The sequence below is a fragment of the Chromobacterium fluminis genome (genome assembly GCF_011602385.1).
GTDB lineage: Bacteria > Pseudomonadota > Gammaproteobacteria > Burkholderiales > Chromobacteriaceae > Chromobacterium > Chromobacterium fluminis.
On the sequence record NZ_JAAOMA010000012.1, the window covers coordinates 57,672 to 113,183 of the forward strand.

The 55,512-nt window shown below is 62.3% G+C and carries 53 protein-coding genes and 6 tRNA genes (2 of these 59 running past the window's edge); 25 read left to right on the forward strand and 34 right to left on the reverse strand.

The genetic code is table 11. The features are described 5' to 3' along the window. Positions 1–628: the 5' portion of a phosphoadenylyl-sulfate reductase gene (locus tag HA052_RS10335; protein WP_166451872.1), read on the reverse strand. It extends 77 nt beyond the left edge of the window; the window shows 628 of its 705 coding nt (coding positions 1–628); its start codon is at positions 626–628; the stop codon falls past the left edge of the window. A 112-nt stretch (positions 629–740) separates the two neighbouring features. Between HA052_RS10335 and cysB the strand changes: the two genes are divergently transcribed. Then, positions 741–1,685, forward strand: a complete 945-nt coding sequence (cysB, locus tag HA052_RS10340; protein WP_081547298.1) for an HTH-type transcriptional regulator CysB — start codon at positions 741–743, stop codon at positions 1,683–1,685. A 67-nt stretch (positions 1,686–1,752) separates the two neighbouring features. On the opposite strand, the gene fabG is transcribed toward cysB, so the two are convergent. Both fabG and HA052_RS10350 read right to left on the reverse strand, forming a co-directional pair. Then, positions 1,753–2,493 carry a 3-oxoacyl-ACP reductase FabG gene (gene fabG / locus HA052_RS10345; RefSeq protein ID WP_166451873.1) on the reverse strand — a complete coding sequence of 247 codons (741 nt, stop codon included), beginning with the start codon at positions 2,491–2,493 and terminating at the stop codon, positions 1,753–1,755. Between the two features lie 253 nt (positions 2,494–2,746). After that, positions 2,747–4,378, reverse strand: coding sequence for an ABC-F family ATPase (locus HA052_RS10350; protein WP_166451874.1), 1,632 nt, complete (start codon positions 4,376–4,378; stop codon positions 2,747–2,749). Between the two features lie 175 nt (positions 4,379–4,553). Between HA052_RS10350 and dapA the strand changes: the two genes are divergently transcribed. Beyond that, positions 4,554–5,429, forward strand: coding sequence for a 4-hydroxy-tetrahydrodipicolinate synthase (gene dapA / locus HA052_RS10355; protein ID WP_166451875.1), 876 nt, complete (start codon positions 4,554–4,556; stop codon positions 5,427–5,429). Positions 5,430–5,460: 31 nt separating this feature from the next. Beyond that, positions 5,461–6,588 (forward strand): NlpB/DapX family lipoprotein, encoded by a 1,128-nt coding sequence (gene bamC, locus HA052_RS10360; protein WP_166451876.1) that lies wholly within the window; start codon positions 5,461–5,463, stop codon positions 6,586–6,588. A gap of 697 nt (positions 6,589–7,285) precedes the next feature. Here bamC and HA052_RS10370 read toward each other — a convergent pair. Next, positions 7,286–8,419 carry a ribosomal protein uL16 3-hydroxylase gene (locus HA052_RS10370; RefSeq protein WP_166451877.1) on the reverse strand — a complete coding sequence of 378 codons (1,134 nt, stop codon included), beginning with the start codon at positions 8,417–8,419 and terminating at the stop codon, positions 7,286–7,288. A 139-nt stretch (positions 8,420–8,558) separates the two neighbouring features. On the opposite strand from HA052_RS10370, the gene HA052_RS10375 reads away from it, so the two are divergent. Then, complete coding sequence (locus HA052_RS10375; RefSeq protein WP_081547288.1) at positions 8,559–9,038, forward strand: FKBP-type peptidyl-prolyl cis-trans isomerase; 480 nt, start codon at positions 8,559–8,561, stop codon at positions 9,036–9,038. Between the two features lie 114 nt (positions 9,039–9,152). On the opposite strand, the gene HA052_RS10380 is transcribed toward HA052_RS10375, so the two are convergent. The 6 genes from HA052_RS10380 to HA052_RS10405 form a co-directional block, all read right to left on the reverse strand. After that, entirely contained in the window at positions 9,153–9,914 is a 762-nt protein-coding gene (locus tag HA052_RS10380; RefSeq protein ID WP_166451878.1) for a phosphatase PAP2 family protein, read from the reverse strand. Continuing rightward, a complete protein-coding gene (gene prmC, locus HA052_RS10385) occupies positions 9,914–10,732 on the reverse strand; it encodes a peptide chain release factor N(5)-glutamine methyltransferase (RefSeq protein ID WP_166451925.1) in 819 nt (272 codons plus the stop codon). Before prmC ends, HA052_RS10380 begins: the two co-directional genes overlap by 1 nt. Positions 10,733–10,740: 8 nt before the next feature. Continuing rightward, positions 10,741–12,180: a magnesium transporter gene (mgtE, locus tag HA052_RS10390; protein ID WP_166451879.1), complete on the reverse strand. Its 1,440-nt coding sequence runs from the start codon at positions 12,178–12,180 to the stop codon at positions 10,741–10,743. A gap of 202 nt (positions 12,181–12,382) precedes the next feature. Next, a complete protein-coding gene (gene mtgA, locus HA052_RS10395; RefSeq protein ID WP_206118861.1) occupies positions 12,383–13,069 on the reverse strand; it encodes a monofunctional biosynthetic peptidoglycan transglycosylase in 687 nt (228 codons plus the stop codon). A 113-nt stretch (positions 13,070–13,182) separates the two neighbouring features. Then, positions 13,183–14,004: a shikimate dehydrogenase gene (aroE, locus tag HA052_RS10400; RefSeq protein WP_081547283.1), complete on the reverse strand. Its 822-nt coding sequence runs from the start codon at positions 14,002–14,004 to the stop codon at positions 13,183–13,185. A 191-nt stretch (positions 14,005–14,195) separates the two neighbouring features. Next, positions 14,196–14,648 carry a rhodanese-like domain-containing protein gene (locus HA052_RS10405; RefSeq protein ID WP_166451880.1) on the reverse strand — a complete coding sequence of 151 codons (453 nt, stop codon included), beginning with the start codon at positions 14,646–14,648 and terminating at the stop codon, positions 14,196–14,198. A gap of 521 nt (positions 14,649–15,169) precedes the next feature. Between HA052_RS10405 and glnA the strand changes: the two genes are divergently transcribed. The 5 genes from glnA to HA052_RS10430 all read left to right on the forward strand — a co-directional run bounded on the left by glnA (position 15,170) and on the right by HA052_RS10430 (position 20,800). Then, on the forward strand, positions 15,170–16,588 hold the full coding sequence (glnA, locus tag HA052_RS10410; protein ID WP_166451881.1) for a glutamate--ammonia ligase: 1,419 nt from the start codon (positions 15,170–15,172) through the stop codon (positions 16,586–16,588). Positions 16,589–16,699: 111 nt separating this feature from the next. After that, a complete protein-coding gene (locus HA052_RS10415) occupies positions 16,700–17,182 on the forward strand; it encodes a DUF4124 domain-containing protein (RefSeq protein ID WP_166451882.1) in 483 nt (160 codons plus the stop codon). Between the two features lie 122 nt (positions 17,183–17,304). Next, positions 17,305–18,357, forward strand: coding sequence for a nitrogen regulation protein NR(II) (glnL, locus tag HA052_RS10420; RefSeq protein WP_166451883.1), 1,053 nt, complete (start codon positions 17,305–17,307; stop codon positions 18,355–18,357). Between the two features lie 215 nt (positions 18,358–18,572). Next, complete coding sequence (gene ntrC, locus HA052_RS10425; protein ID WP_166451884.1) at positions 18,573–20,030, forward strand: nitrogen regulation protein NR(I); 1,458 nt, start codon at positions 18,573–18,575, stop codon at positions 20,028–20,030. Positions 20,031–20,059: 29 nt separating this feature from the next. After that, positions 20,060–20,800, forward strand: a complete 741-nt coding sequence (locus tag HA052_RS10430; RefSeq protein ID WP_166451885.1) for a substrate-binding periplasmic protein — start codon at positions 20,060–20,062, stop codon at positions 20,798–20,800. Between the two features lies 1 nt (position 20,801). Here the strand turns inward: HA052_RS10430 and HA052_RS10435 are convergent, their stop codons facing one another. Next, positions 20,802–21,731: a LysR family transcriptional regulator gene (locus HA052_RS10435; protein WP_166451886.1), complete on the reverse strand. Its 930-nt coding sequence runs from the start codon at positions 21,729–21,731 to the stop codon at positions 20,802–20,804. A gap of 95 nt (positions 21,732–21,826) precedes the next feature. On the opposite strand from HA052_RS10435, the gene metE reads away from it, so the two are divergent. Further along, on the forward strand, positions 21,827–24,118 hold the full coding sequence (metE, locus tag HA052_RS10440) for a 5-methyltetrahydropteroyltriglutamate--homocysteine S-methyltransferase (RefSeq protein WP_166451887.1): 2,292 nt from the start codon (positions 21,827–21,829) through the stop codon (positions 24,116–24,118). 59 nt (positions 24,119–24,177) lie between these two features. On the opposite strand, the gene HA052_RS10445 is transcribed toward metE, so the two are convergent. The 3 genes from HA052_RS10445 to HA052_RS10455 all read right to left on the reverse strand — a co-directional run bounded on the left by HA052_RS10445 (position 24,178) and on the right by HA052_RS10455 (position 25,816). Further along, on the reverse strand, positions 24,178–24,636 hold the full coding sequence (locus tag HA052_RS10445) for a SixA phosphatase family protein (protein WP_081547265.1): 459 nt from the start codon (positions 24,634–24,636) through the stop codon (positions 24,178–24,180). 114 nt (positions 24,637–24,750) lie between these two features. Next, complete coding sequence (locus tag HA052_RS10450) at positions 24,751–25,467, reverse strand: LrgB family protein (protein WP_166451888.1); 717 nt, start codon at positions 25,465–25,467, stop codon at positions 24,751–24,753. Continuing rightward, positions 25,460–25,816: a CidA/LrgA family protein gene (locus tag HA052_RS10455; RefSeq protein WP_166451889.1), complete on the reverse strand. Its 357-nt coding sequence runs from the start codon at positions 25,814–25,816 to the stop codon at positions 25,460–25,462. The genes HA052_RS10450 and HA052_RS10455 overlap by 8 nt, the downstream gene beginning before the upstream one ends. A gap of 133 nt (positions 25,817–25,949) precedes the next feature. On the opposite strand from HA052_RS10455, the gene HA052_RS10460 reads away from it, so the two are divergent. The 3 genes from HA052_RS10460 (at position 25,950) to HA052_RS10470 (ending at position 27,726) form a co-directional block, all read left to right on the forward strand. After that, the gene (locus HA052_RS10460; RefSeq protein WP_240937332.1) at positions 25,950–26,477 is read left to right on the forward strand and encodes a chorismate--pyruvate lyase family protein; all 528 of its coding nucleotides are present in this window, start codon (positions 25,950–25,952) and stop codon (positions 26,475–26,477) included. After that, entirely contained in the window at positions 26,474–27,346 is an 873-nt protein-coding gene (gene ubiA / locus HA052_RS10465; protein ID WP_166451891.1) for a 4-hydroxybenzoate octaprenyltransferase, read from the forward strand. The genes HA052_RS10460 and ubiA overlap by 4 nt, the downstream gene beginning before the upstream one ends. A 149-nt stretch (positions 27,347–27,495) precedes the next feature. Next, positions 27,496–27,726, forward strand: a complete 231-nt coding sequence (locus tag HA052_RS10470; protein WP_206118862.1) for a hypothetical protein — start codon at positions 27,496–27,498, stop codon at positions 27,724–27,726. Positions 27,727–27,852: 126 nt separating this feature from the next. On the opposite strand, the gene HA052_RS10475 is transcribed toward HA052_RS10470, so the two are convergent. Continuing rightward, positions 27,853–28,149: an ArsR/SmtB family transcription factor gene (locus HA052_RS10475; RefSeq protein WP_019100570.1), complete on the reverse strand. Its 297-nt coding sequence runs from the start codon at positions 28,147–28,149 to the stop codon at positions 27,853–27,855. Positions 28,150–28,252: 103 nt separating this feature from the next. Between HA052_RS10475 and gpmI the strand changes: the two genes are divergently transcribed. The 8 genes from gpmI to ettA all read left to right on the forward strand — a co-directional run bounded on the left by gpmI (position 28,253) and on the right by ettA (position 39,027). Continuing rightward, positions 28,253–29,776: a 2,3-bisphosphoglycerate-independent phosphoglycerate mutase gene (gene gpmI / locus HA052_RS10480; protein WP_166451892.1), complete on the forward strand. Its 1,524-nt coding sequence runs from the start codon at positions 28,253–28,255 to the stop codon at positions 29,774–29,776. Positions 29,777–30,024: 248 nt separating this feature from the next. Continuing rightward, positions 30,025–31,353: a murein hydrolase activator EnvC family protein gene (locus HA052_RS10485; protein WP_081547251.1), complete on the forward strand. Its 1,329-nt coding sequence runs from the start codon at positions 30,025–30,027 to the stop codon at positions 31,351–31,353. Positions 31,354–31,380: 27 nt separating this feature from the next. After that, the gene (locus HA052_RS10490; protein ID WP_240937333.1) at positions 31,381–32,817 is read left to right on the forward strand and encodes a S41 family peptidase; all 1,437 of its coding nucleotides are present in this window, start codon (positions 31,381–31,383) and stop codon (positions 32,815–32,817) included. A gap of 144 nt (positions 32,818–32,961) precedes the next feature. Beyond that, a complete protein-coding gene (gene argA / locus HA052_RS10495; RefSeq protein WP_166451893.1) occupies positions 32,962–34,266 on the forward strand; it encodes an amino-acid N-acetyltransferase in 1,305 nt (434 codons plus the stop codon). An 87-nt stretch (positions 34,267–34,353) separates the two neighbouring features. Then, positions 34,354–34,626, forward strand: a complete 273-nt coding sequence (locus HA052_RS10500) for an oxidative damage protection protein (RefSeq protein WP_048412547.1) — start codon at positions 34,354–34,356, stop codon at positions 34,624–34,626. A gap of 71 nt (positions 34,627–34,697) precedes the next feature. Beyond that, positions 34,698–36,755 (forward strand): polyphosphate kinase 1, encoded by a 2,058-nt coding sequence (gene ppk1 / locus HA052_RS10505; RefSeq protein WP_166451894.1) that lies wholly within the window; start codon positions 34,698–34,700, stop codon positions 36,753–36,755. A 49-nt stretch (positions 36,756–36,804) separates the two neighbouring features. Continuing rightward, entirely contained in the window at positions 36,805–37,284 is a 480-nt protein-coding gene (locus HA052_RS10510; protein ID WP_019100492.1) for a DUF456 domain-containing protein, read from the forward strand. A 75-nt stretch (positions 37,285–37,359) separates the two neighbouring features. Beyond that, positions 37,360–39,027: an energy-dependent translational throttle protein EttA gene (ettA, locus tag HA052_RS10515; RefSeq protein ID WP_166451895.1), complete on the forward strand. Its 1,668-nt coding sequence runs from the start codon at positions 37,360–37,362 to the stop codon at positions 39,025–39,027. Between the two features lie 36 nt (positions 39,028–39,063). On the opposite strand, the gene HA052_RS10520 is transcribed toward ettA, so the two are convergent. The 4 genes from HA052_RS10520 to HA052_RS10535 all read right to left on the reverse strand — a co-directional run bounded on the left by HA052_RS10520 (position 39,064) and on the right by HA052_RS10535 (position 42,721). Further along, positions 39,064–39,996 carry a dihydroorotate oxidase gene (locus HA052_RS10520; protein WP_166451896.1) on the reverse strand — a complete coding sequence of 311 codons (933 nt, stop codon included), beginning with the start codon at positions 39,994–39,996 and terminating at the stop codon, positions 39,064–39,066. Between the two features lie 142 nt (positions 39,997–40,138). Continuing rightward, on the reverse strand, positions 40,139–40,606 hold the full coding sequence (gene bfr / locus HA052_RS10525) for a bacterioferritin (RefSeq protein WP_081551044.1): 468 nt from the start codon (positions 40,604–40,606) through the stop codon (positions 40,139–40,141). An 82-nt stretch (positions 40,607–40,688) separates the two neighbouring features. Next, complete coding sequence (gene feoB / locus HA052_RS10530; RefSeq protein WP_166451897.1) at positions 40,689–42,461, reverse strand: ferrous iron transport protein B; 1,773 nt, start codon at positions 42,459–42,461, stop codon at positions 40,689–40,691. Further along, positions 42,458–42,721, reverse strand: coding sequence for a FeoA family protein (locus HA052_RS10535; protein ID WP_166451898.1), 264 nt, complete (start codon positions 42,719–42,721; stop codon positions 42,458–42,460). The genes feoB and HA052_RS10535 overlap by 4 nt, the downstream gene beginning before the upstream one ends. Positions 42,722–42,896: 175 nt before the next feature. On the opposite strand from HA052_RS10535, the gene dcd reads away from it, so the two are divergent. Then, a complete protein-coding gene (dcd, locus tag HA052_RS10540) occupies positions 42,897–43,466 on the forward strand; it encodes a dCTP deaminase (protein WP_166451899.1) in 570 nt (189 codons plus the stop codon). Positions 43,467–43,736: 270 nt separating this feature from the next. Continuing rightward, positions 43,737–44,231 (forward strand): glutathione peroxidase, encoded by a 495-nt coding sequence (locus HA052_RS10545; protein WP_166451900.1) that lies wholly within the window; start codon positions 43,737–43,739, stop codon positions 44,229–44,231. Positions 44,232–44,247: 16 nt separating this feature from the next. On the opposite strand, the gene HA052_RS10550 is transcribed toward HA052_RS10545, so the two are convergent. From HA052_RS10550 to HA052_RS10575, 6 genes are all read right to left on the reverse strand, one after another. After that, entirely contained in the window at positions 44,248–44,661 is a 414-nt protein-coding gene (locus HA052_RS10550; RefSeq protein ID WP_166451901.1) for a YchJ family protein, read from the reverse strand. A gap of 2 nt (positions 44,662–44,663) precedes the next feature. Next, positions 44,664–45,137, reverse strand: a complete 474-nt coding sequence (locus HA052_RS10555; RefSeq protein WP_166451902.1) for a putative periplasmic lipoprotein — start codon at positions 45,135–45,137, stop codon at positions 44,664–44,666. 156 nt (positions 45,138–45,293) lie between these two features. Further along, positions 45,294–45,698, reverse strand: coding sequence for a ProQ/FINO family protein (locus HA052_RS10560; protein WP_081551016.1), 405 nt, complete (start codon positions 45,696–45,698; stop codon positions 45,294–45,296). A 486-nt stretch (positions 45,699–46,184) separates the two neighbouring features. Then, positions 46,185–47,135: a PfkB family carbohydrate kinase gene (locus HA052_RS10565; RefSeq protein ID WP_166451903.1), complete on the reverse strand. Its 951-nt coding sequence runs from the start codon at positions 47,133–47,135 to the stop codon at positions 46,185–46,187. Continuing rightward, positions 47,132–48,523, reverse strand: a complete 1,392-nt coding sequence (locus HA052_RS10570; RefSeq protein ID WP_166451904.1) for a purine-cytosine permease family protein — start codon at positions 48,521–48,523, stop codon at positions 47,132–47,134. The genes HA052_RS10565 and HA052_RS10570 overlap by 4 nt, the downstream gene beginning before the upstream one ends. Before the next feature lie 4 nt (positions 48,524–48,527). Continuing rightward, positions 48,528–49,538 (reverse strand): ADP-ribosylglycohydrolase family protein, encoded by a 1,011-nt coding sequence (locus HA052_RS10575; RefSeq protein ID WP_166451905.1) that lies wholly within the window; start codon positions 49,536–49,538, stop codon positions 48,528–48,530. A gap of 343 nt (positions 49,539–49,881) precedes the next feature. On the opposite strand from HA052_RS10575, the gene HA052_RS10580 reads away from it, so the two are divergent. Further along, positions 49,882–50,616 (forward strand): GntR family transcriptional regulator, encoded by a 735-nt coding sequence (locus tag HA052_RS10580; RefSeq protein ID WP_166451906.1) that lies wholly within the window; start codon positions 49,882–49,884, stop codon positions 50,614–50,616. A gap of 73 nt (positions 50,617–50,689) precedes the next feature. Here the strand turns inward: HA052_RS10580 and HA052_RS10585 are convergent. From HA052_RS10585 to HA052_RS10625, 9 genes are all read right to left on the reverse strand, one after another. Beyond that, positions 50,690–50,774: transfer RNA gene (locus HA052_RS10585), tRNA-Leu, on the reverse strand. Between the two features lie 204 nt (positions 50,775–50,978). Next, positions 50,979–51,052: transfer RNA gene (locus tag HA052_RS10590), tRNA-Cys, on the reverse strand. A 41-nt stretch (positions 51,053–51,093) separates the two neighbouring features. Then, positions 51,094–51,169, reverse strand: a tRNA-Gly gene (locus HA052_RS10595). Between the two features lie 32 nt (positions 51,170–51,201). Then, positions 51,202–51,277, reverse strand: a tRNA-Gly gene (locus HA052_RS10600). A gap of 26 nt (positions 51,278–51,303) precedes the next feature. After that, positions 51,304–51,379 (reverse strand) — tRNA-Gly (locus HA052_RS10605). 26 nt (positions 51,380–51,405) lie between these two features. Further along, positions 51,406–51,481, reverse strand: a tRNA-Gly gene (locus tag HA052_RS10610). A gap of 98 nt (positions 51,482–51,579) precedes the next feature. After that, positions 51,580–52,161, reverse strand: a complete 582-nt coding sequence (gene pgsA / locus HA052_RS10615; protein WP_107798479.1) for a CDP-diacylglycerol--glycerol-3-phosphate 3-phosphatidyltransferase — start codon at positions 52,159–52,161, stop codon at positions 51,580–51,582. 112 nt (positions 52,162–52,273) lie between these two features. After that, positions 52,274–54,079, reverse strand: a complete 1,806-nt coding sequence (gene uvrC, locus HA052_RS10620) for an excinuclease ABC subunit UvrC (protein WP_081551129.1) — start codon at positions 54,077–54,079, stop codon at positions 52,274–52,276. Then, entirely contained in the window at positions 54,080–54,514 is a 435-nt protein-coding gene (locus HA052_RS10625; RefSeq protein WP_166451907.1) for a DUF4124 domain-containing protein, read from the reverse strand. 161 nt (positions 54,515–54,675) lie between these two features. Between HA052_RS10625 and guaB the strand changes: the two genes are divergently transcribed. Further along, positions 54,676–55,512: the 5' portion of an IMP dehydrogenase gene (guaB, locus tag HA052_RS10630; RefSeq protein ID WP_166451908.1), read on the forward strand. The gene runs 627 nt beyond the window's last position; only the first 837 of its 1,464 coding nucleotides appear in the window; the start codon lies at positions 54,676–54,678; its stop codon lies off the right edge, out of view.

Here is a 55,512-nt window from a genome sequence, read left to right on the forward strand (position 1 = left end):
GCCCAGCTCGGACGTCCTCGCCCACCGAAATGGCCCGGGTACAGGGCGCGCAGCCGATGGAAGGGTAATGGCGGTCGTGCAGGGCGTTGTAGGGCACTTCGTGCGCGCGCAGGTAGTCCCAGACATCGCGCTCGCTCCAGTCCAGCAGCGGGCTGAACTTTTGCAGTCCGTTGTCGGCGTCGTGTTCGCTGACCTGCAGGTCCTGGCGCGTCGGCGACTGTTCGCGCCGCAGCCCTGTGATCCAGGCGGACCGCCCGGCCAGCGCACGCCGCAGCGGCTCCAGCTTGCGTACCTGGCAACAGGACTTGCGCGCGTCCACGCTGTGGTAAAAGCCGTTGATGCCGTGGAGACCGACGTACTGCTCCACCGCGGCGGCCTGAGGGAAATACACGGCGACCGGGTGGCTGGGATAGCGCTCTTCCACCCTTTGCATCAGATCGTAGGTTTCCGTCGGCAGACGGCCGGTGTCCAGGCTGAAGGACGCTATGCTCAGACCCAGACGGGCGATCAGATCGGTCAGCACCATGTCCTCGGCGCCGTAGCTATTGGCCAGCACGGCGTCCGGATGCGCGGCGGCAATCGTCCTGAGGCAGGCGACGGTGGCGTCCAGTTTTGCTTCCAGGCTCATCAGAGACTCCAGGCAGGAAATTTCATGACAATCCTACCCAAGCCGCTTATAAACTGAAAAGAATATTGTGTTAGTATTTAATTACTACAGGTTTTATAGAGGATGGCGTCGCATGAAGCTGCAACAACTGCGTTACTTGGTGGAGGTGGCCAAGCAAGGGCTGAACGTCTCGGAGGCTGCGGAAAAACTGCATACCTCGCAGCCGGGCATTTCCAAGCAGATACGGCTGTTGGAGGATGAGTTAGGCATCCAGGTCTTCATCCGCAACGGCAAGCGGGTGGTTTCAGTGTCCGAGCCGGGCAAAGAGGTGTTGCGCATCTCGGAGCGCATTCTACGCGAAGCGCAGAATCTGAAACGGGTGGGCGACGAATTCTCCAAAGAGGCGGAAGGCGCTCTGACCATCGCCACCACGCACACCCAAGCGCGCTACGCGCTGCCGCCGGCCATCGCCGAGTTCGTTCGACGTTACCCCAAGGTGAGGCTGTCGATCAAGCAGGGCAGCCCCACCCAGATCTGCGAAATGGTGGTGTCCGGCGAAGCCGACCTCGCCATCGCCACCGAAGGCATCGCTTTGTACAAAGAATTGGCGATGCTGCCCTGCTATGAATGGAACCGTTCCATCGTGGTGCAGGAAGGGCATGAGCTGACGGAGTTGGATCGCCCTCTGACGTTGGCGGACATCGCCCGCTACCCCATCGTCACCTACGACTTCGCCTTTGCCGGCCGCTCCAAGATCAACAAAGCTTTTGCCGACCAGGGCCTGGCGCCCAACGTGGTGCTGACTGCGATCGACACCGACGTCATCAAGACCTATGTCGGCCTGGGGCTGGGCATAGGCATCATCGCCAGCATGGCTTACGAGCCGGAGCGCGACCTCAATCTGCAATTGCTGGACGCCGGCCATCTGTTCGAACCGTCCACCACCAAGATAGGCATCCGCAAGGACGCCTATCTGCGCGGCTTCGCCTACACCTTCATCGAGCTGTTCGCGCCGCATTTGCACCGGCGCGAAGTCGAAGCCGCCCTGCTGGCGCGCGACCCGGACAGCGAGGATTGAAGCCTCTGCGGCCCGACAAAGCAAAACGCCCCGATATCGGGGCGTTTTCACATGCGGACGCGACGAATCAGAGCGTCAGACCGCCGGTCACTTCGATGGCCGCGCCGTTGATGTAGCTGGCCTCGTCGGACGCCAGGAAGGCATAGACGTTGGCGATCTCGGTCGGATCGGCCATGCGTCGCATCGGCACTTTGTCCTCCATCGCCTGGATCACCTTCTCCGGCATCGATTGCAGGATGGGGGTGGCGACGAAGCCCGGGCACACCGCGTTGGCGCGAATGCCTTTCTTGCCCAGCTCCTTGGCCCAGGTCTTGACGAAACCAATGACCCCGAACTTGGACGCCGCGTAGTTGGTCTGGCCGAAGTTGCCGTAGACCCCCACCACCGAGGACGCGTTCAGAATCACGCCGCCGCCCTGCTCCACCATGGTGTCGATCACCGCGCGGGCACAGTTGTAAACGCCTTTCAGATTGATGTCGATCACCTTGTCGAACTGGTCTTCGGTCATCTTCATCAGTTGAGCGTCCATGACGATGCCGGCGTTGTTGACCAGGACGTCGATGCGGCCGCGGCGGTTTTTCAGATCGGCAACCATTTCGGCGATCTGGCCTTTATTCGTCACGTCCACCTTATAGCCGATGGCTTCGCCGCCAGCCTGTTGCAACTCCTCTACCACTGCGTTCACAGCGTCCAGATTGAGGTCGCAAACGGCGACGACCGCGCCTTCTTTAACGAATTTCTCGGCTGTCGCCTTGCCGATGCCGCTGGCGGCGCCGGTGATGATGGAGACTTTACCTTTCAAGCGCATGGATTTTCCTTACTGACTTTGTAGATGACAGGCAATCCGCCCGGAGGCCGGACTCACAACTCCACCATCGACCACCTATGGCCAAATACCTGTTTTTATTGGTTATTTTTTAAAACAAAAAGAAAAGCGGAAGTTTGTGCGCCGCAGCCATTGCAGCGCACAAGACGCACTGCAATATAGCGCACTCACTCCCGCCGGTAAAGCAACTGCTCTACAGGTCAGTTACCGCGTGTAACCGACCATAAGCAATCGCTTACTCCAGGCCTTTGCTGGCCAAGTAGTCTTCGTAGTTGCCGGTGTAGTAGTCGTACCCGCCCTTGCCGTCCAGCTCCAGCACGTGCGTCGCCAGCGAGCTGACGAACTGACGATCATGAGAAACAAAGATCAAGGTGCCCTTGTACTTCTCCAGCGCCATGTTCAGGGATTCGATCGACTCCATATCCATATGGTTGGTCGGCTCATCCATAATCATCACATTGGGTTTCTGCAGGATCAGCTTGCCGTACAGCATGCGGCCCTTTTCGCCCCCGGACAGCACGCGCACCGGCTTGCCCACTTCGTCGCCGCCAAACAGAAGACGGCCCAGCGTGCCGCGGATCACCTGCTCGTCGTCGCCTTCTTGGCCCCACTCGCGCATCCATTCCGTCAGCGTCATGTCACTGTCGAAATCGGCTTCGTGGTCCTGGGCGAAATAGCCCACCTGAGCTTTCTCCGCCCATTTGATCGAACCGTGATCGGCGCTCAAGCCTTCGGCGAACGGCGCGTTAAAGGCGCCGGCCAGCAACTTGACCAGCGAGGTCTTGCCCGCGCCGTTAGGACCGATAACAGCCAGACGGGCCCCCGCCTCCAGGATCAGGCTCAAATCCTTGAACAGGACTTTGGCGTCGTAAGCCTTATTGAGGTGATCCACCTCCACCGCCTGACGGTGCAGCTTGAACTTGTCGTCCATTTCAAAACGAATGAACGGGTTTTGACGGCTGGACGGCTTCACTTCCACCATTTCGGACTTCAGCTTGTCCACCTGCTTCAGTCGGCTGGTCGCCTGGCGCGCCTTGGACTTGTTGGCGGAGAAGCGGGCCACGAACTCCTGCAGCTCCTGGATGCGTTCCTTAGCCTTGCTGTTGGACGACAACTGGCGTTCGCGCGCCTGGGCCGACGCGATCATGTAGTCGTCGTAATTGCCCGGATAGATGCGAATGGTGTTGTAGTCCAAATCCGCCATATGGGTGCACACCGAGTTCAGGAAGTGGCGGTCGTGCGAAATGATGATCATGGTGGAATTGCGCTCGTTGAGCACGTTTTCCAGCCAGCGGATAGTGTTGATGTCCAGGTTGTTGGTGGGTTCATCCAGCAACAGGATGTCCGGATTGGAGAACAAGGCCTGCGCCAGCAAAACGCGCAATTTCCAGCCCGGTGCCACTTCGCTCATCGGGCCGGCGTGCTGTTCCACCGGAATGCCCACGCCCATCAGCAACTCGCCGGCGCGCGCCTCGGCGGTGTAGCCGTCGTATTCGGCGAACTTGGCTTCCAGTTCGGCCGCGTGCATGTAATCGTCTTCGCTGGCTTCCGGGTTGGCGTAGATGGCGTCGCGTTCGCTCATCGCCGCCCACATCTCGGAGTGCCCCATCATCACCACATCGATGACGCGCTGATCTTCATAGGCGAACTGATCCTGGCGCAGCTTACCCAGGCGCAGGCCGTTCTCGATGGCCACCTCGCCGCTGGTCTGCTCCAGGTCGCCACCCAGAATTTTCATAAAAGTGGATTTGCCGGAACCGTTGGCGCCGATCAGGCCGTAACGGTTGCCTTCGCCAAATCTGACGGAAACCTTTTCGAACAAAGGTTTGACGCCAAACTGCATGGTAATATTGCTTGTGGTAATCACGCTTAGGGATCCTTCAGCCAAATAGCCGTAAGTATCGGAAAAACGTCGGATTCTAGCACAGTGCCGGCGTTTTCCCGAGCCGTCCGTCAAGGAAACGCCGCCTACCTTTTGCCAGCTTCTCGAATTCCGCTACAATCGTAAGCCTTGTTTTCTATTCCCTGAGATAGGCTGAACTATGCTTACCGGCAGCTTGGTCGCCCTGGTCACCCCGATGTCCGCAGACGGCTCGGTCGACTACGAGGCACTGCGACGACTCGTCGATTTCCATATTGAGAATGGCACCGACGGCATTGTCGCGGTTGGCACCACGGGCGAATCCGCCACATTGAACGTGACCGAGCATATCGCCGTGGTCAAGGCGGTTGTCGAATACGCCGCCGGCCGCGTCAAAGTCGTCGCCGGCGCCGGCGGCAACTCCACGGCCGAAGCGATAGAACTGAGCCACTTGTCCCAGGAGGTTGGCGCCGATTACGTGCTGTCGGTCGTGCCTTATTACAACAAGCCCACTCAGGAAGGTCTTTACCAGCATTTCAAAGCGATCGCCGACGCCAGCAAGCTGCCGGTCATACTTTATAATGTGCCCGGCCGCACTGTTGCCGACATGAGCAACGACACCGCGCTGCGCCTGGCCGCCCACCCCAACATCGTCGGCCTGAAAGACGCCACCGGCGACATCGGCCGCGCCTGCGATCTGGTCATGCGCGTTCCGAACGGCTTTACTCTCTATTCCGGCGACGACGCCACCGGCATGGCCTTCATGCTGTGCGGCGGCCACGGCGTGATCTCGGTCACCGCCAACATCGCCCCCAAATTGATGAGCGAGCTTTGCAAAGCCGCCACCGGCGGCAACGCCAAGCTGGCTCGCGAGATCAACGACAAGCTGCAAGGCCTGCACAAGCAGCTGTTCATCGAACCCAACCCGATTCCGGCCAAGTGGGCTCTGACGCGGATGAACCGGATTCCCTCCGGCATCCGCCTGCCGCTGACCCCGCTCTCCACCGACGCGCAAGCGGCCGTGGAAGCGGCGATGAAACAAGCCGACATCCTTTAACCCTTCCCCTGCCGAAACGATGGGAGACCGCATGAAACGAACCGCGCCCGCCGCGATTCTGCTGGCAACCGGCATTATCGCCGGTTGCAGCTCGCAACAGCCGCTGACCAAGAAGCTGGACTACCAGTCCGACAAGCCTAAAACCGTCAACACTCTGGAAGTGCCGCCTGATCTGACCGCGCCGCAAGTCCAGAACAAGTACACCATCCCCGGCGCCGCCAGCGCCGCAGCCCAAGGCGCCAAAGCCGACTCTCCGGCCCAACAGCCAGCGGCCGGCAGCTCGGTCGCGCTGAACCAGCTGGACAACGTCAAGATGGAGCGCGCCGGCACCCAACGCTGGCTGGTTGTGTCCGGCAAGAGCCCGGAACAGCTGTGGCCAGCTTTGAAAGCCTTCTGGCAGGACAACGGCTTCGTCATCAAGAGCGAAGATCCGGCCGTAGGCGTTATGGAAACGGACTGGGCGGAAAACCGCGCCAAGCTGCCCAACGACGGCCTGCGCAAACTGCTGGAAACCGTCGGTCTCGGCAGCGTCTACTCCACCGGCGAGCGCGACAAGTTCCGCATTCGTCTGGAAAAGACCGCCAATGGCACCGAAGTCTACTTCTCCCACCGCGGCATGGAAGAAGTCTATGCCGACACGACCAAGACCAACACTATCTGGCAGCCGCGCGCCACCGACCCAGGCCTGGAGGCCGAGTTGCTGGGCCGCTTCATGATGAATCTGGGCATGGCGGAGGACAAAGCTCGCGAACAGGTCAAGCAGACGCTGAGCGCGCCGTCCAAGCCGCAAACCCCCATCGTCGATGGTCAGCTGGTGCTCAGCGACGAGTTCGACCGCGCCTGGCGCCGCGTAGGCTTGGCGCTGGATCGAGTCGGCCTGGTGGTCAGCGACCGAGACCGCTCCCAAGGCGTTTACTTCGTCAAACCGGCCAAGAGCGAAACCGACAAGAACGAATCCGGCGGCTTCTGGTCCAGCCTCGCCTTCTGGAAGAGCGACGACGGCAAGTCCGCCAAGCCCACCGAGCAGGAATACCGCGTGCAAATCAAGGAAACCACGCCCGGCTCCAGCACGGTGTCCATCCAGGACAAGCAGGGCAAGTCCCTGTCCGACGCGTTCAGCAAAGCCGCACTGTCGAAACTGCAAACCGAACTGCAATAAGACGCGAAATCAGCGCGTTCTTAAAAGAAAAAGCCCGCTGTCGCGGGCTTTTTCTTTGCGCCTTAATTATCAAACTGCCGATCAATTAATCCGGCCATAGACAATCAGGCGAAATGTAACACTTTGTAGCGAACAGACAATTGTGTTGTTTTCATGTTGCAACACCCCTTGTTCCATTTGCTACAGATACAAAAAAACCGGCCATAGCCGGTTTTTTTGTCGCAGGCCAAGAATTACTTGGCAGCGGAAGCCTCAGCAGCCGGAGCGGAAGCAGCAGCCGGAGCGGAAGCTTCAGCAGCCGGAGCGGATGCCGGAGCGGCAGCCGGAGCGGATGCTTCAACAGCAGGAGCGGAAGCTTCAGCCGGGGCTTCAGCTTTCTTACCGCAAGCGGACAGGGCTACAGCCAGCAGGGCAGCAACGAGGAGCGACTGTTTCATTTTTTCATTACCTTTGAGGATAAGTTGAACAAGACGTCAGTTATCGCACGGTCTTCGAAATAAGCCGGGCGACTGAAAATCCATCAGTGCGCAAATTGTATCACGAAAAAAAAGGCTGTATAGGGGGCAAAATTCCAAAAAAACACCTTTGCCCATAATCCTCTTCCGCAAAGCAGCATAGCCACAAAAACGGGCGTTTACCCCTGTCGTTGAGGCCAGAATTTGTCGATATCACTTGCGCATCCGAACAATTTCTGTGGTTATTTTGCTACATTCGTCGCCAAATGCCAATAGCCTGCCAGGTATCCCTCGTACAAACATTCCTGCATGCCGGGCCCAAGCGCCGCGCCGGCAATGCGTCTGGCATTGGCAAAGGCGCGCCAGGACGAGAAATCTCTCTCCTCCGCCTCCAGTTTCTCGCCATTGCAATAGAAACTGTCACCGCAGAACAAAATCTGACTCTTGCGATCCAGCTCCAGTCCGCGCACGGCCGCTTCGTTCTCGAACTCCTCTTCGTTCAACTCATCTTCCGGCGCCTCGTAAAAGACATGCGCCTTGGGTTCGGTCAGATAGTGGCCCAGAAAGTCGCCCACCGTGGCCTTGTCCCAACGGACCTGCTCCAACAGCCGGCTAACCTGCTCCACCATCTCATCACCTATCCGCGCCGGATCTTGCTGCAGCGCGAGGTCAGGATCGGCGTACACGCCTTCCGCGCAGATGCGATCCTGCAGATGCACCAGGAATTGCGTCGCCAGTTCCTGCGCCGGCGGCGCGCGAAAACCGATCGAATAAGTCATGCCGGGATCCAGCGCCACACCGTGATGCGCGCACTTGGGCGGCAGGTAGAGCATGTCGCCGTGCTCCAGCACGAACTCCTGCTCGCAACGGAAGTCCTTCAGCACCCGGATCGGCGCGTCTTCGATGAAGTCGTCGTCGTGCTGGGTGGAGATCTGCCAGCGCTTGCGCCCACCCACTTGCAAGAGGAACACGTCGTAGGCGTCGAAATGCGGACCCACGGTGCCCCCCGGCGGCGCGTAGCTGATCATTAGATCGTCCAGCCGCGCGTAGGGAATGAAGTTGAAGCGCCACAGCAGCTCGTCGATGTGCGGCAGGTGCTGGTTGACGCCCTGAACCAGCAAGGTCCAGTCCGTCTCCGGCAGGCGGCGGAAGCGTGCAGGACGGAACGGACCGCGCTCCAGACTCCAGCGTCCGTCGCGACATTCAATCAAGCGCGACTCAGCGTCTTCGCGGGTCGCCAGTTGCGACAGCACCGAAAAATCCGCCAGCGGCCCCACCTCGGTCAGGGCGCCGCGGATCAGCAAAGGCTTCTTGTGCCAGTACTCGGCGAGGAACTGTTCGGGCGACATCCCGCCCAGCAAAGTTGTTGTGTTCATGGCAGTTTCACGGGCTGAAACGCCCGGCAATGGTTTACAATATGGGATGCGCGCAATGGCGGCGCATCTGAAAATCGTTTTCGATGGCCGGCTTGCGCCGCCATCTGCTTTATTGACATTCCTTCACGGATCCGCACTCATGCAAATCTCCAAAAACACCGTCGTTACCCTCCACTACGAGATGTTCGACGCTGACAACAACCTCCTCGACAAAACCGAAGAGCCGATCAGCTATCTGCATGGCGGCTACGACGGCATCTTCCCGCTGGTGGAGGAAGCTTTGGAAGGCAAGGCCGTTGGCGATTCCATCGACGTCAAGATGACGCCGGACGACGCTTTCGGCGACCCGGAAGAAGAACTGATCCGCCTGGAAGACCTGGACGTGTTCCCGGCTGACGTTGAAGTCGGCATGATGTTCGAAGCCGACGATCCGGAAACCGGCGACGTGCTGCTGTTCCGCGTCACCGACATCGCCGACGGCAAGGCCGTTGTCGACGCCAACCACCCGCTGGCCGGTCAAAGCATCCGCTTCGCCGCCAAGGTAGTGGAAATCCGCGCCGCCAGCGCCGATGAAGTCAGCCACGGCCACGCCCACGGCGAGCACGGTCACCACCATTGATCAGGCAGCCAGCCAAGCCGGCATTGTAATGCTTTTGCCGGTTTGCCGGCCTGATTTCGACAAAGGCGGCCCATTGGGCCGCCTTTGTCGTGCCTGCGCGCGGAATCCGCCTCGCTATCTCAAACGAGCGCGCCACCAGCGCCAGCAACCAGCGACAAACACCAGCGCGCACACCGCCAGCCTTAAGCCGTACTCCTCATGGCTGCCGGGCTTGTACAACAACCACAGCAACTGCAGCCCCACAGCAGGCAGCATCAGCGACTGCAGCCGCGCGCTCAAACCCGCCGGCCACCCCTGGGGCCAGGCCCAGCGGCAAGCGCCGTACATCGCAGCCCAACCCAGCAAGGCGCCCACCGTCACATCCAGCGGCCAATGCACGCCGGTAGCGAGTCGGGCGCACATCACCAAGACCACGCCGGCGCTCAGCCACAAGCCCTTTCGCGCCATGCCTGAATAGTAAAGAAAGCTCGCCAGCGTGGCGGAGGCCATGGCATGACCGGAGGGAAAAGAACCATTGCCGGGCAAGTCGTCCAGCAATTGCACTGCCCCCGGAGGCAGCACCAGCGGAGGGCGCGGCACGGCGAAGCCCGCCTTGAGCACGATGGCCAAAAACACGCCGACGCCGCAGCCGAACAACAGCGCCGGCAGCTTGTCCGGCCTCCGCCAACTCAAGGCCAGCAACAGGGCCAGCACCGTAGGCCAATCGCCCAACACATTGAGCAGCCGCCAGCAGACGGCGGGCACCATGCGCGCCCCCTGGTGCACGGCAAGGAAGACTTCCCGGTTCAGATCCGGCGACAACAGCAAGGATAGAATCAAAGGCGACAACAACAACGCCGGCCACAGCCGGCGCAAACAGGACAACTTAAACCACATCAGTCAGCTTTCATCGTTGCAAGGGTGATTCGATCCAGACCCGCCAGATCGACAATGGTTTCCACTTGCAGCAAACCCGCGTCGGAGAAAAGCCGACGCACCGCCTCGCCTTGATCGTAGCCGTGCTCGACAATCAGCCAACCGCCCGGAGCCAGCCGCCTCGGCGCGTCGGCGGCGATGGCGCGCAGACAGGCCAGGCCGTCGGCCTCGTCGGTCAACGCCATCCGCGGCTCGAAGCGCACATCCCCCTGCCCCAGGTGCTCGTCGTCGCGCCGTATATACGGCGGATTGGACACGATGAGATCGAAGACCGCATCCGCCGGCAGCGCTTGATACCAACTGCCCTGATAAAAATCGACGCGCGCGCCCAAACGCTCGGCGTTGCCGCGCGCGACGGCCAGCGCCTCCGGCGACAGGTCGACAGCGCAGACTCGCCAAGCCGGCGCTTCCAGCGCCAAAGTCGCGGCGATGGCGCCGCTGCCGGTACCCAGGTCCACCACGCGGGCGGCGCCGCGGCCGGCCCGCTCCAACGCAGCCTCGATCAGATGCTCGGTTTCCGGCCGGGGAATCAGCACCTGCGGCCCCACGGCGAATTCTCGCCCGTAAAACTCGCGCCGGCCAATCAGATAGGCCACCGGCTCTCCCGCGGCTCGCCGTGCCGCCAACGCGCGGAAGCAAGCGTCTTGTTCCGCGCTCAGCTCCTGCTCCGGATAAGCGGCGACACGAGCGTGAGTCAGCTCAGGCACAGCCTGCTGCAACAGCATGCGGGCTTCCAAACGAGGCAAGGGGTAGAGGCGCAAGGCCTCGGCTATCGTCAACATGGTCGTCACAGCAGGAACAGGGTGGCCAAACCCAGAAAGATGAAAAAGCCGCCGGAATCGGTGCAGGCGGTGATCAGCACGCTGGAGCCCAGCGCCGGATCGCGGCCGGAGCGCTGCATCAGGCAGGGAATCAACACCCCCATGGTGGCGGCCAGCATCAAGTTGAGCAGCATCGCGCCCAGCATCACCAGGCCCAGAGAGAAGCTGCCGTACAACAGCCAGGCCACGCTACCGATCACCCCGCCCCACAACACGCCGTTGATCATGCTGACCCGCAGCTCCTTGCGCCACAAGCGCCAGGCCTGGCTCAGCTGCATCTGTCCCATGGCCAGCGCGCGCACAATCATGGTGATGGTCTGGTTTCCGGAGTTGCCGCCAATGCCGGCGACAATGGGCATCAAGGCGGCCAAGGCCACCAATTGGGAAATGGAGTGCTCGAACACGCCGATCACGCGCGAGGCGACGAAGGCGGTGCATAGATTGATCGCCAGCCAGGCCCAGCGGTTCTTCACCGAGTCGATCACCGGCGCAAACAGGTCTTCTTCCTCTTTCAAACCGGCCAGGTTCAACACTTCGCTGTCGGACTCTTCGCGGATCACATCCACCATCTCGTCCACGGTCAGCCGGCCGATCAGCTTGCCGGCCTCGTCCACCACCGGCGCGGTAATCAAGTCGTAGCGCTCGAAAGCCAGCGCAGCGTCGGCGGCGTCTTCGTCCGGGCTGAAGCTGACCAGTTCGGTGGCCATCACTTCGGCCACCAGCGCGTCGGGATCGGACACCAGCAGTTTACGGATGGACAGCACGCCCTTGAGCAGGCCCAAATCGTCGATGACGAAGATTTTGTCGGTATGCGCCGGCAACTCGTCGAAACGGCGCAGATAGCGCAGCACGACTTCGCAACTGACGTCGGCGCGGATCTTGACCAGGTCGAAGTCCATCAGCGCACCGACCTTGTCCTCGTCGTAGGACAGCGCCGATTGCAGTTGGGCGCGCTCTTCTTCGCCCAGTCCCCCCATCACTTCGTACACCACCTGACGCGGCATGTCCGGCGCCAGTTCGGCCAGTTCGTCCGCGTCCAACTGCTCGGCGGCGTTCACGAGCTCGCCGTGCTCCATCACTTCGATCAGCGATTCCCTGACCGCGTCGGACACTTCCAACAAGATGGCGCCGTCGCGCGCGCCGTCCACCTGGTCCCAGACCAATAAGCGGTCTTCCAGCGGCAAGGCTTCCAGGATATGGGCGACGTCGGCCGGGTGCAGCTGCTCCAACTTAAGGCGCAGCGCTTCCAGATTGTAATACGGGGCCTGCGGGTCCGTCGGCGGCTCGGACGCCTCCTGACGGGATACAAGATCTTCCAACTGCCGCTGACGCTCGATCAGGCGCTGCACCAGGGCTAGGCTTTCTTGCAGACGATCGGCGGATTGTTGCTTGAAGGCAACCGTCATGCACGTCTCCTTCCGCCCAGATGGCGCGCGCGGCGCGGGCGGTCTGAGGCGGGCATTATTCTCTAACGGTAAATCGGGATTGGATTACGGGGTAACTGGGTAAGTCCATTGCGTAGCCGCCATGCCTCGCGCACGGCGCACTCAAAGAAAGTCGCGATTGTAACATGCCCCCCGCGCCGCTCCAATCCGCCCCCGCAGACGCTCAAGGCAGTTCCACATAGCCCATCCGTCGCTGGATGATTCGGGTCTTGCGCGCCAAGCCCGGCGCGGCGCGGTGGGTGTCGTAGTAGCGCGGGTTGGGCACCATCGCCGCCAGCTTGGCCGCCTGCGACGAGGACAGCCGTGCCGCGCTGGAACGGTAGTAATAGCGCGACGCCGCCTCCGCGCCGAACACGCCGTTGCCCCATTCGATCACGTTCAGATAGATCTCGAAGATGCGCCGCTTGTCCAGCACCGTTTCCAGCATCACCGTAATCAAGGCTTCCTCCACCTTGCGCCACGGCGTCTTGCTGCTGGACAGGAACAAATTCTTGGCCAGTTGCTGGCTGATGGTGGAGCCGCCCGCGACGATCTTGCCCTTCTTCATGTTTTTTTCGAACGCGGCCTCGATGCCGTCCCAGTCGAACCCCTCATGATCGACGAACTTGGCGTCCTCGGATGCGATCAGCGCGCGCTTGAGATTGGGAGATATCTGCTCGTAACTCACCCATTTGTGGCGCAGGTCCGCCTCGGGATCGTCCTGCTGCAGCTTGGCCAGCTGTTCGTTCATGAAGGAACTGGCCGATGGATTGTGGCCGCGCCAATAAACGATGTGGCCAAAGATCCACAGGTTATACAGCAGAAAGGCGGCCATCAGGGCCGCCAACACTTTCAGGAAGAGACGCATCATCTGACTCGCAAAGCGAGCCCCCTCGCAGAGCAAGGGGGATTGGGATTCAAACCACGGGAGGGGGGATGCCGGCACAGGTCAAATAGGTCCGGCCCGGCCGGACACGGCAAGCGTCAGGCCAGCACTTCCCGCAGCATATTGGTCACTTTGCGAGTAGCGGGCTCCACGCCGCGCCAGATGGAGAAGGATTCCGCAGCCTGCTCCACCAGCATGCCCAGGCCGTCGGCCAGCATGCCGGCGTTCTCCGCCTGAGCGCGCTGCAGGAAGGGCGTCAGGCCCTTGCTGTACACCATGTCGTAAGCCAGGGTGCGCGCGGTGAACAAGCCGTAGGGGATGGGCGGCAATTCATTGCTGAGACTGGTCGAGGTGGCATTGATCACGATGTCGAAGCTGCGGCCCTTCAATTGCTCGTAGCCGATAGCCTCCACCTTGCCCCAGGGTGCGAAATGGTGCGCCAGCGCCTCGGCCTTGATCAGGGTGCGGTTGACGATGGTCAAAGAGGCGGGCTTCTGCGCCAGAATGGGCTCCAGCACGCCGCGCACCGCGCCGCCCGCGCCCAGGATCAGCACCTTGGCCCCGGCGATCGGGTAGTCCAAATTATCGACGATGTCGCGCACCAGGCCCACGCCATCGGTGTTGTCGCCGTAGATCTTGCCGTCGCGGAAGCACAAGGTGTTGACCGCTTCCGCCGCGCGGGCGCGCTCGGTCAGCTCGTTGGCGAAGCGGTAAGCGTCGCCCTTGAACGGCAGCGTAATGTTGAGGCCCTTGCCGCCGGCGGAGACAAACTCGGCCACCACATCGTTGAAACGCCCCAGTTCGGCGAACAACTTGTCGTAAGCGATATCCTGGCCGGTGGCCGCCGCGAATTCGTTATGGATGAACGGCGACTGGCTGTGCGAAACAGGATTGCCGATAACGGCGTAACGGTCGGTCATGAGTCAGCTTTCCAAGATTGGGTATGTTTTTGGTATCGGATAGAGAGTGGCTAACAAAACCCTCGCGCCGCGTCGCGCTTGGCTTTGTTGGCGGCTCTCGCCGCGTCCGCGCCGACGGAGCGGCGGCGCTATGACACTTTGCCGTGGAATACGCCAAACATCAACCACGACATCGCCGCGCAGCGCCCGGCTCAGCCTTGTTGCCAGGGCAGGCCGCGCGCTTTCCAGCCGCCCACGGTGTTGCGGTGGCCTTCGGCGTCCTTGTCGCCTTCAAAGCCCTCCAACACGTTGTAGGCCTCGGCGTAGCCGGCGGCGACGGCCATGCGCGCCGCCTCGTCGGAACGCACGCCGGATCGGCACATCAGCATCAGCACGCCCTCCTTGGGCAATAGGCTCTGCAATTGCTCGATGAAACGCGGATTGGGCTGCATGCCGGGAAAGCTGCGCCACTCCAGCCTCTGGGCGTAGGGCACCACGCCGACGAACTGCCATTCCGCCGCGCTGCGCACGTCCAGCAGCACCGCCTCCGGCATGGCTTGTTTCAACTGATGCGCCTCCTGCGGCGTCAAAGCGCCGCGATAGGGCAAGCCTAGCTCTTCAGCCCGGCGCTGCGCCTGCTGCAATAGCTGCGTCATCTGATCCATGCAAGCTCTCCCTGCGGCTTGGCCGCCTTGTAGAACCGCTAACAATTCCCTGAGAGCCTGTTTACGATCTGCTGCGCTGCGGCGATACCGCGTTGAAAACGGCTTCGAAATGCTCATGTACCACTTGTACATTCCGCTTCCTCAGCTGTTTTCGCCTTGTCTCGCTCTTGCTCGCTAGATCGTAAACAGGTTCTGAGACGGGCTTGAGCTGGTTTGCCATGTCTGGCGCACCGCCTACGTCCCCCTTGCCTCGGGTTCTCCGCGTGGTTTTGTTAGCGGCCCCTATTACCTTATATACGGATTATCCATATCGACGAAGACAGCCGCAACGCCGTCAACGCCCTGTTTTGGTGCATCAACCCAAATCAGGCACCACCCTGGTTCATTCAACTTCGCTAGCGCCCGGTTTTGGGCTATGACACAATGGAATCTCAGCGATATCAAAGCTGGCACGCTTAATGCTTAAGAGCCTGCCATCCACTCATTCGCACATGATGCATGTAGCCTTTCAGGAGAAAACCATGGCGGTTGCAGACGTAGTCAAGCTGATTACTGAAAATGATGTCAAGTTCATCGACCTGCGCTTTACCGACACCCGCGGCAAAGAACAACACGTGTCGATTCCGGCCCATGTCCTGCTGGACGATCCGGACGCATGGTTCGAACACGGCCACGCCTTCGACGGCTCCTCGATCGCAGGCTGGAAAGGCATCCAGGCATCCGACATGCTGCTGATGGCCGACCCGGCCACCGCTCGCATCGACCCGTTCTACGACGAACCCTCCGTCTTCATGCACTGCGACGTGATCGACCCGGCCGACGGCAAGGGCTACGACCGCGACCCGCGCTCCATCGCCAAACGCGCCGAAGCCTATCTGAAAGCCTCCGGCCTGGGCGACACCGCCTATTTCGGCCCGGAACCGGAATTCTTCATCTTCGACAGCGTGACCTGGGGCACCGACATGTCCGGCTGCTTCGTCAAGATCCAGGCAGAAGAAGCCGCCTGGGCCTCCGCCGAAGAGTTCGAGGGCGGCAATATGGGTCACCGCCCCGGCATCAAGGGAGGTTACTTCCCGGTGCCGCCAGTGGACTCCTCCCAGGACATCCGCTCCGCCATGGTGCTGCTGCTGGAAGAGCTGGGCATCCCGGTGGAAGTTCACCACCACGAAGTGGCCACCGCCGGTCAGAACGAGATCGGCACCAGGTTCAGCACGCTGACCCAGCGCGCGGACTGGACCCAGATCCTGAAATACGTAGTGCACAACGTGGCCCACAGCTACGGCAAAACCGCCACCTTCATGCCCAAGCCCATTGTCGGCGACAACGGTTCCGGCATGCACGTGCACCAGTCCATCTGGAAAGACGGCAAGAACCTGTTCGCCGGCGACGGCTATGCCGGCCTGTCCGAAACCGCGCTCTACTACATCGGCGGCATCATCAAGCACGCCAAGGCGCTGAACGCGATCACCAACCCGGGCACCAACTCCTACAAACGCCTGGTGCCGCACTACGAAGCGCCGGTGAAGCTGGCCTATTCCGCCAAGAACCGCTCCGCGTCCATCCGCATCCCGCACGTGGCCAGCCCCAAGGGCCGCCGCATCGAAGCGCGTTTCCCGGACCCCTTGGCCAACCCCTATCTGTGCTTCTCCGCGCTGCTGATGGCCGGCCTGGACGGCATCCAGAACAAGATCCACCCGGGCGATGCCGCGGACAAGAACCTGTACGATTTGCCGCCGGAAGAAGACAAGCTGATCCCGACCGTGTGCGCCAGCCTGGACGAGGCGCTGGCCGCTCTGGACAAGGACCGCGAGTTCCTGACTCGCGGCGGCGTGTTCTCCAATGACTGGATCGACGCCTACATCGAACTGAAGATGCAGGAGGTCAACCTAACCCGCATGACCACGCATCCGGTGGAATTCGCGATGTATTACTCGCTGTAATACCGGCGCATGGAAAAACGGCAGCCTCCGGGCTGCCGTTTTCATATATGACTTGTCCGGCGGATTTGCATATCATTGCAGAGCTGAAACCCGGAACTCGACACGCCGCCCATGAAAACTCTATCGCTTTGTCTGATGCTGCTGCTGAGCGCCTCCGCTCACGCCACCGTTTACAAGTACGTGGACAAAGACGGCAACGTCACTTTCACCAATGTGCCGATTCGCGGCGCGCAAGCGATCCGGCTCAATCCGCTCTCCTCCTACCCCAGCCAGCACAAGAAAAACAACGTCCCCGGCAACAGCAGCGGCGGGAACGGCGACGCCAAGCCCGCCGGCAGCTATCCCAGCGTCGATCCCGGCACCCAGAAACAGCGCGACAACGGCCGCCGCAAAATCCTGGAACAGGAGCTGGCCAATGAGCAGAAAACGTTGTCCGAAGCGGAAAAAGCGCTGGCCGACGGCAAAGCCACGCGCAACGGCGACGAAACCCGCAATTACCAAAAATACCTGAACCGGGTGCAGAAGCTGCAGGATGAAGTCACCGACCGCCAGAAAAACGTGGAAGCCTTGCGCCGCGAACTGGGGCAGAACTAGTTTGACGCACCATCATGGTGCATACTGAAAAGAAATGGGCCATTCCCGGGCGCGCGGGCATGGCCCGAATTTTGCTCAGCCTGCGCAAGCCCTCCGCCCCAGCCTACAGGACACACCGCACCATGCCGCCGACCAGCTTTGCCGGACTAGAACTGCTGGACACCCCCGTGCTGATCGTCGACGCCGACGGCGCGCTGCATTTCGTCAATCCCGCTTGCGAAAACCTGCTGGCGCTCGGCAGCCGCGAATTGCTGCGTCACAGCCTGTTCGATCTGTTCCAGCCCTGCCCGGCGCTGCGTCAGGCGCTGTCCACCGCGCTGCGCCACAACGCCAGCTTCATCGAACACGACTTGGAACTGGTTCCCCAGCACAGCGAGCAGGCGCTGCACATCGCGCTGTCGGTCGCCCCGGTGGACGCGGACGGCGGGCTGGCGTTGATTGAGTTGCGGCCGCTGGATCAGCAGTTGAAGATCGCCAACGAAGAGCGGCTGCTGCTGCAACACCAGGCCAACCGCGAACTCATCCGCAACCTGGCGCATGAGATCAAGAACCCGCTGGGAGGCATTCGCGGCGCGGCGCAGTTGCTGGAGCACGAGCTGCTGGACCGCCCGGAGTTGAAAGAATACACCGCGGTGATCAAGGAAGAGGCGCTGCGGCTGCAATCGCTGGTCGACCGCCTTCTGGCGCCGCACCGCAGCCATGTTCGCGGCGAAATCAATATCCACGAAGTGCTGGAGCGCGTGCGCAGCATCGCGCTGGCGGAATACCCGCAAGGCCTGCAAATTCGCCGCGACTACGACACCAGCCTGCCGCAGTTGGTGGCAGATAAGGAACAACTGATCCAGGTAGCGCTCAACATCGTCAAGAACGCGATTCAGGCGATGAAGGGCCGCGGCGAATTGATTCTGCGCACCCGAGTGGCGCGCCAGGTGACGCTGGCGCGCAAGCGCCACACCCTGGCATTGAAATTGCAAATCATCGATGACGGCCCCGGCATTCCCGACGAGATCAAGGACCATATTTTCTACCCGCTGGTCACCGGCCGCGCCGAAGGCACCGGCCTGGGCCTGACTCTGGCGCAGGCCTTCGTCCACCGGCACGGCGGCAATATCGAATTCGACTCACGGCCGGGGCAAACCTGCTTTACGGTAATGCTGCCCTTCGCCACCGACTGAGAACCTGCTCAAAGTCCGCTGCGTTTCGTGAGACGTCGCATGGCGCGAGCACACCTTCGAAATGCTGACGCACCACCGGCATATCCAGCTTTCTCAGCTATTTTCACCTGGTCTCGCTCTTGCCCGCGAGACTTTGAACAGATTTTGAGACGCATCGACAACAACACCTTGCGGCGGCCGGCTGGCGCTGGCGGCCACAGCATGAGGATTTCGTGATGAACCAAGCGGTATGGATTATTGACGACGACAAGGCAATACGCTGGGTGCTGGAAAAAGCGCTGGGGCGCGCCGGCATCGGCTTCGACAGTTTCGCCAGCGCCGACGACGCGCTGAACGCGCTGTACGACCGCGCTCCGCAAGTCATCATTTCGGATATCCGCATGCCGGGCACCGACGGGCTGAAATTCCTGTCCAAGGTCAAATCCGAACACCCTGCGCTGCCCGTCATCATCATGACCGCGCACTCCGATCTGGATTCCGCGGTGGCGGCTTTCCAGGGCGGCGCCTTCGAATATCTGCCCAAGCCCTTCGACGTCGATCAGGCGGTGCTGCTGATCGAACGCGCGCTGGCGGAAAGCCGCCCGGACATCGCGGTCAGCGATCATCCGGAGGCGATGCCGGTGCTGCTGGGCCAGGCGCCGGCAATGCAGGACGTGTTCCGCGCCATCGGCAGGCTGTCCCAGTCCAACGTCACCGTGCTGATCACCGGCGAATCCGGCACCGGCAAGGAGCGCGTGGCCGAAGCGCTGCACCGCCACTCGGTGCGCGCCGGCAAACCCTTCATCGCGCTCAATACCGCCGCCATTCCCAAGGACTTGCTGGAGTCGGAACTGTTCGGCCATGAAAAAGGCGCGTTCACCGGCGCGCAAGCCACCCGTCGCGGCCGCTTCGAGGAGGCCGAGGGCGGCACCCTGTTCCTGGACGAGATCGGCGACATGCCCACCGAGCTGCAAACCCGGCTGCTGCGCGTGCTGTCCGACGGGCACTTCTACCGCGTCGGCGGCCACACCCCGATCAAGGCCAATGTCCGAGTCATCGCCGCCACGCATCAAAACCTGGAACAGCGCGTGCGCGACGGCCAGTTCCGCGAAGACCTCTACCACCGTCTGAACGTGATCCGCCTGAGGCTGCCGCCGCTGCGCGAACGGCGCGAGGACATTCCCCTGCTGGCTCGCCACTTCCTGGCCAAGAGCGCCACCCAGTTGGGCGTGGAACCCAAGCGACTCAGCGACGCCGCCATGGACGTAGTCAAACACAGCCTGTTCTCCGGCAATGTGCGCGAGTTGGAGAATCTGTGCCAGTGGATTAGCGTGATGGCGCCCGGTCAAACCGTGGAAGCGGCCGACCTGCCTCAGGAACTGCGCGATCCCGCCTCCGGCGCTCGCCATCCCGGCGGGGCCGAAACCGGGCAACTGGACTGGCCCCAGTTGCTGGCGGAGGAAGTCAGCCGCCGCCTGCGCGCCGGCGAGGTCGGCATCATCGACGAACTGACCCACCGCTTCGAGATCAGTTGCATCCGCAGCGGCCTGGCCCACACCGGCGGCCGCAAAGTGGAAGCCGCTCACCTGCTGGGCTGGGGCCGCAACACGCTGACTCGCAAGATCCAGGAGTTGGGCCTGGAAGCTCACGCGGATGAAACCCATGACAAGGCCGATCTCGGGCTCATAAAATGAATCCATGATCATTCCGCAAGGACCCGTCCATGTCCAAGTCCACGCTGGCGCTGCTCACCCTGCTGGCCGGCGGGTGGGTCCATGCGGCCCCCCTCCTTCGCATCGTCGTCGGCAGCGCCGAACCCGCGCCCTTCATCCAGCACGCCTCCACGCAACTATCCGGCCCCGTGATCGACCTCGCGCGGCAAGCGGCGGAACATTGCGGTCTAAACGCGCAGTTCCGGCAACTGCCGGCGCGACGGCTGTTACGCGGGCTGGCGCTAAACCAGGCCGACGCCGCCGCCATGCTGTCCTTCCAGACCGACCGCGCCAAACAGATGCTCTACCCGATGCGCGGCGGATCGGCGGACAGCCGGCTCAGGCTGACGGCCCTGTCCTACGTGCTCTACGTTCCACAGGATTCAACGCTGCGTTGGGACGGCTACCGACTGGACCTGCCTGAGGACGACAGCGTCGGCGTCAATCGAGGCTGGTCCGTCATCCGCGTGTTGAAAGCCCGCCAGATACCCACCGAAGCCGGCGCCGATCTGGACGAGAATTTCGCCAAACTACAGGCGGGCCGCATCGCCGCCTTCGCCATGCACGAGCCCGGCGGCGATGCTTATCTGGCGCAACACCCGCAGCTGCGCATGAAGAAACTGCTGCCGCCGCTGAAAACCGAAAACAATTATCTGGTGTTCGCCAAGGCTTACGGCCAGGCCCATCCGGAACGCATGCGCTGCGTCTGGAGCCAATTGCCGTCGCTGCGCCGGCAACTGGACCTGCCCTGAATCAGCCGGCCATGCCCAGCGGCGTCAGCCCCGGCAAGGTGGCGAAACTCTGCTCCCTCACCGTGGCCAGAAAATCCTGCATATAGGCCAAGCCGCCGTCGTCGCCGCGTACCGCGGCGTACAACTCGCTGCTCAAACCGCGCTCGCCGATCGGCCGCGCCACCACGTAGCCGCGTTCCAGATAAGGCTTGACCGCCCAGTACGGCAAAGCCGCCACCCCACGGCGGCTGGCCACCAGTTGAATGATGGCGATGGTCAGCTCGCTGCTGCGCCGCGCCGGATTGACGCCCGCCGGGCGCAATACCTTGCGCACCAGGTCCAGCATTTCATCCGGCACTGGGTAATGGATCAGCGTTTCTCCGGCAAAGTCCTCCGCCAGCCAACAGCGCTTGTTCGCCAGTGGATGATCCCGCGCCACGATGCCCACCATTTCATAAGCGAACAACGGCTGATAATCGACGCCGGCCTGCGGCTCCGCCTCAGACACGATGGCCAGATCCGCGCGATGGCTCAGCAGCAGGCTCACCGGATCGGTGTGAAAGCCGGACACGATGTCCAGCTCCACGCCCGGCCAATGCTGGCGGAACGCGTCCATCGCCGGCATCAGCCAGTCAAAGCAGGTATGGCACTCCACCGCCACCCGCAATTCGCCAACCTCCCCCTGACGCAGGCGCGCCAGATCGCGCTCCGCCGCCGCCACCCTGGCGTTCAGATCATGAGCCAGCGCCAACAACCTCTCCCCGGCGGCGGTGAAGCGCAGCGGCTGGGTCTTGCGCTCGAACAAGCTCATGCCGTAACCCTGCTCCAACTGTTTGAGCTGATGCGAAAGCGCGGATTGGGTCAGAAACAAGCGACTGGCGGCCAAAGACACGCTGCCGGTTTCAGCCAGTGCCAACAGGGTACGCAGATGTCTAATCTCCAGAAAGCTCATTATGAATTCATTTCATGTTAACTAGCAAAATAATGAGTTTGTATCATACAACAGCTTGCGTAATGCTAGGGACATCACGAACCAAGGAGCCCACCATGACCACCCTGCACCTGCTCGGCTTTCCCCGCATCGGCGCCAAGCGCGAACTGAAGACCCTGCTGGAAAACTACTGGAAGAACGAAATCGACGAAGCCGCGCTGCTGGGCGGCGCGCGTGAACTGCGCCAGCGCCACTGGCTGCTGCAAAAAGGCGCCGGCGTTGAATTGTCCCCGGTAGGCGACTTCTCCCTGTACGACCACGTGCTGGACGCGCAACTGCTGGTGGGAGCGATTCCGCCACGCTTCGGCTTCGACGCCGCCAAGCTGAGCACCGAGCAGTATTTCCAGTTGGCGCGCGGCAACGCCGGCCAGCCTGCGCTGGAAATGACCAAATGGTTCGACACCAACTACCACTATCTGGTGCCGGAATGGCATGCCGACACCGCCTTCCAGGCGCAGCCTGAGCGCTTGCTGGCGCAAGTGAGAGAAGCCCAGGCGCTGGGCCTGCGCGCCAAGCCGGTGCTGCTGGGGCCGCTGTCGCTGTTGTGGCTGGGCAAGGCCAAGAACGCCGGCCTGGACAAGTTATCCTTGCTGCCCGCCCTGCTGCAAGCCTATCGCGATGTGCTGGCCGCGCTGGCGGCGGCTAAAGTGGACTGGGTGCAGATCGACGAACCCATCCTGGCTCTGGACCTGCCGCCGGAATGGCTGGCCGCCTTCGAGCCCGCCTATCGGCAACTGCAAGACTCTCCGCTACGGCTGCTGCTGGCAACCTACTTCGGCAGCGTCGCCGAGCACGCCGAACTACTGCAACGCTTGCCGGTGGCCGGTCTGCACCTGGATCTGGTGCGCGCGCCGCTGCAACTGGCGGCTTTCGCCGACGGCTGGCCGCAAGACAAGGTGCTGTCCGCCGGCGTCATCGACGGTCGCAATATCTGGCGCGCCGATCTGTCCCGCGTACTGGCCAGTCTGCAACCCTTGGCGGCCGATCTGGGCGAGCGGCTGTGGATCGCGCCCAGCTGCTCGCTGCTGCACACGCCTTTCGACCTGGCAGCGGAAACCCAGCTCGACGTCGACGTCAAAACCTGGCTCGCCTTCGCGGTGCAAAAGCTCAATGAACTGAAAGTGCTGAAACGAGGCGTGGAGCAAGGCCGCGAAGCCATCGCCAACGAACTGGCCGGCAGCGACTACGCCCGTCAGCAGCGCGCCGCCAGCCCGCTGATCCACCGCCCCGAAGTCCAACAGCGCCTGGCCACGCTGCCGGCCGACGCCGACCGCCGCCACAACGCCTATCCGGTTCGCGCCGCCGCGCAGCAAGCCTGGCTCAAGCTGCCGCTGCTGCCCACCACCACCATAGGCTCTTTCCCGCAGACCGCGTCCATCCGCGGCGCTCGCGCTGCCTTCAAGCGCGGCGAGCTGCCCGCCGACGCCTATCGCCAGGCGATGCAACAGGAAATCGAACTGGCGATACGCCGCCAGGAAGCGCTGGACATCGATGTGCTGGTGCACGGCGAGGCCGAGCGCAACGACATGGTGGAATATTTCGGCGAACAATTGTCCGGTTTCGTGTTCACCGCCGGCGGTTGGGTGCAAAGCTACGGCAGCCGCTGCGTGAAACCGCCCATTTTGTTCGGCGACGTGGCGCGGCCGCAGCCGATGACCGTGGAATGGGCGGAGTACGCGCAAAGCCTGACCTCCCGCCCAGTCAAGGGCATGCTCACCGGACCGGTCACCATCCTGCAATGGAGCTTTGTTCGCGACGATCTGCCGCGCGGCGAAGTCTGCCGCCAGATCGCCCTGGCGCTGAACGACGAGGTTCGCAACCTGGAAACCGCCGGCATTCGCGTAATCCAGATCGACGAACCGGCCATCCGCGAAGGCCTGCCGCTGAAACGCGCCGACCGCGCCGCCTACCTGGACTGGGCCGGCGAGGCCTTCCGGCTGTCTTGCCACGGCGTGGCCGACGCCACCCAGATCCACACCCATATGTGCTATTCGGAATTCGGCGACATTCTGCCGGCCATCGCCGCGCTGGATGCGGACGTGATCACCATCGAAACCTCGCGTTCGGACATGGAACTGCTGCAGGACTTCGGCCACTTCCGCTACCCCAACGCCATCGGCCCCGGCGTCTACGATATCCACAGCCCGCGGGTACCGCCTGAAGCCGAAATCCAACAACTGCTGGAAAAGGCGCTGCAAGTGATCGAACCGGAAAAACTGTGGGTCAACCCCGACTGCGGCCTGAAAACCCGCGGCTGGCCCGAGGTGGAGGCCGCGCTCTCCAGCATGGTCAAGGTCAGCAAGACGCTGCGTCGGCGTCTGGCTCAGGAGGCCGATGCCACCGTCTGAAACGTTTGAGACTGACAAGAAAAAGGCCCCTCGATCGAGAGGCCTTTTCAAGTGCCGATTCAAGGCTGCAACATGCCCGGCGTCATCATCGCCTTCAAACGCGTCTGCTCGATGCCGTGGCGGTCGCGGTGACTCAACCACCAGACAGACCCCTTCTTCACGCTCCACAATTGCTGCTGCTCCGACAGCAGGCTGGACGTCAACCAGCCGATATAAGGCTGATGGCCAACCAACACCACGGTGCGGTTCGCCTCCGGCCAGCCTATCGCCTCCAGCACCTCTTCCGGCGACGCCGTCGGATTCAGCGCCGGCACCGTCTGAAAGCTTTTCGCCAGCAAGGCCGCCGTCTGCTGCGAACGCTTGGCCTCAGAGGCCAGCAGCAGATAATCGCGCGGCAGGCGCACCCGCAGCCAAGCCGCCATCTGGCTCGCCTGCTGCTGCCCGCGCCGCGTCAGCGCCCTTGCCAGATCATCGGAGCCGTCCTCCGCCTCCGCGTGGCGCCACAAAATCAAATCCATACACACCCCTCGTTAAAATATTTTCAATCCAGGCGCAGTCGTGCCAAGTCGAGCACCCGCCCCAGGCAGGATGCGCGGCTTGGCGCGACTGCTAAATTAAGAGCCATCCGCCCGCTACAAGGGAAACAACGTCAGCAACAAAGGCACCAACAAAGCGGTGAACACCCCGTTCAAGCCCATTGCCAGGCCCGCGAAGGCGCCCGCTGTCTCCGACAGCTGAAACACCCGCGCCGTTCCAATCCCGTGCGCGGAAATACCCGTGGCCACGCCCAGCGCCACATCGTTGCGCAGACGCAGGCCGTTGAACAGCGGCCGCGCCGCCACCGCGCCGAAAATGCCGGACAGGATCACACACATCGCCGCCAACTCCGGCACCCCGCCTATGCTTTGCGACACACTCATCGCAATCGGCGTGGTCACCGCCCGCGTGCTCAGCGACAACAGCACCTCGCGCGGCAAACCGAACAGCCAGCCCAAACCCACCGCGCTGACGACGCCGGTAACGCCACCCAGGGCGATGCTCAAGGCCAGCGGCCCCGCCGCGCGCTTGAGCCGGCTCAGATTGCCGTACAAGGGCACCGCCAAAGCCACCGTCGCCGGCCCCAACAACATTTGTATCCACTGCGCGCCCTGCATGTACTGGCGGTAATCGGTGCGCGTCAGCACCAGCCAGCCCAGCACCAGCAACACCCCGATCAACACCGGGTTGGACAGCGGATGACCGCGACAGCGGCGATTAAACCCCAAGGCCAACCGGTAAGCCAGCAGCGTGATGAAAACCCCCGTCAGCGGCGATTCCCGCAGCGCGAACACTACGCCGACGCTAGTCATGCCCGCCTCCTCGCCACCGCGCCAGCATCCAATGCAAAGCCAGCCCCGGCACCAGCAAGGTGGTCAGCGTCGACAAGGCCAGCACCGCCGCCAGGCGCGCGCCGTAATCGGCCAACAGCGTCTGGTAAGCCAGCACCGCTCCGCCGGCAGGGATGAACAGCAAGGACATATGCGCGAGAAAGCGCGGCGCATGGGTCTGCAGCGTCGTCGGCACTCCGCGACGCGCACACAAGGTGGCGAACAACAGCAACATGCCCAAGACCGGCCCCGGCACCGGCACGCCCAAACCGCGCGCCAAGACTTCTCCCGCCAATTGATAGCCCAACAGCCACAGCGCCGTCTCCATCATGCGATCTTCCCTCCTTCCGCCTTGATGACGTCATGATAATGCCCCGGCTCGCGCTTGGGGATAGACAGATGGACGCGCGTCGCGCCGCAGAAGGGCGGGACAAGCCCCCGCCGGCTTTGGCATAATGCGCGCCATGCCCCATCCCCCAATCTGGCTACCGGAACCGCCAGCGCTGTCCGCCGTCGCGCAATCCTGTCTCACCGAAGCCGGCTCGCTGACCGAACGGCTGCAAAGCACCGGTCGCCGCTTCGCCGTGCGCGTGTTGCGGCAAGGTCCCGACGTCTGTCTGGAAGACGAGGCGCCGCAGCTCGGCCTGGCCGCCGGAGCGCCGCTGCAGGCCCGCGAGGTGGCGCTGACCCTGGACGATACCCCGGTCGTGTTCGCCCGCAGCGTCACCCGCCTGGACTGCGCGGCCTGGCAGCCCATTCTAGACCGCGGCAGCCGCTCGCTGGGTCTGACATTGTTCGGCGGCCTGCCGGATTTGCTGCGCGACCCGCTGCGCTACCGCCTCATCGCCGCCGATCATCCGCTGTTCGCGCCGGCGGCCCAACTCAGCCCGCACGCCAGCTACCCGGCGCGGCGCTGCCGCTTCCTGCTGCGGCAAGCGCCGCTGCTCGTGTGCGAACTCTTTTTGCCGGAGCTGGAGAATTTCTTGCGATGAATGCCGCCCGCCTCAATGAACGTTTGACCGTTTACATGCAACTGATGCGCATGGACAAGCCCATCGGCACCTTCCTGCTGCTGTGGCCGACGCTGTGGGCGCTGCTGATCGCCGGCCAAGGCCGACCCGACCCGCTCATCGTGCTGATCTTCATCATCGGCACTTTTTTGATGCGTTCGGCCGGCTGCGTGATCAACGATTACGCGGACCGCGACTTCGACGGCCACGTGGAACGCACCCGGCAACGGCCGTTCGCCCGCGGCGCGGTCGGCAAGAAGGAAGCCTTGCTGCTGGCCGCCGGCCTGGCGCTGCTGTCGCTGCTGCTGATCCTGCCGCTGAACGGCCTGACCCTGCTCTTGAGCGTGCCGGCGCTGTTCATCGCCGCCAGTTACCCTTTCACCAAGCGCTTCTTCCCGGTGCCGCAAGCCTATCTGGGCCTGGCCTTCTCCTTCGGCATCCCAATGGCCTTCGCCGCCCAGACCGGCGAGGTGCCGGCGCTGGCCTGGCTGCTGCTGCTGGCCAACGCTTGCTGGACGCTGGCCTACGACACCGCCTACGCCATCAGCGACAAGCCGGACGATCTCAAGATAGGCATCAAAACCTCGGCGATCACCTTCGGCGACTACGACGTTCTGGCCATCATGCTGTTCCACGCCGTCTTCCTCGCGCTAATGGCCGGCATCGGCCTGCATCTGGCGCTGGCCTGGCCTTTTTACCTGTCCCTGCTGGTCTCCGTCGCCCTGATGACCAGACAATATCTGGGCATCCGGGAACGCGACCGAGCAGCCTGCTTCAAGGCTTTCCTCGACAATAACCGCGTTGGCGCGGCCATCCTCATTGGCATGGCGCTCAGCTACTGGCTGCCGTAAAACCCAACGTCATCACTTTGCGACGCGGCGGCATTTTGTTATTGTTTGTGAACTTTTCTAAAAGGCTTTAATCCCAGAGAAGGCATATTCCACCCATTTGGAATTGCAGCCGACATGCACCATCGGCTTCACACAAGAAAGGACATATCATGAAACTGATTTCCGCTCTGATCGCCGCTGCTTTCGCCACCAGCGCCATGGCCGCCACCCCGGCGTCCGCGCCCTCCGTCGAAAAGAAAATGGAGCATAAAGCCGAACACAAGCAGGCCGGCAAAAAGCACCACAAGAAGCATGCTTCGGGCGCCGCGCACCACAAGAAATCCGGCCACAAACATTCGGGAAAGAAAGCTGAACACAAAGCGGCTTCCGCCGCTAAGTAATTGACCGCCGGGCCGCGGGCCTGGCGCAAAAACGCCGCGGCTAGTCATGTGCCGCGGCGTTTTCATTTCCGGATACGATCAAAGGCCGGCCCAAACGCCGGCGGCGGGGATCAGCCGGGCTGCGAGTTATTCTCCGAAACCACAGAACACCTCGCGCATCATTTTCAAAACCTCCAGCGTGCGAATGTCGCCAACGCGGTAATAAACGCGGTTGGCGTCCTTGCGCGTGCGCAACACGCCCTTGTCGCGCATAATGGCCAAATGCTGAGAAATATTGCTCTGCGACGTGCCCACCTGCTCGACTATATCCTGCACGCTCACTTCCTGGTCTTCCAGCACCGATATGATCTTCAAACGCAGCGGGTGCGACATGGCCTTCATCGCCCTCGAGGTCTGCTCGATCTGGTCATCGTTGAACAGCAAGGCTTCTCTCCCTGTAGAGTCATTTTATTTAGTCTGACTGCGGTACAATACTACACAAAATCCAATACCATCAAGATTTTCTAATATTCAGAATGTGAATGCCATGAAATCCATCAAACCGGTGTTGTTGTTGATTCTCGACGGTTTTGGCCATCGCACTGAAGGCGATGACAACGCTATTCTTCATGCCTCGATGCCTAACTGGAATCGTCTGCGCCAGACCTTCCCCTACGGTACCATCAACGCCTCGGAAAACTTCGTCGGCCTGCCCTCCGGCCAGTTCGGCAATTCCGAAGTGGGCCACCTCAACATCGGCGCTGGCCGCGTGGTGCAACAGGACATCAGCCGCATAGACTGCGACATCGAAAACGGCCGCTTCGCCGCCAATCCCGCGCTGGTTTCCGCCATCGCCAAAGCCCAGGACTCGACGCTGCACATCATGGGCCTGCTGTCCGACGGCGGCGTTCACAGCCATGAAAACCATATTCACTCGCTGATCCGCGCGGCGCAGGCTTCCGGCGTCGCCCGCATCCGCGTGCATGCTTTCCTTGACGGCCGCGATACGCCGCCGCGCAGCGCCAAAACCTATCTGGAACGGCTGGACGCGGTGCTGGCCGAATGCCCGGCCGCGCGCCTGGCGTCCGTGACCGGCCGCTACTGGGCAATGGACCGCGACAAACGCTGGGAACGCGTGGAGCCGGCTTACCGCCTGCTGGTGGAAGGCGAAGGCCTGTTCCACGCCCGCAACGGCCTGGAAGCGCTGGAAGCGGCCTACGCTCGCGACGAGAACGACGAGTTCGTCAAAGCCACCGCCATCGGCGAAGCCGCCCCGATGCGTGACGGCGACGTCGTCGTATTCATGAACTTCCGCGCCGACCGCGCTCGCCAATTGGTCAGCGCGCTGACCGACCCTGCCTTCGACGGCTTCAAGGCCCGCCAGCCCAAGTTCGCCGACTTCGTCACCCTGACCTCCTACGGCGAAGCCTACAGCGGCCTGTCCATCGCCTACCCGCCGCAGAAGATCAGCAACGGCTTCGGCGAATACCTGGCCAGCCAGGGCCTGAAACAGCTGCGCATCGCCGAAACCGAGAAATACCCGCACGTCACCTATTTCTTCAACGGCGGCGAGGAGCAGGTCTATCCCGGCGAAGATCGCATCCTGGTGCCATCGCCCAAGGTGGCCACTTACGACCTGCAGCCAGAAATGAACGCAGGCGAAGTCACGGACAAAATCGTCGCCGCCATCGCCTCCGGCCAATACCAGGCCATCATCTGCAATTACGCAAATGGCGACATGGTGGGCCACAGCGGCATCTTCGACGCCGCGGTCAAGGCGGTGGAAGCGCTGGACGGCTGCGTCGGCCGCTGCGTGGAGGCGATGCGCGCCGCCGGCGGCGAAGTATTGATCACCGCCGACCACGGCAACTGCGAACAAATGTACGACGCCGAGCACCATCAGCCGCATACCCAGCACACCCTGAGCCCGGTGCCCTTCCTCTATGTCGGCCGTCCGGCCCGGATCCGCTCCGGCGGTTCGCTGCGCGACATCGCGCCGTCGCTGCTGGCGATGATGGGCCTGGAACAACCGGCGGAGATGAGCGGTCAATCGTTGATTGAATTCCGATAAGAATCTGTTCTAAAGTCTGCTGCGCTTCAGCAATACGGCGTTAAAAACACTTTCAGAATGCTCATGTACTCCTTGTACATTCCGCTTCTTCAAGCGTTTTCGCCTTGTCTCGCTCTTGCTCGCGAGACTTTAGAACAGACTCCAAGACCCGCCGCCGCCGGCTCCGCCGGCGTCATCGACCCAAGCGTGCCGCCCGCGGACGACGCGCTTGTTGGTCCGCGGCCCAAGCAGAAAGCATATTCCCGGCCATGAAACCCTATGTCCTGATGGCGGCCTTGATAGCCGGAGCCAGCCACGCCGCGCCTCCGGCCTCCGCCGCGCTGTCCACCGCCCCGCACCAGCAAGACCTCAAATCGGTGCGCAAGGAAATCGATACGCTGAAAAAAGACATCGCCCAAAAACAGGCGGTGCAAAAAGAGGCGCAATCGGCGATCAAGGAGTCGGAACAAGCCATTAGCCAAACCAACCAGGCGCTGGTGAAGCTGGAGAAAAAACAGAGCAGCTCCGAACAGCAGCTAGAGGCGCTGCGCGCCCAGATCAATGCCAGCCGCAACAGCCTGGCCGCGGTGCGCCAGCGCGTAGGCCAGATGCTGGCGCGCCAGTACAAGAGCGGCCAGCACGACGCGATGAAGCTGATGATGAACGCGAACGATCCCAATCAGAGCGCTCGCGACCTCGCCTACTATCAGCACATCGCCCGCGCCCAGCAGCAGCTGGTCGCCCAGTTGATCACCCACCAGCACGAGCTGGAGGCGCTGTCCTTCCAACTGGAACAGGAGCTGGCCCGCCTCAACTCGCTGTCGGACCGCAAGAGCCAGGAAAAGAGTTCGCTGCAGCAGGACAAAGCCAGCCAGCAGCAGGAGCTGAGCAAAGTCACCGGCGAAATCAAGTCAGGGCAAAGCAAGCTCAGCCAGCTGCAGGAAAACGAAAAGCGCCTGACCGGCCTGATCGCCCAGATCAATCGCGAAATCCAACGCCGCCGCGCGGAAATCGCGCGCAAGGCGGCGGAAGAACGCAAAGCCAAGCTGGCCGCCGCCCGCGAAGCGGCGCGCAAAGAGAACGAGCGCCGCCGCAAGCTGGCGGAAAACGCCAAGAAACAAGGCAAGCCTGTGCCGGAAGAAGCCAAGAAGACGGTCACGGTGAAAGAGGAAGCCATCACCGACGTGGCCGACGACAGCGCTGCCGGCCGCGCCTTTGTCAGCCTGCAGGGACGGATGAAAATGCCTGTGGCCGGACAATTGGTCGGCCGCTTCGGCAAACCCCGCCAGCAAGGCGTCAGCTGGAAAGGCCTGTTCATCCAGACCGCCAACGGTACACCGGTGCGCAGCGTAGCCGACGGCACCGTGGTGTTCGCCGATCAATTGCGCGGCTTTGGCAACGCCATTCTGATCGATCACGGCGGCAACTACATGACGGTCTATACCGGACTATCGGCCATAGGTAAATCCGTAGGCGGCAGCGTCAAGGCCGGCGACACGATCGGCAACACAGGAACACTGGACAGCGGCGAATCCGGCCTGTACTTTGAAATCCGACACATGGGACGCCCCCTAAACCCGCAAGCCTGGGCACGTTGAGCCAGGCAACGGAGACAGATAACAAACATGAGCAGCCAAAGAATGAAGAAGATTGCCTGGCTAGTGGCCGGCGCCATGGCCGGCGGCGTGCTGACGCTCAGCATGCAAGCCTTTGCCGACAAGGGCGAATCCCCGCTGCCGCTGAGCGAGCTGCGCACCTTCGCCGAAGTGTTTGGCCGCATCAAGCAGGACTACGTCGACCCGGTGGAAGACAAGAAGCTGATCACCGCGGCCATCAAGGGCATGCTGACCGGCCTGGACCCGCACTCCGACTACATGGACCCGGAAGCCTTCAAGGAACTCAAGGAAGGCACCCAGGGCGAATTCGGCGGCCTCGGTATTGAGATCGGCGCCGAGGACGGCTTGGTCAAGGTGGTGTCGCCCATCGAGGACACGCCGGCGCAGAAGGCCGGCATCAAGAGCGGCGACCTGATCATCAAGATCGACGACACCCCGGTGCGCGGCCTGTCCCTGACCGACGCGGTGAAGAAAATGCGCGGCAAGCCGGGCACCAAGGTCACGCTGACCATCGCCCGCAAGTCTGAAACCAAGCCCCTGGTGTTCACGCTGGCGCGCGCGGTGATCAAGACCAAGAGCGTCAAATACAAATTACTGGAGCCGGACTTCGGCTATGTGCGCATCACCCAGTTCCAAGAGCACACCTCCGAGGACCTGGCCGCCGGCGTGCAGGCGCTGTACAAGGCGAACAAGCAGGGGCTGAAAGGCCTGGTGCTGGATCTACGCGACGATCCGGGCGGCCTGCTCAACGGCGCGGTCGGCGTGTCCGCCGCCTTCTTGGCCAAGAACCAGTTGGTGGTCTACACCGAGGGCCGGACGCCGGACGCCAAGATGCGGCTGACCGCCAATCTGCAGAACTACGCCCGCCCCAACGGCAGCGACCCGCTGGCCCGGCTGCCGGTGGAAGCCCGCAACGTGCCCTTGGTCGTGCTGGTCAACGGCGGCTCCGCCTCGGCGTCGGAAATCGTCGCCGGCGCGCTGCAAGACCACAAGCGCGCGGTATTGGTGGGCACACAAACCTTCGGCAAGGGCTCGGTGCAATCCATCATGCCGCTGGGCAACGCCGGCGGCATCAAGCTGACTACCGCCCGCTACTTCACGCCGAACGGCCGCTCGATCCAGGCCAAGGGCATCGTGCCCGACGTGGTGGTGGAAGACGGCACGCTGACCGCGGCGGAGCAAGCCATCCGCGTGCGCGAAGCCGACCTGGAAAACCACTTGGCCAACCCCAACGGCGAGGAAAAGCCGGCGCCCAAGAGCAGCGCAAAACCCGCGCCTGCGTCTCAGCCCGCCCCCGCCAAGCCGGACGACGGCCAGGACAAGGCCAAGCCGGAAGAAAAGAGCCAGTTCGGTCCGCGCGATCCCAACCCCAAAAACGACAACCAACTGTCGCAGGCACTGAACATCCTCAAGGTACAACAGATCCTGCAGAAAAAAGGCAGTTGACCCCGCCTCCGCGGCTACAACGCGCCCCTGGTTTCGCCAGGGGCGTTTTTCATGCGCGCGCTATATTGTCCTCCTGCAAAACACCGTCATTCCTGCTACGCTATCCGGCTCAACCCTAGTTTTCCGGCCGGAGCCGCTGACCCCATGCTTACCCGCGAATTCGTGCTTTCCTTTCGCGAAGCCGCCCCCTATATCAACGCCTACCGCGGCAAGACCTTCGTGCTGGCCGTCAGCGGCGAAACCTTGCAGGACGGAGAATTCGCCAGCCTGGCCCAGGACATCAACCTCTTGGTCAGCCTGGGCGTGCGCATCGTACTGGTGCACGGCATCCGCCCGCAGATCGAGGGCCTGCTGAAACGACACGGCACCGCCCGCCTGTTCCACCGCGACCGCCGCGTCACCGACGCCGCCACCATGGACGTGGTCAAACAGGCCGCCGGCGCCACCCGCTTCGACATCGAGGCGATGCTGTCCATGGGCATGCCCAACTCGCCAATGCACGGCGCCCATCTGCGCGTGGCCGGCGGCAACTTCGTCACCGCACAGCCGCTGGGCGTGCTGGACGGCGTGGACATGCAATACACCGGCCAGGTGCGCCGGGCGGACGGCGCCGCCATCCGCGCCCGCCTCGACCACGGCGAACTGGTGCTGCTGTCCCCCATCGGCTATTCGCTGACCGGCGAGGCCTTCAATCTGACCATGGAAGAACTGGCCACCCACGTCGCCATCACCCTGAAGGCGGAAAAACTGATCTTCGTGATCGAGCAACGCGGCGTGATGCTGGACGAGGAACTGATCAGCACGCTGACCGCGCAGCAGGCCGAAGATCTGCTGGCTTCCGGCCGGCTGCAGGAAGACGTCAGCGCCTATCTGCCCTACGCCATCCGCGCCACCCGCGAAGGCATTCCCCGCGCCCACTTGATCAGCCGTCACGCCGACGGCGCCTTGCTGGTGGAACACTTCACCCGCGGCGGCAACGGCACCATGATCGCCCGAGACCCGCTGGTGCGAGTGCGCAACGCCAGCATCGAAGACATCGGCGACATCATCGGCCTGATCCAGCCGCTGGAAGAACAAGGCGTGCTGGTCAAGCGCAGCCGCGAACATCTGGAGGTAGAGATCGGCGAATATTCGGTGCTGGAACACGACGGCAAGATCTACGGTTGCGTGGCCATGCACTCCTTCCCCGATGCCGGCACCGCCGAGCTGGCCTGCCTGGCGGTGGCTCAGGACAAGCGCGACGGCGGCTTTGGCGAGATGCTGCTCAAACACGTGGAATACCAGGCGCGCACCCAAGGCCTGCAATCGCTGTTCGTGCTCACCACCCAGACCGCGCACTGGTTCGTCGAGCGCGGCTTCGCCGAGGCGGACAAGAGCGCGCTGCCGCTGGCGCGGCAGCAGTTCTACAACTATCAGCGCCGCTCCAAGGTTTTCGTCAAGGTCTTGTAAGTCTAGGGCCGCATCATGGTTGGAAGCGTTTCATCTCTGTGACACAATATTGAATTAACCTTTTTCCGATATTTTAAGGATTGCGCCATGAGCAGAACCGTCAATTGCGTCAAGCTGGGCCGCGAAGCCGAAGCCCTCGACTTCCCGCCGCTGCCGGGCGAACTGGGCAAGCGAGTGTTTGACAGCGTCTCCAAGGAAGCCTGGCAAGGCTGGTTGCGCTATCAAACCATGCTGATCAACGAAAACCGCTTGAGCCTGGCCGACGCCCGCGCCCGCCAGTATCTGGCCGCGCAGCTGGAAGCCTACTTCTTCGGCGACGGCGCCGACGCTCCCGCCGGCTACACTCCGCCGCAGAACTAATCACCATGCCCAGCCCTCCAAGCGAGGGCTTTATTTTTCCCCGAACTCTCCACCGTTGGCTTGAACCTCGTATGTCACACACGCAAGACCTGCTGATCAACCGCGAACTTGGCCTTCTCGAATTCAACCGCCGCGTGCTGGCACAGGCGGAAGACGCCAACCTGCCGCTGCTGGAACGGCTGAAATTCCTGTGCATCGTGTCCTCCAACATGGATGAGTTCTTCGAAGTGCGCGTGGCCTGGCTGCAGGAAACCGCCGAGGTCACGCCGGAGCGCATCCTGGCCGACGGCACCACGCCGGAGCAGGCGCTGGCCAAAGTGGCCACCGCCGCGCACCAACTGGTGCGCGATCAATACGCAGTGATGAGCGAAGTGCTGTTCCCGGCGCTGCGCGAGGAAAACATCATCTTCCTGCGCCGCAACGAATGGAGCCCGGCGCAGCAGCAATGGGTGAAGGACTTCTTCTTCCGCGAGTTGATGCCCATCCTGACCCCCATCGGCCTAGACCCGTCCCACCCCTTCCCCAAGGTGCTGAACAAGTCCTTGAACTTCGCGGTGGAACTGGAGGGGCGCGACGCCTTCGGCCGCGCCTCCGGCATCGCCATCGTCCAAGCGCCGCGCATCCTGCCGCGGGTGATCAAGCTGCCGGCGGACGTCAGCGACGGCCACCGCCACACCTTCGTCTTCCTGTCCTCCATCCTGCACTCCCATGTCCACGAGCTGTTCAGCGGCATGGCGGTCAAGGGCTGCTACCAGTTCCGAGTCACCCGCGACAGCGAACTGACGGTGGAAGACGAAGACGTGAAAAACCTGCGCACCGCCTTGCAAGGCGAGTTGCGCCAGCGCCAGTTCGGCGACGCGGTGCGGTTGGAAATCGCCGATACCTGCCCGTCGCATATGGAAGAATTCCTGCTGACCCAGTTCAACCTGAAGCCGCTCGACGTCTACCGCGTCAACGGCCCGGTCAACCTGGTGCGGCTGATGCAGGTGCCGGACCTGGTGGATAGGCCGGACCTGAAATTCACCCCCTTCATCCCCACGCTGCCCGAGATGCTGCGCAAGAAGACGCCGCTGTTCGACGCCATCCGCAAGGGCGACATCCTGCTGCACCACCCGTTCCAGAGCTTCCAGCCGGTGATAGACATGCTGACGCTGGCCGCGTCCGATCCGCACGTGGTGGCCATCAAGATGACGGTGTATCGCACCGGCACCGACTCGGTGCTGATGGAATCGCTAATCGCCGCCGCCCGCGCCGGCAAGCAGGTGACCGTGGTGGTGGAGCTGATGGCGCGCTTCGACGAAGAAGCCAATATCGGCTGGGCCAGCCGGCTGGAAGACGCCGGCGCCCACGTGGTCTACGGCGTGATCGGCTACAAGGTGCACGCCAAGATGCTGATGGTGGTGCGCCGCGAGGAACACGGCCTGCGCCGCTACGTGCACTTGGGCACCGGCAACTACCACCCGCGCACCGCCCGCCTCTACACCGACTTCGGCCTGCTGACCTGCAATGAGCAGATCGCCAGCGACGTCAACGACATCTTCGTGCAGCTCACCGGCCTGGGCCGCGCCAGCCAGCTCAAGCTGCTGTTCCAGAGCCCGTTTACGCTGCACAGCATGGTGATGGAGGCGATAGACCGCGAAATCGCCCACGCCCAGGCCGGCAAACCGGCGCAGATCATCGCCAAGATGAACGCCTTGCTGGAAAGCCAGGTGATCCACGCGCTGTACCGAGCCAGCCAGGCCGGCGTCAAGATCCAGCTGATCGTGCGCGGCGTCTGCGCGCTGCGGCCCGGCGTGCCGGGGCTGTCCGAGAATATCAGCGTGCGCTCCATCGTCGGCCGCTTCCTGGAGCACCCGCGCGTGTTCTACTTCCACAACGACCGCAAAGAAGACCTGCTGATCGCCAGCGCCGATTGGATGGGCCGCAACTTCTTCCGCCGCATCGAAACCTGCGTGCCCATCATCGACGCCAAGCTCAAGCGCCGGGTGATCAAGGAGGCGTTGCGCCTCTACCTGGACGACAACGTCAACGCCTGGGACATGCAGCCGGACGGCAGCTACAAGCGCCGCACCTCCCGCGGCAAGCCGCATTGCGCGCAATTGCAGCTGCTGGAAGAATACACCCGCTGACACCCGGCCCGCGGCCACGCCGCGGGCGCATTCCCCCGCAAGGACAACCATGGAAATCGCCGGCTACAGTCTCGCCGCCCTGCTTATCGTCGCCGGTCTGGCCGGCACCATGCTGCCCATCATCCCCGGCTTGCCGCTGATGTTCGGCGGCCTACTGCTGGCCGCCTGGCTGGACAACTTCAACCACCTGGGCGCGATCAGCCTGATCATCATGGCCCTGCTCACCGCGCTGGGCCTGGTCATAGATTTCTTCGCCGGCCTGCTCGGCGCCAAGGCCAGCGGCGCCAGCAGCCAGGCGCTGTGGGGCGCCTTTATAGGCGGCATCGTCGGCATGTTCTTTGGCCTGGCGGGCGTGCTGCTCGGTCCGCTGGTCGGCGCCGTCATCGGCGAGTTCATCGCTCGCAAGGACGCCTTTCAAGCAGGCAAGGTCGGCATCGGCACCTTCATCGGCTTCATCGTCGGCGCGGTGGCCAAGGTGGCCTGCGCTTTCGCCATGCTGGCCACGGCGGCGCTGGCGCTACTGTTCTAGCGGCCGCGCGGCTGGCCTAAACCGGGGGATTTGGTAGAATCCCGGTTTATCCCCTTCAATCCAGCGTGAATACCGATGGCACAATATGTAATGTCCATGCTCCGCGTGAGCAAGATCGTTCCGCCCAAGCGCCAGATCATCAAGGACATCTCCCTGTCCTTCTTCCCCGGCGCCAAGATCGGCCTGCTGGGCCTGAACGGCGCCGGTAAATCCACCGTGCTGCGCATCATGGCCGGCGCGGACAAAGAATACGAAGGCGAGGTGCAACACCTGGCCGGCGTCAAGATCGGCTACCTGCCGCAGGAACCGCAGCTGGACCCCGAAAAAACCGTGCGCGAGGAAGTGGAAAGCGGCATGGGCGACGTGATGGGCGCGCAAAAGCGCCTGGAAGAGGTCTACGCCGCCTACGCCGACGCGGACGCCGACTTCGACGCGCTGGCCGAAGAACAGGCCAAGCTGGAAGCCATCATCGCCGCCGGCGCCAACGACAACGTAGAACACCAGCTGGAAATCGCCGCCGACGCGCTGCGCCTGCCGCCGTGGGACGCCAAGATCGCCCCGCTGTCCGGCGGCGAGAAGCGCCGCGTAGCGCTGTGCAAGCTGCTGCTGTCCAAACCCGACATGCTGCTGCTGGACGAACCCACCAACCACCTGGACGCGGAATCGGTGGAATGGCTGGAGCAATTCCTGGTGCGCTTCCCCGGCACCGTGGTGGCCGTCACTCACGACCGCTACTTCCTGGACAACGCCGCCGAATGGATTCTGGAGCTGGACCGCGGCGAAGGCATCCCGTGGAAAGGCAATTACTCCAGCTGGCTGGAGCAGAAGGAAGCCCGCCTGGCGCAGGAATCCAAGAGCGAAGGCGCGCGCATGAAGGCGATGAAACAGGAACTGGAATGGGTGCGCCAGAACCCGAAAGGCCGCCAGGCCAAGTCCAAGGCGCGTCTGGCCCGCTTCGAGGAACTGTCCAGCTACGAAACCCAGAAGCGCAACGAGACTCAGGAAATCTTCATCCCGGTGGCCGAGCGCCTGGGCAATGAGGTGATCGAGTTCAACGGCGTGTCCAAGGGCTTTGGCGACCGTCTGCTGATCGACAACCTCAGCTTCAAGGCCCCGCCGGGCGCCATCGTCGGCATCATCGGCCCCAACGGCGCCGGTAAATCGACGCTGTTCAAGATGATAGCCGGCAAGGAACAGCCGGACAGCGGCGAGGTCAAGATCGGCCAAACCGTGCAGATGGCCTTCGTCGAGCAGACCCGCGAAGGCCTGGACGGCGACAAGACCGTGTTCGAGGACGTAGCTGCCGGCGCCGACATTCTCACCGTCGGCAAATTCGAAATGTCCAGCCGCGCCTACCTCGGCCGCTTCAACTTCAAGGGCGCCGACCAGCAGAAGAAAGTGGGCATGCTCTCCGGCGGCGAACGCGGCCGCCTGCACCTGGCCAAGACCCTGCTCCAGGGCGGCAATGTGCTGCTGCTGGACGAACCGTCCAACGACCTGGACGTGGAAACCCTGCGCGCGCTGGAAGACGCGCTGCTGGAATACGCGGGCACCGTGTTCGTGATCTCCCACGACCGCTGGTTCCTGGACCGTATTGCCACGCACATCCTGGCGGCGGAAGGCGAATCGCAATGGACCTTCTTTGACGGCAACTATCAGGAATACGAGGCCGACAAGAAGAAACGCCTGGGCGAGGAAGCCGCCAAGCCCAAGCGTATCCGCTACAAGCCGATCAGCCGCTAAAACAAAGCCCGGGTTCTCCGGGCTTTTTTCATGCGCTCACAGCGTCTTCAGCCGTCCGCGGAACTCATCCAGCCGCTGGTAGCCCTTGGCCTGCATGATCGCGGCCAGCTCCGCCTCGATGCGGTCAAAGGCGCTGACGCCCTCCTCGTGCAGGCAGGTTCCCACCTGCACCGCGGTGGCGCCGGCCAGGATGTGCATGAAAGCCTCGGCCCCGCTCTTCACCCCGCCGCAGCCGATCACCTGCTTGTCGGCCAGCAACACGGCGAACTCGCGCACATTGGCCAGCGCCGTCGGCAACACATAATCGCCGCCCAGCCCGCCCAAACCGCCCTTGGGCTTGATCACCGCGGACTCGCTGTCCAGATCTATCACCAGGCCGTTGCCCACCGAGTTGATACAGGTGACGAAGCGCAGCAGCGGGAAGGCGTTCAACACCGCGGCCATGGCGGCGAAGTGCGCCGGATCGAAATACGGCGGCAGCTTGACGCCGAACGGCCGCGCGTATGCCCGGCTGATCGCCTCCAGGGCCTCGGCGCTGGCGGCGAAGTCATAGCCCAGCTGCGGCTTGCCCGGCAGATTGGGACAGGACAGGTTCACCTCGGGCAGGCAAGGCAGCTTGAGCGCCGCCAGCTCGGCCAGGATGGTTAGGGTGTCGTCCAGCGTCATGCCGGACACGGACAGGAACAAGGGCTTGGCGTCCTCGTAAGCCTGAGCGTAGTCCAGGTAATAGCGGTAGCCCTCGTTGGGCAGGCCCATGGAATTGATGCTGCCCAGCGCGGTACGTCGGTATCGCGGCTCGGGATTGCCGGCGCGCGGTTCCAGCGTGCAGCTCTTGGTCACCACCGCGCCGGCGGCGGAACGGCGCACCAGCTCCAGTTCCTCCCGCGTGCGGCAATAGACGCCGGAAGCATTGAACAAGGGGCTGGACATCTTCATGCCCAACCAGGAAACGGATAGATCCAGCGACATCGCGCCCTCCGGCGAATTCATCTACCGGCGATGATAGACGGAGACGGTCCCGGCCATGCTGCGCCATGTCAAAACCCGCGCGGCCGCCGCAAAACAAACGGCCGCCCGAAAGGCGGCCGTCTCAAGGTCAAAATAGCCTGGCTTACATTTGCGACTGAATATAGTTCTGTTCGCCCACCATATCGATCAGGCGCAGCTGCTGCTCCAGCCAGTGCGCGTGATCGTTCTCGGTCTCTTCCAGCAACACCATCAGTTCCTGACGCGTCACATAGTCCTTCACGCTCTCGCAGTGGGCCACCACTTTTTTCAGCAAATCGCCGACGCGGTACTCCACTTCCAGATCGCTGGCCAGCATCGCCCGCACATTCTCGCCCACCACGATGGGCACGCGCTTGGCCACATTGGGCTTGCCTTGCAGGAATAAAGTGCGCGCGATCAGCACCCGCGCGTGCGACAGCTCGTCCTCGCGCTCATGGTCGATGCGCTCGAACAGCTTGTGCAGGCCGAAGTCCTTGTACATCTCGGCGTGGATGAAATACTGGTCCGCGGCGGACAGCTCTTCCGCCAGCAGTTCGTTCAGCAACTCGATGGTTTTGGGATCACCTTGCATAACGACCTCTTGTTGTTGTAGTTCAATGACGCCGGCCATCCGCCGGCGCGAACGGAATTCGCGAACCATTCATTCTAAGCCCTCAAGGCCACAGATGCACGCTGGCTTGATAAAACGCGAACGACAACAGCCAGGCCAGGCCCACCGACCACGCCACCGACATCGCGGTATAGGACTTGCTGCGCGACTCGCGGTACATCGCCGCCACCGTGGACAGGCAAGGCACGTAGATCAAGGTGAAGATCAGGAAGCTCATCGCTGAACGCCAGTCCAGATGTTGCAGCAAGACAGCGCCCAGACCTGCCTCCGACACCCCGTAGATCACAGCCAGGCTGCCCAACAGGATTTCCTTGGCGATGAAGCCGAACAGCAAGGCCGCCGCCAGCTCGTGGCGAATGCCTATCGGGTCCAGCACCGGAGCCAGCAGGCTGCCCAAGGCGTCGGCCAGCGTCTTGCCGTCGCCGGCCGGCACATGGGTCAGCAACCAAACCAACACCACCCCCAACAGGATGAAACTGGAAGCCAGTTGCAAAAAGGCCCGCACCTCCCCCACCGCCCGGCTCAGCAAATGGCTCAAGCCGGGCAGCCGGTACGGCGGCACTTCCAGCAAGAAGGCTTCGCCGCCGGCGTAACGACGCTTGAACACCCAGGCGGTGAACACCGCGACGGCGAAGCTCATCAGATAAAGCCCCATCAGCACCCACGGCGCTTGCGCCGCCGTGAACAGCAGCCCGGCGAAGAACACCACCACTTGCAGCCGCGCCGAGCACAGCGAAAACGGAATCACCAGCATGGTCAGCAGCCGCTGCTTGCGCTCGCGCATCACCCGGGTGCCCATGATGGCCGGCACATTGCAGCCAAAACCCATCAACTGCATCACGAAGCCGCGGCCGTCCAGCCCCAGCCGGGCCATAAAGGCATCGGTCAGATAGGCGGCGCGCGCCAGATAGCCGGAGTCCTCCACCATCGCCATCAGGACGAAGAACACCAACAAGATGGGCGCGAAGGTCAGCACCGTCGACACGCCCTGCCAGATCCCGTCCAGCGCCAGGCTCTGCACAATCTCAGGCAAAGGCGCGAGCAAGGGCGCCAGCGCCTGCTCCTTGACCCAGTCCAGTCCGGCGCCGGCCAGCTCCTGCAAAGGCGTGCCGATCTGATAAGTCAGGTTGAACAACAGCGCCATCAGCGCGAAGAACAGCGGCAAGCCCAGCCATGGATGCATCAGCCAGTGGTCGATCTTCTCGGTCAGCCGCGCTGGCAGCATAGCCGGCAAGGCCCAGCAGCCGTCCAGCAAGCGTTTGGCCTCCGCCATCGCCGCCTGGGTGTCCGGAACCGCGTCCAGCCTCGCTCTCGCGGCCGGAGCCCCATTGTTGGCCAGTCGGTTCAAACTCGCCATCAGCGGCGGCCAGCCTTGCATATGCCTGGCCGACACCAGCGATACCGGCGCGCCCAGACGTTCCGATAAACACTCCACATCCAGGCTCACGCCCAGCCCCTTGGCCTCGTCCGCCATATTCAACACCACTTGGCAGTTGAGACCGCTGGCCAGCACCTGCAAGGCCAGCGGCAATTGCCGGTCCAGCTGGCTGGCGTTGAGCACCAGGATGGCGCCATCGAAAGCGCTGGCCAGCAACACGTCGCGCACCACCGCCTCGTCGTCGGAATAGCCGGTCAAATCATTGACGCCGGGCAAATCCACCAACTCCACCATGTGGCCACCCAACAACAAACGCGCGCTGCTCAGTTCTATGGTCAGGCCCGGCCAATTGCCGACACGCTGCGACATGCCGGTCAGACGGTTGAACAAAGTGGACTTGCCGGTGTTCGGCAAGCCGATCAGGGCGAAACGCTTCATACCGCCACCCTCGCCACGATGAAGCGCGCCAGACTGCGCCGCAACAGGAAGCGGGTGGCGCCGACATCCAGCAACAAAGGCCCGCCCAAGGGCGCCGCCCGACGCAAATAAAAACGGCAGCCCGGCTCCAGGCCAAAGGCGGCGACGCGACGCATGGCCTCTTCGGCCAGCTCCAGACGGTCGACCACGCCGTGGCGGCCGGCGGGAAATACATCCAAAGTCAACATGATGATCCGATCAAGAACGAGAATGGTTTGCATTAGTATATCCAGCCAAACCACGTCGAATATCGGCAAACCACGGCAATTCCCGCTCTGCTTGACCTGCATCAATAGCATTGTCCTATCCGGATCCGCCTTGGATTATCGATAGCCGCCCACAGCGCTTGCGGTTAAAATCGCGGACAATCAATCGATAAGCTACGGGCCAAAGACAATGAGCATCAAATCGGACAAATGGATTCGCCGGATGGCGGCCGAGTACAATATGATAGAACCCTTCGAGGCCAACCAGATCAAGATGGTGGATGGCCAGAAGGTGATCTCCTACGGCACCTCCAGCTACGGTTACGACATCCGCTGCGCCGACGAATTCAAGGTGTTCACCAATATCAACAGCACCATCGTCGACCCGAAAAACTTCGACCCCAACTCCTTCGTGGAAGTCTCCGGCAAGGGCTATTGCATCATTCCGCCCAACAGCTTCGCGCTGGCTCGCACCGTGGAATATTTCCGCATCCCGCGCTCGGTGTTGACCGTATGCCTGGGCAAGTCCACTTACGCCCGTTGCGGCATCATCGTCAACGTCACTCCGTTCGAGCCGGAATGGGAAGGCTATGTGACCCTGGAGTTCTCCAACACCACGCCGCTGCCGGCCAAAATCTACGCCAACGAGGGCGTAGCCCAGGTCTTGTTCTTCGAATCCGATGAAGTCTGCGACGTGTCCTACAGAGACCGCGCCGGCAAATACATGGGCCAGGTGGGCGTGACGCTGCCGCGTCCCTGAATCGCTTCCCGCCTGCAAAAAAGGGATGGCCTGGCCATCCCTTTGTCATTTAAACCACGCCAAATCCGTCCTCGCAATTTCACCTTAATGTTCTAGGATAAACAGAGGGTTAGCTGACTTTCCCGGTTGGTCGGCCCTTGTACAGCAATTGATTTCTTCTTGGGGCGTAGCGGTTCCCCCTTGCCGTTGCGCCCCTTTTTTTATGTCTCTGCTCAATTGCTCTTCTTCCGGTTTCTTGCCATGATCTTCGCTTTGGCGAAGAGCGAAAATATGCCGGACATATATGATTTTTCCATTGAGACTTTAAACGGGCAGACCCTGCCGCTGGCGAGCTATCGCGGCAAAGTGCTATTGCTGGTCAACACCGCCAGCGAGTGCGGCTTCACCGCGCAATTAGGCGGCCTGGAACAGCTGTACCAGCGCTACCGCGAGCAAGGCCTGGAGATCATCGGCTTCCCCTGCAATCAGTTCGGCGGCCAGGAGCCTGGGGACGCCGCCGCCATAGGCCAGTTCTGTCAGAAGAATTTCGGGGTCAGCTTCGCGCTATCCGCCAAGATCGACGTCAACGGCGCCGACGCGCATCCGCTCTGGCGTCATCTCGTCGCCGCCAAACCCGGCTTGCTGGGCAGCCGGCGCATCAAATGGAATTTCACCAAATTCCTGGTGGACGGCGAAGGGCGCATCCGCAAGCGTTTCGCCCCCTACGTCAAACCAGCGGCGCTGGAGCGCGCCATCGAGAGCCTGCTGCGAACGCAGAAGCACTAGACTCCCTAGCAACAGCTCAGCTCAATTCGCCGGACAGATAGAACCAGCGGCCGTCCTCGCGCGCAAAGCGACTACGCTCGCGCATGCGCTCGGCCTTGCCGCTCACCTTGTAGCGCGCGGCGAACTCCACCACGCCCTCGGCGTCGGCCTCGCCGCCGGCCTCCGTCGCCAGCACCTCCAGACCCAGCCATTTGACCACGCCTGCGTCCGCGGCCAGGTCCAGCGCCGGCGGCCGGGTGCTTGGATGCCAGCTCGCCAGCAGATACGCCTCGTCGCCGCGCGCGTAAGCGGTATAGCGCGAACGCATCAAGGCTTCCGCCGTGGGCGCCGGTTCGCCGCCTTCGCTCAGATAACGACCGCAACAGGCAGCGTAAGCGCCGCCCAGCCCGCAGGGACAGCCAGCCTCGTCCGGCTTGACTTTCTTGCCCATGTTCAAGCCCCCAGGGCCGGCAAGCCGTACAGTTTGAGCAGGAAGTTAGTGAACGCAGGATCCGCCGGCTTGGGATTCATCTTGGGCCACCGCCTCATCCATTCCCTCAGACGCTCGTCCATCTTGGCTCGGAACGTGTCCTGATCGATGCGGCCCGCCTCGCGCTCTACCGTCAGATAACGGTACATGGCAAAGGTGTTGTCGTCGATGGGGTTGGACCCCACCGCCTTGAGCCGAAATGCGCCCAACTGATCCGCGGCGGCCAGCCTAGTCAACTCGCCGCTCTTGACCTTGTCCGCCAGGCGGTTGGCCTCCCGCAACAAGGCGTCCGACTTGGCGCTGGACGCCGGAGCCGTCTGCTGCCGGCTCTTGGCCGGAGAGGAAGGATGCGAACTGATGGGCGCGCCCAGTTGTTGCAACGCGCTGCAGGCGGACAAGCTCAGAGCCATGGCGGCCCACAAGAAAAGACGTTTCATGCCGGGTATTCTACTCCTGTCCTGATTCGGCGCCGCGCGGCGCGTTCTGCTGCGACCGCCTCGCCAACGCCAATGTTCCGCCTCGCCAATGCAAAACAGCCTGACAAACGGATCTGTCAGGCTGTTTTACGTTCTTGCCACGAGGCCGCGGCACGCTTATTCCGCGGCGTCGCCAGCGGGTTCGGCCGGAGCCACCGCAGCCGGGACCGGAGCCGGCTTGGGCGCGGACATTTGTTCCGCCGCCTTTTTCTCTTCCGCGCTCACTTCGCCCACCGGTTTGTTGGCCAGATCGAAACGCTTGCCGCCGCGCGCCAGAGACTTGACGTAGCGCGGCTTGCGACAGTGATTGGCCACCACGCGGGAGATCAGCGTCGAGTCGAACTGCGGCAAGGCCGCGATCAGGCTCTCATGGATGCCCAAGGCCAGCGGACGAAACTGGCGGAAAACGTCGAACTTGCTGTAGACATGATCCGCGATCATCTCGGTCTGCTTTTTCTTGGACAGACTTTGTACAGCGGACTTAAGTGCAGCACCGAGTGCCGTTTCAGTATTTGGCTTCATGAACTTCTATCTAGATCCATTGATGCAAAAGCAGCGCATGCTGCCTAATCAAGCGAAGCGCTGCAACCAGTCGCCCGGCCAGCTTGACAGCCAACCAAAAAATGACGACATCGTAATCAGGCTTGACCAACACGCGCAGACAAGACGTCTGCGCGTCGTGAAAACCGCCGATCATGGCGGGCGTCCGGGAGCCGGACCCAGGCGGCGCGTCCTGCCGGAACGGGGGGTGCGGCTCCCACACCCATCGGCCCGCCCTGCTTGCCGACGGCGAAGCCAACTTGACGGCAATGGATGAAAGCGCCAAACGGAACCCTCCGGGCGCTCCATAGCCGGGCAGGCGCTCACGAGGGTGGGAGAGTACTAAGTAATGCCCCTTTATGTCCAGCACTTGACGCCAATTGCGGCGTTTCCACCCCTATCCGTCTTTCTTTTGCCACTTTCGCCGCGCCAAGCCCGCCTCCCGGCCTCAAACACGCCCTATGTGGCTCATAGGCAGGTGGCGGGAAAGCGGCGGTTCAAGCTGTCCCAATCCGTCGCCGCGTCCGGGCCGGCGCTGGCCACCACGCAGGCCGCCAGCCGATTGCCCAGATCCACCGCGTAATGCAGCGGCCAGCCGCTGGACAAGCCGGCCAACAAACCGGCGCAATGCGCATCGCCCGCGCCTATGGTGTCCACCACCGAGACCTGGTAGCCAGGCAGATGCCATGGCTCGTCGGTGCCCGGGCAGACCCAGGCGCCGTCCTGGCCCAAGCGGCAGATCAGCGTCAGTTGGTAGTCCTTGGCAAAACGCTGCGCCGCCGCCACCGGATCGCCCTCGCCGCACAATAGGGCGATCTCATCCCGGTTCAACGTCAATAAGGTTTCCGTGCCGCTCAGGCTGGACAGAAACGCCGGCTCCAGCAAGGCGACGCGCGGACCGGGATCGATCACCCGCAACTGTTCCGACGGCAAGGCCAACAGCCAGGCGCGCAGCGCCCGCCCGCCTTCTCCCGCCAGTTCATAGCCGTTGGCGTACACCAAGCCGTCGGCGGGCAAGGACAGTGCGTCCAGTTGCTCGCGGCTCCATTCCCCTTCGCAACCGGTGATGGAGATGAAGCTACGCTCTCCGCTAGGCTCCACCATGGCCACGCACCAGCCGTTGTCGCGATTCGCGTTGCGCAACAGCACCGGTAGGCCCAACTCCCGCATCGCCCCGTCTATCGCCGCGCCCCAGGGTCCGTTGCCCACCGGCATGCCGTTGATCACAGGGGCGTTCAACTGACACAGCGCCCTCGCCACATTGAAGGCGCAGCCGCCGATTTGGCGCTCCTGCTGCAAGGCCTCTACATCGCCGCCGCTTCGCGGCAGTTCCGGGAGGGTCAGCACCACATCTCCCACAGCGCCGCCCAAAGCCAGGATCGCCTTGGTCGGATGATAACTTGGACACGGAATGGTCATGCGCGTCGCTCCTTCAGCAACAGATACAACCCATAAGCCAGCAAGCTGGTTCCAAAAGACACAAACAATCCAAGGCTGGAATCCGCGAAGACCCCCACCGCCAACGGACCGTCGATAAAGCCGGTCTTGCTCACCAGCAGGCCGCAGGCCGCGCCCAGCAGCCAACACAACAACGGCCCGCCGCGGAAGGCCTGCCGCCCATCGCCGGACAAGGCCGCATCGTCATAGCCTTGGCGATGACGCAGCAGCAGGTAATCCAGTACAAACACCGCCTCCCAGGCCGCCAGGAACACGCCGCAGAACAGCAGGAAGGAAATGAAGGGTCCCAGGAAATCGCTGGAGACGAATAAAACGTAAGCGGCGATCGCCAACACGATCAGCGCATTGATGGAAACCGCCTGCGCCTGCCTGACCTTGACGCCGATGGTCAGCAAATTGAGGCTGGCCGAATACAGGCTGAGCACAGCCATGGTCACAATGCCCGCGGTCGCGGTCAGCAGATAGGGCACCGCCATCCAGGCCGGCAGCACCGCGCCTATCTTGGCGATGGGATTGGCCGCGCTGGCCAGGTCCGGAATCTGCGCCGACAGCAGCACGCCGGTGAAGATGAGTAGCATCAAGGGCAGCGACGCCCCCACCATCACCGCCCCGAAAATACCGCCGTTGGACGAGCCGGACCGCTGGTAACGACTGTAGTCCGCGCCGGCGATCGCCCAACTAATGCCGGTGCCCGCGGCGATCACCGACACCGCCGGCCAAAAGCCGGTCAGCCAGTCGCCGTCCGGCCGCGCCATGATGGCGCCCCAGTTCGCAGTCGACGCCACGTACAGGATCACCACCAGGGTCATGCTGCCGAAAATCCGGCTCAACCAGCTTTGCATCCACACCACGGTGGCCTGTCCCAGCAAGCTGACCACGATGGTCAAGCCGATGAACAAGAACAAACAGACCGCGGTCAGCAGGCGGCTCTCCGCCATGCCCAGCGCCTGGCACAGCGCCGCCAGCGTCAAGGCGCCGGTCACCACGTTGACTGCCTCCCACCCCATCAAGTTGAACCAGCTGAAGGCGGTGGGCGCAGCGTTGCCGTGCAGTCCAAAGATGGCCCGCGACAAAGTCAGCGTGGAAGTGCGGCCGCGCCGGCCGGCGATGCTGGTCACCCCCACCAGGGCGAAACTGGCCACCCCTAGCGCCGCGGCCAGCAAAGACTGAAAGAAGGACAGCCCGAAGCTGGTGACGATGCCGCCGTAAACCACGCCCAAAATGCCGATATTGGCCGCCAGCCACACCCAGAACAACTCAATGGGCCGGCCCTTGCACTCATGTTCCGGCACCAGGTCTATGCCTGCGCTCTCGAGTCGCCAGCCCTCTGCTGCTTGTACATCGCTCATTTGCTCACCCCCTAAATCGCAATGCGCTCAAAGCCCGCGCGTAAGATTCGAAATCAACGCCATTCACCTTCCGGATGCGCTCCCGCCATTCGACGGGCAAGGCGTCCACGCCTCGCAAGGCGCCGCATACCGCGGTGGCCATCGCGCCTATGGTGTCGGTGTCGCCGCCCAGATTGGCCGCCAGCACCGCGCAACGGCGCGGGTCGCCTTGCGCGCAATCCACCAAAGCCAAGGCGGTCGGCACCGACTCTATCGTGTCCATGCCGGCCCCCAGCGTGCGGTACAGCTCGGCCACCACGGCCGCATCGTCCCGGCCCCGCAAACGCGCCGCGACCTCGAAGCCCCAATCCAAGCGCCGGCTCAGCAAAGGGCTGAAAGAGGTAACGCGCTCCAGCTGCGCCTGCTCGGCGACTTCGGGCAGTTCAGCCTTGATGCAAGGCCAATCCGCCCCTTCCACCGCTCGCGACACCGCCCAAGCGATAGCCGCGGCGCCGGCCACTGCGATATCGGACTGGTGGGTGGGGCTGCAGCTTAGCCGCACCGCATGAATAAAGGCCTCGCGGTTCGCGCTGGGCAATAAGCAGCCCAGCGGAGCCACCCGCATCGCCGCGCCGTTGGTGACGCCGTTGGCGCCCAGCGAGTCGATGGGCTGGCCGGACAAAATCGCTCTCAGCGCAGCCTTCGAACTGGGTCCCAGGATGTTCTTGTTGAAGGCGTCGACACCCTCGGCCCAAGCGATGATGTTGGCGGCAATGCGCTCCGGTTCCACCGTGCCGTCCGCGGCGATCAAGGCGTCCATCAAGGCAATGGCTTGCTGAGTGTCGTCGGTGAACTCGCCGGCGACAAACTCGGAAGCGGCAAAGTTCTCGGCGGGGCCGGGCAGAAAGTCGTCGATCCAGCCAAAGAACGTCTGCACCTGTCGTTGCGGCCACAGCTCGGAAGGCATGCCCATGGCATCTCCCGTCGCCTGCCCATACAGAGCCCCAAGAATGGACTGGTAGCACTTGCTAATCATTGTCAAACCACTTCTCTCCGCCAGGATGCCAACACCGGAGCCCGTTTACGATCTGCTGCGCGTCGTGAAGCGTGACACAGTGAGTACACCTTCAAATTGCTCATGTACCACTTGTACATTCCGCTTTCTCAGCCGTTTTCGCCTTGTCTCGCCTTAGCTCGCGAGATCGTAAACACGTTCTAAGGACTCCGATTGGCATCGTATGATAAGTCCAATACAAATCCAATAGTACATAACCATACTATTGATCAGGAGAGCATGCCAAAAAGCTTGAACCGCTCTCCCCATACCTTCCGGCATTGATTTAGACTGGAACGCGCATGCACAGGAGCTTTCATACAATATGAGCGATATTCTGGAATGCCTGCTCGCCAGCCTACGGCAGCCTGGCGCTGCGCCGCGCTATCTGCTGATCGCCGGCGCGCTGGAACAGGCCATCCGCCAGCACCAGCTGCCCGAAGGGGCCTTCCTGCCGACTGAGCGGCAGATGGCGGAAAAACTGGGACTGTCGCGCGTCACTATCAGCAAGGCGATGGCGGAACTGGAACGCAAGCGGCTGATCACCCGTCAGCAAGGCCAAGGAACACGCGTCGCGCAGGCTTTCCGCTACTCGCTCAACGACAGCGGAGGCTTCACCGAGCAGGTGCTGCGCAACGGCGGCAGCGTGGCCAATCAGTGGCTGTTGCGGCGGCGAGAAAGCGCGCCGGCCGCCATCGCCAGCCTGCTGCGCCTGCCTGTCGGCGCGGACATTGCCAAACTTCGTCGCCTGCGTCTGATGGACGGCACGCCGGCGGCGCTGGAAACCACCTATATCCCGCTGGCCTACCTGCCAGAACCGGAAGGTCTGGAGCACTCGCTATACCAATGGTGGGAACGCCATGGCGTCGAAATCGGTCGCAAGACCTTCCGTCTGGCCTCCTGTGCGGCGGATCAGGACAGCGCCGCCCTATTGCATGTGCAGGCCGGCACGCCGCTGCTGCGCATCCAGCAGACCAGCTTGAACGCGGCGGAGCAGGTATTGGAATTCAGCGAGGTACTGTGCCGCAGCGATCTCTATGAATTCGAGGTGCAGCTTTAAGAGAAGCCGAAAAAAACCCGCTCAGCGCCAGGCTGTGCGGGTCGTTTTCGTCTCGCGGACGGTTTTGCCGTCGTGGTGCCCCGGGCCGGAATCGAACCGGCACGACCGAAGTCGAGGGATTTTAAGTCCCTTGTGTCTACCAATTTCACCACCGGGGCGGGCAAAGAGACGGCGATTTTATCCCAGAGCCGGACTGCTGGCAAACAGGGATGGAGATCAAGGCCATGGCACGCCGCCGCGGAGGACTGCGGGCTTGATCCCGATCCGGGAGAAAGAGGAGAAACCACGCTGAGCTTGGCGATTACGGGTGCGGACTGAACAAAGCAAAAGCCCCGCAAGTCTTTGACTTACGGGGCTTTAACTGGAGGCGGGGGTCGGAATCGAACCGGCGTAGACGGATTTGCAATCCGCTGCATAACCACTTTGCTACCCCGCCGTTACCGGCGAACCGTCAGCTTACGCTGACCGTTATGAATTTGGAGCGGGAAACGAGGCTCGAACTCGCGACCTCAACCTTGGCAAGGTTGCGCTCTACCAACTGAGCTATTCCCGCAGGGGTACGGCACCAACAACAAGCATTATGGATGGAGCGGGAAACGAGGCTCGAACTCGCGACCTCAACCTTGGCAAGGTTGCGCTCTACCAACTGAGCTATTCCCGCGTCGCACAATGCTATTGCAGAAGTTCTGGAGCGGGAAACGAGGCTCGAACTCGCGACCTCAACCTTGGCAAGGTTGCGCTCTACCAACTGAGCTATTCCCGCGTCGCATAACGCTATTGCAGAGGATTTGGAGCGGGAAACGAGGCTCGAACTCGCGACCTCAACCTTGGCAAGGTTGCGCTCTACCAACTGAGCTATTCCCGCATTCAAAACTGCTGCAATACTTCTGCTTTCTCTTCGCTACTGCTGGAGCAGCGCTGAGAGATGCGAATTATAAGGATTTATCAGGCACTGTCAACACTTCAAACATCAATTTTTTTCCCGGAAAACTCCTTGGCGGCCATCCTTAGGTAATAAACCATTGACCACAAAGTCAAAATCACCGCCACCACCATGAAAGCATTACCCAAAATTAATGTCGAAACCCCCGGCAGCAGCGGACCGGCATACAGCAACAACAGAATCGCCACCATTTGCGCAGCGGTTTTCAACTTGCCGATATAGGCCACCGCCACGCTTTTGCGGGTGCCCATCTCCGCCATCCATTCCCGCAGCGCGGAGATGGCGATCTCCCTGCCGATGATGATCATCGCCATCCAGCCCTCAGTGCGCCCCATCTGCACCAGCAGGATCAAGGCCGCGGCGACGATCAGCTTGTCCGCCACCGGATCCAGGAAAGCGCCGAAGGCCGAGGTCTGGCCCAGTTTGCGCGCCAGGTAGCCGTCCAGCCAATCGGTGATCGCCGCCAAGGCGAAGATGGCGGCGCCTACCTGGTTGCGGCTTTCCAGCAGCAGCACGGAATCCGGCAAAAAGAAGACCGCTACGCAGATGGGGATCAGGGCAACCCTGAGCCAGGTTAGGAATATCGGCAAATTGAAGGGCATCGGTGTCAGTAATCTTATTGTTTGCGGCTCGGTCAAAAACTGCGCGTTCGCCCCAAGCCACAACGGGACGCACAGCGATGGTTACAGTGTATAAACGATGGCGCGCCGGCAATCAATGCAGCGCGTTGTAAATCTTCTCCGCCAGCGTGCGACTGATGCCGTCCACCTGGGCCAGGTCGTCCATGCTGGCGGCGGCCACGCCGCGCAGGCCGCCAAAGCGCATCAGCAGCTGTTGCCGGCGCTTGGCCCCCACGCCCGGAATCTCCTCCAACGTGGATGCGGTGCGCGCCTTGGCGCGCCGCGCGCGGTGGCCGGTAATGGCGAAACGGTGAGCCTCGTCTCGCACCGTCTGGATCAAATGCAGCGCGGGGTGGTCCTGCCGCAGCTGCAAGCTCTTGTCCAGATACGGCAGGATCAACGTCTCCAGACCCGGCTTGCGCTCCTCGCCCTTGGCGATGCCGACGATGGGCAGGTTCAGTCCGATTTCGGCGAACACCTCCAAAGCCACGCCCACCTGCCCCTTGCCGCCGTCGATGAACACCGCGTCCGGCAACTTGCCCTCGCCCGCCGCCAGCTTGCCGTAGCGACGTGACAACACTTCGCGCATCGCGGCGTAATCGTCGCCGGGCTTGGCGGTTTCAATATTGTAGCGCCGGTATTCGCCTGGCTGCATCGCGCCCTTGTCGTAGATCACGCAGGAAGCCACCGTGGCTTCGCCCATGGTGTGGCTGATGTCGAAGCATTCGAAGCGGCCGGCGCCCTCCAGCTCCAATACCTCGTTGAGCTGGACCAGCCGCTGGTTCTGAGTGGCTTTGCTGTTGGCCCGCTGCATGATGGCCAGCGCGGCGTTCTTTTCCGCCATTTCCAGCCACATACGTCGTTCGCCTATGGGGTTGCTGGCGATGGCCAGCTTGCGCTCGGCCTGCCGCTCCAAGTGTTGGCGCAAGGTATCGGAAATTTCGCCGTTGATGATGATGGCCGGCGGCAAAGGCGCGCCCAGATAATGCTGGGTCAGGAAGGCCTCCAGGCTGTCCGCCAGTTCGCCCTCCTCGCCGCTGACCGGGAAAAAGCTTTTGTCGCCCAAATGACGGCCACCGCGAATCATCACCAGATTGACGCAAAGCATGCCTTCTTGCTGCACCGCGGCCACCACGTCGCAATCCTGCTGGCTGGAGTTGCTGGAAACGAACTGCTTCTCCTGCACCCGCGCCAGCGCCTGAATCTGGTCTCGCAGCTCCGCTGCCTGCTCGAACTCCATCGCCTCGGCCGCAGCCATCATGCGCTGGGTCAAGCCGTCGATCAGCTCGCTCTGGCGGCCTTGCAGGAAGGCCACCGCGCTGGCCACGTCGCGCGCGTAGTCTTCCTTGGAGATATGGTCGACGCAAGGCCCGGAACAGCGCTTGATCTGATACAGCAAACAGGGACGGGAACGATTGGCGAACACCGCGTCTTCGCAGGTGCGCAGCCGGAACACTTTTTGCAGGATCTGGATGCTCTCGCGCACCGCGTAGCCGTTGGGATACGGGCCGAAGTACTGGTTCGGACGCTTGGGATCGCCGCGGTAATAGGCCATCTGCGGGAACGCGTGACCGGTCAGCATCAGATAGGGATAGGACTTGTCGTCGCGGAACAGAATGTTGTAACGCGGCGTCAGCGCCTTGATCAGATTGTTTTCCAGGATCAGCGCTTCCGCCTCGGAGCGCGTAACCGTGGTTTCAATATCGGCGATCTGGCGCACCATCAGCTGGATGCGCGGCGATTGGTCGTTCTTCTGAAAGTAGGAACTGACCCGCCGCTTCAAATCTATGGCTTTGCCGACATAAAGCACGCCGCCCGACGCGTCGAGCATTCGATACACGCCGGGCAGATTGGGTAGGGAAACCAATACCGCTTTGTAGTCAAAAACCGTTTTCGCCACTTATTTTCCACACCAGATCTGCACATTGGCCTGCGCCTGGGCGATCAGCTCATTACGCTGGGCGTCGGTGGCCAGCGCATTGGAGCCCGGCATGCGGATGCGGCTATTGGTCTGCACCGAAGCCAGTTGATTGCGGGCGTTCTGGCAATTCTGCTCGCGGATCTTGGCGTTGGCCTCCGCGACCTTGGCGTTCTCCGCGGCGATCTTGGCGTTCTCCCCGCTCGCGTCCTTGCCCGCGTCCTTCTTGCTTTCCTTGGCCGGAGCCGAGGCCGGCGCCGGCGCGCGCGTATTCATGCGGCGGGCGTTGACGCTGGGCGGCGGCTGATCCGAGTACACGGTTTTTCCGGCCTCGTCCTTCCATACATAGACTTCCGCGCTGGCGGCGGAGGAGCCCAGCAAAGCCAGCAAAAAGGTCCATACTAAGGTTGACTTCATCATCGACTCCCTGACCCGAATTGCGCTGCAGATACTCAAATTGTAAGGCCTGCGCGGCCGGCCGGCAAAAAGGTAACAGGGTTGCGGGCGGAAAGCCCGTTTTTTTGCAATAGCGACAATGCCTCGGTATAATGCCGCTTTGCCGCAAAGGAAACGCCAAGATGCGTATCATCGAGAAAGCCTATACTTTCGACGACGTTCTCCTCGTCCCGGCCCACTCTGAAGTTCTGCCGCGCGACGTAGTCCTCTCCACCAAGCTTACCCGCAACATCACCCTGAACCTGCCTCTGGTGTCCGCCGCCATGGACACGGTGACCGAAGCCCGTCTTGCCATCGCCATGGCTCAAGAAGGCGGCATCGGCATCGTGCACAAAAACATGGACCCCGCGAAACAAGCCAGCGAAGTGTCCAAGGTGAAACGCCATGAAAGCGGCGTGGTCAAGGATCCCATCACCATCGCCCCGGACATGCTAGTGCGCGATCTGGTGCTGCTGACCCGCCATCACAAGATTTCCGGCCTGCCGGTGATCGAAAATGGCAAGGTTGTCGGCATTGTCACCAACCGCGACCTGCGCTTCGAGACCCGCCTGGACCAGACCGTCGGCTCCATCATGACCCCGCGCGAGCGTCTGATCACCGTCAAGGAAGGCGCCAGTATCGACGAGGCCCGCGAGTTGATGCACACCCACCGCCTGGAGCGCGTGTTGGTGATCAACGACGTCTGGGAGTTGAAGGGCCTGATCACGGTCAAGGACATCATCAAGACCAGCGAACACCCCAACGCCAATAAGGACAGCCAAGGCCGTCTGCGCGTTGGCGCGGCCGTCGGCACCGGCGGCGACACCGAAGAGCGCGTGATCGCGCTGGTGAAGGCCGGCGTGGACGTGATCGTGGTCGATACCGCCCACGGCCACAGCCAGGGCGTGATTGAGCGCGTGCGTTGGGTGAAAAAGAACTTCCCGCAAGTGGACGTGATCGGCGGCAACATCGCCACCGCC

What these genes read in the sequence shown, in the direction of transcription:
- glnL (WP_166451883.1), top strand. Translation starts at nt 17,305, where the DNA reads ATGCCGCCGACCAGCTTTGCCGGACTAGAACTGCTGGACACCCCCGTG.
- HA052_RS10455 (WP_166451889.1), bottom strand. Translation starts at nt 25,816, where the DNA reads ATGATGGAGACGGCGCTGTGGCTGTTGGGCTATCAATTGGCGGGAGAA.
- dapA (WP_166451875.1), top strand. Translation starts at nt 4,554, where the DNA reads ATGCTTACCGGCAGCTTGGTCGCCCTGGTCACCCCGATGTCCGCAGAC.
- HA052_RS10510 (WP_019100492.1), top strand. Translation starts at nt 36,805, where the DNA reads ATGGAAATCGCCGGCTACAGTCTCGCCGCCCTGCTTATCGTCGCCGGT.
- metE (WP_166451887.1), top strand. Translation starts at nt 21,827, where the DNA reads ATGACCACCCTGCACCTGCTCGGCTTTCCCCGCATCGGCGCCAAGCGC.
- HA052_RS10570 (WP_166451904.1), bottom strand. Translation starts at nt 48,523, where the DNA reads ATGAGCGATGTACAAGCAGCAGAGGGCTGGCGACTCGAGAGCGCAGGC.
- ettA (WP_166451895.1), top strand. Translation starts at nt 37,360, where the DNA reads ATGGCACAATATGTAATGTCCATGCTCCGCGTGAGCAAGATCGTTCCG.
- HA052_RS10460 (WP_240937332.1), top strand. Translation starts at nt 25,950, where the DNA reads ATGCCCCATCCCCCAATCTGGCTACCGGAACCGCCAGCGCTGTCCGCC.
- HA052_RS10405 (WP_166451880.1), bottom strand. Translation starts at nt 14,648, where the DNA reads ATGGATCAGATGACGCAGCTATTGCAGCAGGCGCAGCGCCGGGCTGAA.
- HA052_RS10545 (WP_166451900.1), top strand. Translation starts at nt 43,737, where the DNA reads ATGCCGGACATATATGATTTTTCCATTGAGACTTTAAACGGGCAGACC.
- HA052_RS10550 (WP_166451901.1), bottom strand. Translation starts at nt 44,661, where the DNA reads ATGGGCAAGAAAGTCAAGCCGGACGAGGCTGGCTGTCCCTGCGGGCTG.
- bfr (WP_081551044.1), bottom strand. Translation starts at nt 40,606, where the DNA reads ATGCAAGGTGATCCCAAAACCATCGAGTTGCTGAACGAACTGCTGGCG.
- feoB (WP_166451897.1), bottom strand. Translation starts at nt 42,461, where the DNA reads ATGAAGCGTTTCGCCCTGATCGGCTTGCCGAACACCGGCAAGTCCACT.
- pgsA (WP_107798479.1), bottom strand. Translation starts at nt 52,161, where the DNA reads ATGCCCTTCAATTTGCCGATATTCCTAACCTGGCTCAGGGTTGCCCTG.
- HA052_RS10450 (WP_166451888.1), bottom strand. Translation starts at nt 25,467, where the DNA reads ATGACTAGCGTCGGCGTAGTGTTCGCGCTGCGGGAATCGCCGCTGACG.
- aroE (WP_081547283.1), bottom strand. Translation starts at nt 14,004, where the DNA reads ATGACCGACCGTTACGCCGTTATCGGCAATCCTGTTTCGCACAGCCAG.
- glnA (WP_166451881.1), top strand. Translation starts at nt 15,170, where the DNA reads ATGGCGGTTGCAGACGTAGTCAAGCTGATTACTGAAAATGATGTCAAG.
- dcd (WP_166451899.1), top strand. Translation starts at nt 42,897, where the DNA reads ATGAGCATCAAATCGGACAAATGGATTCGCCGGATGGCGGCCGAGTAC.
- HA052_RS10565 (WP_166451903.1), bottom strand. Translation starts at nt 47,135, where the DNA reads ATGACCATTCCGTGTCCAAGTTATCATCCGACCAAGGCGATCCTGGCT.
- HA052_RS10435 (WP_166451886.1), bottom strand. Translation starts at nt 21,731, where the DNA reads ATGAGCTTTCTGGAGATTAGACATCTGCGTACCCTGTTGGCACTGGCT.
- HA052_RS10415 (WP_166451882.1), top strand. Translation starts at nt 16,700, where the DNA reads ATGAAAACTCTATCGCTTTGTCTGATGCTGCTGCTGAGCGCCTCCGCT.
- ntrC (WP_166451884.1), top strand. Translation starts at nt 18,573, where the DNA reads ATGAACCAAGCGGTATGGATTATTGACGACGACAAGGCAATACGCTGG.
- HA052_RS10560 (WP_081551016.1), bottom strand. Translation starts at nt 45,698, where the DNA reads ATGAAGCCAAATACTGAAACGGCACTCGGTGCTGCACTTAAGTCCGCT.
- HA052_RS10380 (WP_166451878.1), bottom strand. Translation starts at nt 9,914, where the DNA reads ATGTGGTTTAAGTTGTCCTGTTTGCGCCGGCTGTGGCCGGCGTTGTTG.
- HA052_RS10535 (WP_166451898.1), bottom strand. Translation starts at nt 42,721, where the DNA reads ATGCAAACCATTCTCGTTCTTGATCGGATCATCATGTTGACTTTGGAT.
- ubiA (WP_166451891.1), top strand. Translation starts at nt 26,474, where the DNA reads ATGAATGCCGCCCGCCTCAATGAACGTTTGACCGTTTACATGCAACTG.
- HA052_RS10430 (WP_166451885.1), top strand. Translation starts at nt 20,060, where the DNA reads ATGTCCAAGTCCACGCTGGCGCTGCTCACCCTGCTGGCCGGCGGGTGG.
- HA052_RS10375 (WP_081547288.1), top strand. Translation starts at nt 8,559, where the DNA reads ATGCAAATCTCCAAAAACACCGTCGTTACCCTCCACTACGAGATGTTC.
- HA052_RS10575 (WP_166451905.1), bottom strand. Translation starts at nt 49,538, where the DNA reads ATGATTAGCAAGTGCTACCAGTCCATTCTTGGGGCTCTGTATGGGCAG.
- HA052_RS10370 (WP_166451877.1), bottom strand. Translation starts at nt 8,419, where the DNA reads ATGAACACAACAACTTTGCTGGGCGGGATGTCGCCCGAACAGTTCCTC.
- ppk1 (WP_166451894.1), top strand. Translation starts at nt 34,698, where the DNA reads ATGTCACACACGCAAGACCTGCTGATCAACCGCGAACTTGGCCTTCTC.
- HA052_RS10520 (WP_166451896.1), bottom strand. Translation starts at nt 39,996, where the DNA reads ATGTCGCTGGATCTATCCGTTTCCTGGTTGGGCATGAAGATGTCCAGC.
- gpmI (WP_166451892.1), top strand. Translation starts at nt 28,253, where the DNA reads ATGAAATCCATCAAACCGGTGTTGTTGTTGATTCTCGACGGTTTTGGC.
- cysB (WP_081547298.1), top strand. Translation starts at nt 741, where the DNA reads ATGAAGCTGCAACAACTGCGTTACTTGGTGGAGGTGGCCAAGCAAGGG.
- HA052_RS10490 (WP_240937333.1), top strand. Translation starts at nt 31,381, where the DNA reads ATGAGCAGCCAAAGAATGAAGAAGATTGCCTGGCTAGTGGCCGGCGCC.
- bamC (WP_166451876.1), top strand. Translation starts at nt 5,461, where the DNA reads ATGAAACGAACCGCGCCCGCCGCGATTCTGCTGGCAACCGGCATTATC.
- HA052_RS10555 (WP_166451902.1), bottom strand. Translation starts at nt 45,137, where the DNA reads ATGAAACGTCTTTTCTTGTGGGCCGCCATGGCTCTGAGCTTGTCCGCC.
- argA (WP_166451893.1), top strand. Translation starts at nt 32,962, where the DNA reads ATGCTTACCCGCGAATTCGTGCTTTCCTTTCGCGAAGCCGCCCCCTAT.
- HA052_RS10580 (WP_166451906.1), top strand. Translation starts at nt 49,882, where the DNA reads ATGAGCGATATTCTGGAATGCCTGCTCGCCAGCCTACGGCAGCCTGGC.
- HA052_RS10445 (WP_081547265.1), bottom strand. Translation starts at nt 24,636, where the DNA reads ATGGATTTGATTTTGTGGCGCCACGCGGAGGCGGAGGACGGCTCCGAT.
- mgtE (WP_166451879.1), bottom strand. Translation starts at nt 12,180, where the DNA reads ATGACGGTTGCCTTCAAGCAACAATCCGCCGATCGTCTGCAAGAAAGC.
- mtgA (WP_206118861.1), bottom strand. Translation starts at nt 13,069, where the DNA reads ATGATGCGTCTCTTCCTGAAAGTGTTGGCGGCCCTGATGGCCGCCTTT.
- HA052_RS10500 (WP_048412547.1), top strand. Translation starts at nt 34,354, where the DNA reads ATGAGCAGAACCGTCAATTGCGTCAAGCTGGGCCGCGAAGCCGAAGCC.
- HA052_RS10470 (WP_206118862.1), top strand. Translation starts at nt 27,496, where the DNA reads ATGAAACTGATTTCCGCTCTGATCGCCGCTGCTTTCGCCACCAGCGCC.
- HA052_RS10485 (WP_081547251.1), top strand. Translation starts at nt 30,025, where the DNA reads ATGAAACCCTATGTCCTGATGGCGGCCTTGATAGCCGGAGCCAGCCAC.
- fabG (WP_166451873.1), bottom strand. Translation starts at nt 2,493, where the DNA reads ATGCGCTTGAAAGGTAAAGTCTCCATCATCACCGGCGCCGCCAGCGGC.
- HA052_RS10625 (WP_166451907.1), bottom strand. Translation starts at nt 54,514, where the DNA reads ATGAAGTCAACCTTAGTATGGACCTTTTTGCTGGCTTTGCTGGGCTCC.